This window comes from Pseudomonas sp. Pse79 (genome assembly GCF_024519615.1).
GTDB classification, from domain to species: Bacteria; Pseudomonadota; Gammaproteobacteria; order Pseudomonadales; family Pseudomonadaceae; genus Aquipseudomonas; species Aquipseudomonas veronii.
The window spans coordinates 1-56,980 of record NZ_JALJRR010000017.1; the positions used below are offsets into that span (position 1 = coordinate 1).

General features: G+C 60.6%; 52 protein-coding genes and 1 pseudogene (1 of these 53 cut by a window edge). 24 read left to right on the forward strand and 29 right to left on the reverse strand.

The window, feature by feature from the left end; translation table 11 throughout:
• Positions 1-136: 136 nt before the first annotated feature.
• Positions 137-1,084 carry a DUF1853 family protein gene (locus NR164_RS20510; protein ID WP_079443633.1) on the reverse strand — a complete coding sequence of 316 codons (948 nt, stop codon included), beginning with the start codon at positions 1,082-1,084 and terminating at the stop codon, positions 137-139.
• Positions 1,085-1,227: 143 nt separating this feature from the next.
• On the opposite strand from NR164_RS20510, the gene NR164_RS20515 reads away from it, so the two are divergent.
• The 10 genes from NR164_RS20515 to NR164_RS20560 all read left to right on the forward strand — a co-directional run bounded on the left by NR164_RS20515 (position 1,228) and on the right by NR164_RS20560 (position 10,746).
• Positions 1,228-2,118, forward strand: coding sequence for an NAD(+) kinase (locus NR164_RS20515; RefSeq protein ID WP_003217892.1), 891 nt, complete (start codon positions 1,228-1,230; stop codon positions 2,116-2,118).
• Complete coding sequence (locus NR164_RS20520) at positions 2,118-3,089, forward strand: metallophosphoesterase (protein ID WP_046383153.1); 972 nt, start codon at positions 2,118-2,120, stop codon at positions 3,087-3,089. Before NR164_RS20515 ends, NR164_RS20520 begins: the two co-directional genes overlap by 1 nt.
• Entirely contained in the window at positions 3,086-3,958 is an 873-nt protein-coding gene (locus NR164_RS20525) for a rhomboid family intramembrane serine protease (RefSeq protein WP_256823202.1), read from the forward strand. Before NR164_RS20520 ends, NR164_RS20525 begins: the two co-directional genes overlap by 4 nt.
• A gap of 12 nt (positions 3,959-3,970) precedes the next feature.
• Entirely contained in the window at positions 3,971-4,231 is a 261-nt protein-coding gene (locus tag NR164_RS20530; RefSeq protein WP_017848373.1) for a YeaC family protein, read from the forward strand.
• Positions 4,228-5,058 (forward strand): DUF2797 domain-containing protein, encoded by an 831-nt coding sequence (locus tag NR164_RS20535; protein WP_256823203.1) that lies wholly within the window; start codon positions 4,228-4,230, stop codon positions 5,056-5,058. Before NR164_RS20530 ends, NR164_RS20535 begins: the two co-directional genes overlap by 4 nt.
• 13 nt (positions 5,059-5,071) lie before the next feature.
• Complete coding sequence (gene pepN / locus NR164_RS20540; RefSeq protein WP_256823204.1) at positions 5,072-7,729, forward strand: aminopeptidase N; 2,658 nt, start codon at positions 5,072-5,074, stop codon at positions 7,727-7,729.
• A 134-nt stretch (positions 7,730-7,863) separates the two neighbouring features.
• Positions 7,864-8,580, forward strand: a complete 717-nt coding sequence (locus NR164_RS20545; protein ID WP_026140198.1) for a YafY family protein — start codon at positions 7,864-7,866, stop codon at positions 8,578-8,580.
• Positions 8,581-8,631: 51 nt separating this feature from the next.
• Positions 8,632-8,967, forward strand: coding sequence for a nuclear transport factor 2 family protein (locus NR164_RS20550; protein ID WP_017848377.1), 336 nt, complete (start codon positions 8,632-8,634; stop codon positions 8,965-8,967).
• Between the two features lie 15 nt (positions 8,968-8,982).
• On the forward strand, positions 8,983-10,089 hold the full coding sequence (zapE, locus tag NR164_RS20555; RefSeq protein ID WP_046385257.1) for a cell division protein ZapE: 1,107 nt from the start codon (positions 8,983-8,985) through the stop codon (positions 10,087-10,089).
• 165 nt (positions 10,090-10,254) lie between these two features.
• Entirely contained in the window at positions 10,255-10,746 is a 492-nt protein-coding gene (locus tag NR164_RS20560; RefSeq protein WP_017848379.1) for a GNAT family N-acetyltransferase, read from the forward strand.
• 100 nt (positions 10,747-10,846) lie between these two features.
• Here the strand turns inward: NR164_RS20560 and NR164_RS20565 are convergent, their stop codons facing one another.
• The 4 genes from NR164_RS20565 to NR164_RS20580 form a co-directional block, all read right to left on the reverse strand.
• Entirely contained in the window at positions 10,847-11,068 is a 222-nt protein-coding gene (locus tag NR164_RS20565) for a hypothetical protein (RefSeq protein ID WP_256823205.1), read from the reverse strand.
• 143 nt (positions 11,069-11,211) lie between these two features.
• Positions 11,212-13,449: a TonB-dependent siderophore receptor gene (locus tag NR164_RS20570; RefSeq protein WP_108526580.1), complete on the reverse strand. Its 2,238-nt coding sequence runs from the start codon at positions 13,447-13,449 to the stop codon at positions 11,212-11,214.
• A gap of 128 nt (positions 13,450-13,577) precedes the next feature.
• A complete protein-coding gene (locus NR164_RS20575) occupies positions 13,578-15,320 on the reverse strand; it encodes a phosphoethanolamine transferase CptA (RefSeq protein ID WP_079443636.1) in 1,743 nt (580 codons plus the stop codon).
• A gap of 152 nt (positions 15,321-15,472) precedes the next feature.
• Entirely contained in the window at positions 15,473-15,649 is a 177-nt protein-coding gene (locus NR164_RS20580; protein ID WP_155678519.1) for a DUF6026 family protein, read from the reverse strand.
• 268 nt (positions 15,650-15,917) lie between these two features.
• On the opposite strand from NR164_RS20580, the gene gnd reads away from it, so the two are divergent.
• From gnd to NR164_RS20595, 3 genes are read left to right on the forward strand one after another with little or no spacing between them, the layout of a single operon-like run.
• Positions 15,918-16,901, forward strand: a complete 984-nt coding sequence (gene gnd, locus NR164_RS20585) for a phosphogluconate dehydrogenase (NAD(+)-dependent, decarboxylating) (protein ID WP_017848384.1) — start codon at positions 15,918-15,920, stop codon at positions 16,899-16,901.
• The gene (zwf, locus tag NR164_RS20590; protein ID WP_017848385.1) at positions 16,898-18,421 is read left to right on the forward strand and encodes a glucose-6-phosphate dehydrogenase; all 1,524 of its coding nucleotides are present in this window, start codon (positions 16,898-16,900) and stop codon (positions 18,419-18,421) included. The genes gnd and zwf overlap by 4 nt, the downstream gene beginning before the upstream one ends.
• The gene (locus tag NR164_RS20595; protein ID WP_057005230.1) at positions 18,418-19,266 is read left to right on the forward strand and encodes a Cof-type HAD-IIB family hydrolase; all 849 of its coding nucleotides are present in this window, start codon (positions 18,418-18,420) and stop codon (positions 19,264-19,266) included. Before zwf ends, NR164_RS20595 begins: the two co-directional genes overlap by 4 nt.
• A gap of 73 nt (positions 19,267-19,339) precedes the next feature.
• On the opposite strand, the gene NR164_RS20600 is transcribed toward NR164_RS20595, so the two are convergent.
• On the reverse strand, positions 19,340-19,600 hold the full coding sequence (locus NR164_RS20600) for a hypothetical protein (protein WP_017848387.1): 261 nt from the start codon (positions 19,598-19,600) through the stop codon (positions 19,340-19,342).
• Positions 19,601-19,945: 345 nt separating this feature from the next.
• Between NR164_RS20600 and NR164_RS20605 the strand changes: the two genes are divergently transcribed.
• Complete coding sequence (locus NR164_RS20605; RefSeq protein WP_256823206.1) at positions 19,946-21,271, forward strand: sigma-54 dependent transcriptional regulator; 1,326 nt, start codon at positions 19,946-19,948, stop codon at positions 21,269-21,271.
• 64 nt (positions 21,272-21,335) lie between these two features.
• Here NR164_RS20605 and NR164_RS20610 read toward each other — a convergent pair whose 3' ends face one another.
• From NR164_RS20610 to NR164_RS20640, 7 genes are all read right to left on the reverse strand, one after another.
• Positions 21,336-22,637, reverse strand: a complete 1,302-nt coding sequence (locus NR164_RS20610) for a hypothetical protein (protein ID WP_026140201.1) — start codon at positions 22,635-22,637, stop codon at positions 21,336-21,338.
• A gap of 50 nt (positions 22,638-22,687) precedes the next feature.
• Positions 22,688-23,431, reverse strand: a complete 744-nt coding sequence (locus NR164_RS20615; protein WP_046383163.1) for a hypothetical protein — start codon at positions 23,429-23,431, stop codon at positions 22,688-22,690.
• Positions 23,432-23,469: 38 nt separating this feature from the next.
• Positions 23,470-24,150, reverse strand: coding sequence for a C39 family peptidase (locus NR164_RS20620; RefSeq protein ID WP_017848391.1), 681 nt, complete (start codon positions 24,148-24,150; stop codon positions 23,470-23,472).
• Positions 24,151-24,212: 62 nt separating this feature from the next.
• Entirely contained in the window at positions 24,213-24,968 is a 756-nt protein-coding gene (locus NR164_RS20625; protein ID WP_079443639.1) for a hypothetical protein, read from the reverse strand.
• Positions 24,969-25,036: 68 nt separating this feature from the next.
• Positions 25,037-25,588, reverse strand: coding sequence for an adhesin (locus NR164_RS20630; protein WP_079443640.1), 552 nt, complete (start codon positions 25,586-25,588; stop codon positions 25,037-25,039).
• Positions 25,588-26,040, reverse strand: coding sequence for a hypothetical protein (locus NR164_RS20635; protein WP_026140202.1), 453 nt, complete (start codon positions 26,038-26,040; stop codon positions 25,588-25,590). The genes NR164_RS20630 and NR164_RS20635 overlap by 1 nt, the downstream gene beginning before the upstream one ends.
• 330 nt (positions 26,041-26,370) lie before the next feature.
• Positions 26,371-27,360, reverse strand: a complete 990-nt coding sequence (locus tag NR164_RS20640) for a FecR family protein (protein WP_046383165.1) — start codon at positions 27,358-27,360, stop codon at positions 26,371-26,373.
• 267 nt (positions 27,361-27,627) lie between these two features.
• Between NR164_RS20640 and NR164_RS20645 the strand changes: the two genes are divergently transcribed.
• Entirely contained in the window at positions 27,628-28,662 is a 1,035-nt protein-coding gene (locus NR164_RS20645) for an Ldh family oxidoreductase (RefSeq protein ID WP_057005237.1), read from the forward strand.
• A gap of 59 nt (positions 28,663-28,721) precedes the next feature.
• Here the strand turns inward: NR164_RS20645 and NR164_RS20650 are convergent, their stop codons facing one another.
• Positions 28,722-29,042, reverse strand: coding sequence for a YqjD family protein (locus NR164_RS20650; RefSeq protein WP_017848397.1), 321 nt, complete (start codon positions 29,040-29,042; stop codon positions 28,722-28,724).
• 162 nt (positions 29,043-29,204) lie between these two features.
• On the opposite strand from NR164_RS20650, the gene NR164_RS20655 reads away from it, so the two are divergent.
• Positions 29,205-29,459 carry a hypothetical protein gene (locus NR164_RS20655; RefSeq protein ID WP_017848398.1) on the forward strand — a complete coding sequence of 85 codons (255 nt, stop codon included), beginning with the start codon at positions 29,205-29,207 and terminating at the stop codon, positions 29,457-29,459.
• Here NR164_RS20655 and NR164_RS20660 read toward each other — a convergent pair.
• Positions 29,431-30,360 (reverse strand): LysR family transcriptional regulator, encoded by a 930-nt coding sequence (locus NR164_RS20660; protein ID WP_079443641.1) that lies wholly within the window; start codon positions 30,358-30,360, stop codon positions 29,431-29,433. The two genes, NR164_RS20655 and NR164_RS20660, sit on opposite strands and share 29 nt — an antisense overlap.
• An 83-nt stretch (positions 30,361-30,443) precedes the next feature.
• On the opposite strand from NR164_RS20660, the gene NR164_RS20665 reads away from it, so the two are divergent.
• The gene (locus NR164_RS20665) at positions 30,444-31,370 is read left to right on the forward strand and encodes a carbon-nitrogen hydrolase family protein (RefSeq protein WP_256823207.1); all 927 of its coding nucleotides are present in this window, start codon (positions 30,444-30,446) and stop codon (positions 31,368-31,370) included.
• 138 nt (positions 31,371-31,508) lie between these two features.
• Here the strand turns inward: NR164_RS20665 and NR164_RS20670 are convergent.
• From NR164_RS20670 to NR164_RS20680, 3 genes and pseudogenes are all read right to left on the reverse strand, one after another.
• Positions 31,509-31,739: pseudogene (locus tag NR164_RS20670) on the reverse strand (GNAT family N-acetyltransferase); the annotation flags it as partial.
• A gap of 6 nt (positions 31,740-31,745) precedes the next feature.
• Complete coding sequence (locus tag NR164_RS20675; RefSeq protein ID WP_017848402.1) at positions 31,746-32,207, reverse strand: LEA type 2 family protein; 462 nt, start codon at positions 32,205-32,207, stop codon at positions 31,746-31,748.
• 12 nt (positions 32,208-32,219) lie between these two features.
• Entirely contained in the window at positions 32,220-33,647 is a 1,428-nt protein-coding gene (locus tag NR164_RS20680) for a nucleobase:cation symporter-2 family protein (RefSeq protein WP_046383168.1), read from the reverse strand.
• 234 nt (positions 33,648-33,881) lie between these two features.
• Between NR164_RS20680 and NR164_RS20685 the strand changes: the two genes are divergently transcribed.
• Complete coding sequence (locus NR164_RS20685; protein ID WP_026140205.1) at positions 33,882-35,507, forward strand: methyl-accepting chemotaxis protein; 1,626 nt, start codon at positions 33,882-33,884, stop codon at positions 35,505-35,507.
• Positions 35,508-35,643: 136 nt separating this feature from the next.
• On the opposite strand, the gene NR164_RS20690 is transcribed toward NR164_RS20685, so the two are convergent.
• From NR164_RS20690 to NR164_RS20710, 5 genes are all read right to left on the reverse strand, one after another.
• Positions 35,644-36,621 carry an NAD(P)-dependent oxidoreductase gene (locus NR164_RS20690; RefSeq protein WP_177031482.1) on the reverse strand — a complete coding sequence of 326 codons (978 nt, stop codon included), beginning with the start codon at positions 36,619-36,621 and terminating at the stop codon, positions 35,644-35,646.
• Positions 36,621-37,916 carry an MFS transporter gene (locus NR164_RS20695; protein ID WP_169865691.1) on the reverse strand — a complete coding sequence of 432 codons (1,296 nt, stop codon included), beginning with the start codon at positions 37,914-37,916 and terminating at the stop codon, positions 36,621-36,623. Before NR164_RS20695 ends, NR164_RS20690 begins: the two co-directional genes overlap by 1 nt.
• Before the next feature lie 45 nt (positions 37,917-37,961).
• Entirely contained in the window at positions 37,962-38,903 is a 942-nt protein-coding gene (locus NR164_RS20700; protein WP_046383172.1) for a sugar kinase, read from the reverse strand.
• Positions 38,896-39,678, reverse strand: a complete 783-nt coding sequence (locus NR164_RS20705) for a sugar phosphate isomerase/epimerase (RefSeq protein WP_057005239.1) — start codon at positions 39,676-39,678, stop codon at positions 38,896-38,898. The genes NR164_RS20700 and NR164_RS20705 overlap by 8 nt, the downstream gene beginning before the upstream one ends.
• Before the next feature lie 76 nt (positions 39,679-39,754).
• Positions 39,755-40,771: a LacI family DNA-binding transcriptional regulator gene (locus tag NR164_RS20710; protein WP_079443645.1), complete on the reverse strand. Its 1,017-nt coding sequence runs from the start codon at positions 40,769-40,771 to the stop codon at positions 39,755-39,757.
• Between the two features lie 276 nt (positions 40,772-41,047).
• Between NR164_RS20710 and NR164_RS20715 the strand changes: the two genes are divergently transcribed.
• The 3 genes from NR164_RS20715 (at position 41,048) to NR164_RS20725 (ending at position 47,027) form a co-directional block, all read left to right on the forward strand.
• Positions 41,048-42,289 (forward strand): hypothetical protein, encoded by a 1,242-nt coding sequence (locus NR164_RS20715; RefSeq protein WP_079443646.1) that lies wholly within the window; start codon positions 41,048-41,050, stop codon positions 42,287-42,289.
• A gap of 217 nt (positions 42,290-42,506) precedes the next feature.
• Positions 42,507-44,501 (forward strand): hypothetical protein, encoded by a 1,995-nt coding sequence (locus NR164_RS20720; RefSeq protein ID WP_256823208.1) that lies wholly within the window; start codon positions 42,507-42,509, stop codon positions 44,499-44,501.
• A 261-nt stretch (positions 44,502-44,762) separates the two neighbouring features.
• Positions 44,763-47,027, forward strand: a complete 2,265-nt coding sequence (locus tag NR164_RS20725; protein ID WP_079443648.1) for an autotransporter outer membrane beta-barrel domain-containing protein — start codon at positions 44,763-44,765, stop codon at positions 47,025-47,027.
• A 61-nt stretch (positions 47,028-47,088) separates the two neighbouring features.
• Here the strand turns inward: NR164_RS20725 and NR164_RS20730 are convergent, their stop codons facing one another.
• The 6 genes from NR164_RS20730 to NR164_RS20755 all read right to left on the reverse strand — a co-directional run bounded on the left by NR164_RS20730 (position 47,089) and on the right by NR164_RS20755 (position 54,342).
• Positions 47,089-47,550: a hypothetical protein gene (locus NR164_RS20730; protein WP_046383177.1), complete on the reverse strand. Its 462-nt coding sequence runs from the start codon at positions 47,548-47,550 to the stop codon at positions 47,089-47,091.
• 269 nt (positions 47,551-47,819) lie between these two features.
• Positions 47,820-48,419 carry a LysE family translocator gene (locus NR164_RS20735; protein ID WP_046383178.1) on the reverse strand — a complete coding sequence of 200 codons (600 nt, stop codon included), beginning with the start codon at positions 48,417-48,419 and terminating at the stop codon, positions 47,820-47,822.
• 54 nt (positions 48,420-48,473) lie between these two features.
• Positions 48,474-49,313: an AraC family transcriptional regulator gene (locus tag NR164_RS20740; protein ID WP_256823209.1), complete on the reverse strand. Its 840-nt coding sequence runs from the start codon at positions 49,311-49,313 to the stop codon at positions 48,474-48,476.
• 75 nt (positions 49,314-49,388) lie between these two features.
• The gene (locus tag NR164_RS20745) at positions 49,389-50,030 is read right to left on the reverse strand and encodes a DUF1345 domain-containing protein (RefSeq protein ID WP_017848412.1); all 642 of its coding nucleotides are present in this window, start codon (positions 50,028-50,030) and stop codon (positions 49,389-49,391) included.
• A 52-nt stretch (positions 50,031-50,082) separates the two neighbouring features.
• Positions 50,083-53,172 (reverse strand): efflux RND transporter permease subunit, encoded by a 3,090-nt coding sequence (locus NR164_RS20750; protein WP_079443650.1) that lies wholly within the window; start codon positions 53,170-53,172, stop codon positions 50,083-50,085.
• 12 nt (positions 53,173-53,184) lie between these two features.
• A complete protein-coding gene (locus NR164_RS20755) occupies positions 53,185-54,342 on the reverse strand; it encodes an efflux RND transporter periplasmic adaptor subunit (RefSeq protein WP_256823210.1) in 1,158 nt (385 codons plus the stop codon).
• A gap of 225 nt (positions 54,343-54,567) precedes the next feature.
• Between NR164_RS20755 and NR164_RS20760 the strand changes: the two genes are divergently transcribed.
• The 3 genes in view from NR164_RS20760 to NR164_RS20770 are tightly spaced (at most 58 nt apart) and all read left to right on the forward strand, a layout consistent with a single transcriptional unit that may run on beyond the window.
• Positions 54,568-55,269: a response regulator transcription factor gene (locus tag NR164_RS20760; RefSeq protein WP_017848415.1), complete on the forward strand. Its 702-nt coding sequence runs from the start codon at positions 54,568-54,570 to the stop codon at positions 55,267-55,269.
• Between the two features lie 3 nt (positions 55,270-55,272).
• Positions 55,273-56,577 carry an ATP-binding protein gene (locus NR164_RS20765; RefSeq protein WP_046383182.1) on the forward strand — a complete coding sequence of 435 codons (1,305 nt, stop codon included), beginning with the start codon at positions 55,273-55,275 and terminating at the stop codon, positions 56,575-56,577.
• 58 nt (positions 56,578-56,635) lie between these two features.
• A protein-coding gene (locus NR164_RS20770; protein WP_017848417.1) for a class I SAM-dependent methyltransferase crosses the window boundary here: on the forward strand, positions 56,636-56,980 show its start. Its footprint extends 426 nt past the window's final position; the window shows 345 of its 771 coding nt (coding positions 1-345); the start codon lies at positions 56,636-56,638; its stop codon lies off the right edge, out of view.

Genomic DNA, 56,980 nt, shown 5'->3' on the forward strand with positions numbered 1-56,980 from the left:
ACCTGACGTGGCACCTGCGCACCGAACTGGATGCGGGGCCGCTGGCGTTGCTCAAGCTGCGTGACTTCAGGTTGCCGCAACAGATATTTCTCAATGAGGGCTGAGCCTTCGAGTCGGTGAGACCGCTCCTTGCAGGTCAGGGAGTGCCCGGTACATTCGGCCAAAGATCCGCCACCAGAAACAACCGCTCGGCTTCCTCCCACTCCTCGCCGTTCTGAACCAGTCGCACCAGCAACTGAGCCGGTGCCATCGGTGCCAGGTCCGCCAGCCATTCCAGCATCTGTTCTTCGCTCCACACCGCTTCTGCCTGGTAATGCGCTGGCGCCAGCCACGCATGTCGGGGCAAGGGCTGCCAGCGGCCGGGCGCGCTGGCGCTGACAAAGTCCCGCCAATCACGCTGATGCAGCCAGCGCCCACGCAAATGCTGCGGGTGAGCGCCATAGGGCGGTTCAGCCTGGCCAGGCCAGGGGTAAAGCAAATAGCCGCCGAGCCACAAGTGTGCATCGAACTGCGCGATACCCAGCGCGGCCAACACCTCGCGGCTCTCCGGTCGTGCCGAAATCGGCAACTGATGCTGGGCCAGGTGCGCCAGCTTGCGATCCAGCCGATCATGACAGCCCGGCCCCAGCCACTGCGCGGTGTCCTGGCCATTGCCGTCCTGCGGGCCGAGGTAGAGTTTGATCGCCAGTTCCAGGTGATGCACGCCCTCGCGGTCGCGCAGCAGCATGTCCAGTTCGCCCAGGGTATGCCCGGCGCGGCGGATCGGCAGGTTGGCTGCCAGCAGTTCCACGCCCGGCGCATGCTGCACGGCGAACTGCCACAGGCGTTCATAGTAGAGGCCCAGGCGCCGGGTGCGCGCCAGGTTCAGCCAATGCTGCAGGGGGCTGCTGTCCTGGTCCAATTGCCGCAGCCAGTGTTCGAGACGGTCGGGCGCCTGTACCCAGTCGCTGCCGGCCAGCGGATGGCGTTGCGGCCACGGCGTTTGCGCGAGCATCGGCGGGGCGAGCATCACCCACGCAAGGTCGCGCACCTCGGGATGGCGCAGTTGGCGGGGCAGGTTGTGCAAGTCGGGGAACACGGTCATGGTCCGAGCATAGCCTTTTACACAGGGGAGGGTGGCTGAGAAGCGTTGTCATCAAGGCTTCACGGCGACAAAGGATTTTGCCTGACGCGGCCTTTCGCCCATAATCGTTCTTTTTTGCCACACCCCAATCCCGCAGGAGCCCCATGGAGCAATTTCGCAATATCGGCATTATCGGTCGCCTGGGCAGTACCCAGGTGTTGGACACCGTCCGCCGGCTGAAAAAGTTTCTGCTCGAGCGCCACCTGCATGTGATCCTCGAAGACACCATCGCCGAAATCCTCCCGGGCCATGGCCTGCAAACCTCGTCGCGCAAGATGCTCGGTGAAGTCTGTGACATGGTGATTGTGGTCGGCGGCGACGGCAGCCTGCTGGGCGCCGCCCGGGCGCTCGCGCGGCATAACGTGCCGGTGCTGGGGATCAACCGTGGCAGCCTGGGGTTCCTGACCGATATTCGTCCCGATGAGCTGGAAGTCGAAGTGGCCAAGGTGCTCGACGGCCATTACCTGGTGGAGAACCGCTTCCTGCTGCAAGCTGAAGTGCGCCGCCACGGCGAAGCCATCGGCCAGGGCGACGCCCTCAACGATGTCGTGCTGCACCCCGGCAAATCCACGCGGATGATCGAATTCGAGCTGTATATCGACGGCCAGTTCGTGTGCAGTCAAAAGGCCGATGGCCTGATCGTCGCCACGCCCACCGGCTCCACCGCTTATGCGCTGTCGGCGGGCGGCCCGATCATGCACCCCAAGCTCGACGCCATTGTGATCGTGCCGATGTACCCCCATATGTTGTCCAGCCGGCCGATTGTGGTCGATGGCAACAGTGAGCTGAAAATCGTGGTTTCCAAAGACATGCAGATTTACCCGCAAGTCTCCTGCGACGGGCAGAACCATTTCACCTGCGCTCCCGGTGACACCATCACCGTGAGTAAAAAGGCGCAGAAGCTGCGGCTGATCCACCCGCTGGACCACAACTACTACGAAGTGTGCCGCACCAAGTTGGGCTGGGGCAGCCGCTTGGGGGGTGGAGGCGACTGATGCTCGATCCCGCGCGTAGCTACGACCTGATTGGTGATGTGCATGGTTGCGCCCACACCCTTGAGCACCTGCTCGACCAGTTGGGCTACCACAAGCACGCTGGCACCTGGCGCCACCCGTCGCGCATGGCGGTGTTCCTCGGCGATATCATCGACCGTGGCCCGCGGATTCGCGAGGCGCTGCACATTGTCCACGACATGACCGAGGCCGGGCAGGCGTTGTGCATCATGGGCAACCATGAGTTCAACGCCCTGGGCTGGGCCACGCCCGCGCCACCGGGCAGCGGCAAGCAGTTCGTGCGCGAGCACACCCCGCGGCATGAGCGCTTGATCCACGAGACCCTGACCCAATTCGAGGATCACCCGGCCGATTGGCACGACTTCCTCGGCTGGTTCTATGACATGCCGCTGTTCGTCGACGCCGGGCGTTTCCGTGTGGTGCATGCGTGCTGGGATGACGGGTTTATCCAGCCGCTGCGCGCGACTTTTCCCGATGGCTGTATCGATCAGCATTTCCTGCAGGCCGCCGCCGTGCCGGGCAGCTTCGCCTGCAATGCCTTTGATCGCCTGTTGCGCGGCACCGACATGCGTCTGCCGGACGGTTTGACCCTGACCGGCGGCGACGGCCTGACACGCTCGTTCTTCCGCACCAAGTTCTGGGAAGAAGACCCGAAAACCTACGGCGACATCGTGTTCCAGCCCGATGCATTGCCGGAACCCGTGGCGCGCACACCGTTGTCGTCCTCTGAAAAAAACTCCCTGCTGCGCTACGGCGTCGACGAGCCTGTGCTGTTCGTCGGGCATTACTGGCGCAGCGGCAAACCGGCGCCGATCCGTCCGAACCTGGCCTGTCTGGACTACAGCGCGGTGCTGTACGGCAAGCTGGTGGCGTACCGACTGGATCAGGAAACCCGCCTCGATCCGCATAAATTCGTATGGGTCGACGTTGAGCGCCCCGAGGTGATTACATGAGTGCCGTGCCCGTATTACGCTTGCCGCTGAGCGTCGACCTGGGCGGTTTCGTCAAACTGCTGCAACGCATGCAGGTGCCCCATCGCGTCAGTGAAGAAGCGGGCGAGCAGGTGTTGTGGGTGCCCGAGACCATCAGCGACGACGTGCGCGTCTTGTATCAACGTTTTCCGGCCGGCGATCCGGACCAGCAACTGGATATTCCGGAGCAGGCGGCGGTCACGCGCCCGGGGTTTGTTCAGCAAGTGCGCCATAGCCCGGTGACGGCGCTGGTGCTGCTGGCGAGCCTGATCGTTGGCGCGGTGACCTTGCTCGGTGAAAACCTGCAAGCGATGAGCTGGCTGACCTTCCTGCCGTTCCGGGTGATGGGTGAGTACATCCAGTTCACGCCGCTGGCCGACACCTTGGCCTCGGGCCAGTGGTGGCGGCTGGTCACGCCGATGCTGATCCACTTCGGCATCCTGCACCTGGCCATGAATGGCATGTGGTACTGGGAGCTGGGGCGGCGTATTGAAGCGCGCCAGGGCAGTATCAACCTGCTGGGGCTGACGCTGTTGTTCAGCCTGGCCTCCAATTTCGCTCAATACCTGTATGGCGGCCCCGGCCTGTTTGGTGGCTTGTCCGGCGTCTTGTATGGGCTGCTGGGGCATTGCTGGATCTATCAACTCATCTCGCCCAACCCGGCTTATCGCCTGCCCCGTGGGGTGCTGGTGATGATGCTGGTGTGGTTGGTGCTGTGCCTGTCGGGGCTGGTCTCGATGATCGGTTTCGGCGAAATCGCCAATGCCGCCCATGTCGGCGGCCTGGTCATCGGTTGCCTGACCGGCTTGTTGGGCGGTTTATACAGTCGTCGCAAATCCACTATTCGTTAAGGAAGAGCCTGAATGTCCTCTTTTGCTGAAATGATCGAAAACATCACCCCGGACATCTACCGGAGCCTCAAGCTCGCCGTGGAAATCGGCAAATGGTCCGATGGCCGCAAGCTCACCGCCGAGCAGCGGGAGCTGTCGCTGCAAGCGATGATCGCCTGGGAGATCCAGAACCTGCCGGAAGACCAGCGCACCGGCTACATGGGAACGCAGGAGTGTGAATCGAAGTCGACCACGGTGCCGAACATCCTGTTCAAGTCGGACGCGATCCATTGATTGAAATCGGTCGCGGTGCAGTCAGCAAAATGTCGGCGCAACTCGGTGAGCCGACCGTTCAATATGCGTTTCGTCTGGGCGATACCGAGGTGCCGGTCAACCCGTTGATCGGCACCCATGTGCGCCTGGAATACCTGGGTGCGATCCATTGCAGCCATTGTGGCCGCAAGACCAAGACCAGCTTCAGCCAGGGTTATTGCTACCCGTGCATGACCAAGCTGGCTCAGTGCGACCTGTGCATCATGAGTCCCGAGCGTTGTCATTACGCCGCCGGCACCTGCCGTGATCCGACGTGGGGCGAGCAGTTCTGCATGACCGACCATGTGGTCTACCTGGCCAATTCGTCGGGCATCAAGGTCGGCATCACCCGCGCCACCCAATTGCCCACGCGTTGGCTCGACCAGGGCGCCAGCCAGGCGCTGCCGATCGTGCGGGTGTCCACGCGCCAGCAGTCCGGTTTCGTCGAAGACCTGTTCCGCAGCCAGGTCGCCGACAAGACCAACTGGCGTGCCTTGCTCAAGGGCGATGCACAATCGGTCGACCTCAAGCAGGTGCGCGATGAGTTGTTCGCGTCTTGCGCCGAGGGCTTGGCGAGTTTGCAGGAACGCTTTGGCCTACAAGCCATCCAAACGATTACCGACATCGAACCGATCGAAATCCGTTACCCGATCGAGCAGTATCCGACCAAGATCGTCAGCTTCAACCTGGACAAGAACCCGATTGCCGAAGGCACGCTGCTGGGGATCAAGGGCCAATACCTGATCTTCGACACCGGGGTCATCAATATTCGCAAGTACACGGCCTACCAGCTCGCCGTGCATCAGTAAAAGGATGCCACCCATGCGTACCGAACAACCGAAGATGATTTACCTGAAGGACTATCAGGCGCCGGACTACCTGATCGACGAGACACACCTGACCTTCGAGTTGTTCGAGGACCACAGCCTGGTCCACGCGCAACTGGTGATGCGCCGTAACCCCGCACGTGGCGCCGGCTTGCCGCCGCTGGTGCTGGACGGTCAGCAGCTCGAACTGTTGAGCGTGAACCTGGCTGACCGGGAATTGACGGACGCTGACTACCAGTTGACCGACAGCCACCTGACCGTGCAGCCCACGAGTGAGACCTTCACCCTCGACACCAGCGTCAAGATCCACCCCGAAACCAACACGGCCCTCGAAGGCTTGTACAAGTCCGGCGGCATGTTCTGCACCCAGTGCGAGGCCGAAGGGTTCCGCAAGATCACTTACTACCTCGACCGTCCGGATGTGATGAGTACCTTCACCACCACCGTGATCGCCGAGCAACACAGCTACCCGGTGCTGCTGTCCAACGGCAACCCGATTGCCAGCGGTCCTGGCGAAGACGGCCGCCACTGGGCGACCTGGGAAGACCCGTTCAAGAAGCCGGCGTACCTGTTCGCGCTGGTGGCCGGTGATTTGTGGTGTGTCGAAGACCGCTTCACCACCATGACCAACCGTTCCGTGGCGCTGCGTATCTATGTCGAGCCGGAAAATATCGACAAGTGCCAGCACGCCATGACCAGCCTGAAAAAATCCATGCGCTGGGATGAAGAAACCTACGGCCGCGAGTACGACCTCGACATCTTCATGATCGTCGCGGTCAACGACTTCAACATGGGTGCCATGGAGAACAAGGGCCTCAACATCTTCAACTCCAGCGCCGTGCTGGCCCGCGCCGAAACCGCCACCGACGCCGCGCATCAGCGGGTCGAGGCTATCGTCGCGCATGAATACTTCCACAACTGGTCGGGCAACCGCGTGACCTGCCGCGACTGGTTCCAACTGTCGCTCAAGGAAGGCTTCACCGTGTTCCGCGACTCGGGCTTCTCTGCGGACATGAACTCGGCCACGGTCAAGCGCATTCAGGATGTGGCGTACCTGCGCACTCACCAGTTCGCCGAAGACGCCGGCCCGATGGCCCACGCCGTGCGCCCGGAAAGTTTTATCGAGATCTCCAACTTCTATACCCTGACGGTGTACGAAAAGGGCTCGGAAGTGGTCGGTATGATCCACACCTTGCTCGGCGCCGAAGGCTTCCGCAAAGGCAGTGACCTCTATTTCGAGCGTCATGACGGTCAGGCCGTGACCTGCGACGACTTCATCAAAGCCATGGAAGACGCCAACGGTGCCGACCTCAGCCAGTTCAAGCGCTGGTACAGCCAGGCCGGTACGCCGCGCTTGGCGGTGAGTGATTCCTACGATGCTGCGGCCAAAACCTACAGCCTGACTTTCCGCCAAAGCTGCCCGGAAACCCCGGACAAAGTGGAAAAGCTGCCGTTCGTGATTCCAGTGGCATTGGGCCTGCTGGACGGCAAGGGTGCTGCTGTCGCGTTGCGCCTGGCCGGTGAGGCAAGTGCTGCCGGCACGTCCCGCGTGATTTCGGTGACCGAGTCCGAGCAGACCTTTACCTTCGTCGATATCAACGAACAGCCGCTGCCTTCGCTGCTGCGCGGTTTCTCGGCGCCGGTGAAACTGAGCTTTGCGTACACCCGTGATCAGTTGATGTTCCTGATGCAGCACGACAGCGACGGGTTCAATCGCTGGGATGCCGGCCAGCAACTGTCGGTGCAGGTGTTGCAGGAGCTGATCGGCCAGTACCAGGCGGGTCAGCCGCTGAAGCTGGATCAGCGCCTGATCGACGCACTGCGCACGGTATTGAGCGACGAAAGCCTGGACCAGGCGATGGTCGCCGAAATGCTCTCGTTGCCGGGTGAGGCCTACCTGACGGAAATCAGCGAAGTGGCCGACGTCGACGCCATTCATGCCGCCCGTGAATTCGCCCGCAAGCAACTGGCCGACCAGTTGTTCGACGGCTTGTGGCTGCGCTACCAGGCCAACCGCGAACTCTCCAAGCAAACCCCGTATGTAGCGGCTGCCGAGCACTTTGCCCGGCGTGCCTTGCAGAACATTGCGCTGTCGTACCTGATGCTCAGCGGCAAGCCGCAAGTGCTGGCGGCAACGTTGGACCAGTTCGACACCAGCGACAACATGACTGAACGCCTGACCGCGTTGGCGGTGTTGGTGAATTCGCCGTTCGAGGCGGAAAAAGCCAAGGCCTTGGCGGTGTTTGCCGAGAACTTCAAGGACAACCCGCTGGTCATGGACCAGTGGTTCAGCGTGCAGGCCAGCAGCGTGTTGCCGGGCGGGCTGGCGCGGGTCAAGGCGTTGATGGAACATCCGGCGTTCACTATCAAGAACCCGAACAAAGTGCGTGCACTGGTGGGCGCGTTTGCCGGGCAGAACCTGATCAACTTCCACGCCGCGGACGGCTCGGGCTATCGTTTCCTGGCGGACCTGGTGATTCAGTTGAACGGCTTCAACCCGCAGATCGCCTCGCGCCAATTGGCGCCGTTGACCCGCTGGCGCAAATACGACAGCGCGCGGCAGGCGCTGATGAAGGCGGAACTGGAGCGTATTCGAGCTTCCGGTGAACTGTCGAGCGATGTGTTCGAGGTGGTCAGCAAGAGCCTTGCGTAAACCACGCAATTAAAAAAACGGCCGACAGGCCGTTTTTTTTTCGTCCCGGATAATCGGCGGCCGAGCGGCTGCTGACATTTTCTGACAGGGTGCTCTGATAAGCTGTGCCACTTTCTTTTTTTGATGGGCTCAACGTGTCGCGTACCACTCGTCTACTGACTTTGCTCCAGGCTCTGCGGGGCAAGAAGCGTCCGGTGACCGCTGCTGTACTGGCGGCGCAGTTGGAGGTGTCCGAGCGCACGCTGTATCGCGACATCGCCGAATTGACCGCGCTGGGCGCACCGATTTTTGGCGAGGCCGGAGTTGGGTATGTGTTGCGCAGCGGGCTGTTTTTACCGCCCTTGATGCTCAATGCCGAGGAAACCGAAGCCATCGTGCTTGGTCTGCGCTATGTGGATCAGCGTGGCGACGATGTCTTGAGCCATGCCGCGGCCAACGCCTTGGCAAAAATTGCCGACGTGCTGGACCCCGCCGCCCAGGAAGCGTTACGCAACCCGACGCTGCTACCTGGCCCGCCAGGGTTCGGCTACCCGGAAAACCGCGTACCGCTCAATGTGTTTCGCGAAGCCATTCGCAACCAGGCCAAGCTGCACATCGATTACGCCGACGCGAGCCAGACCCAGAGCCAGCGGCTGATCTGGCCCCTGGCGCTGGGCTTTCTCAATGAGGTGCGGGTGATCGTGGCCTGGTGCGAACTGCGAGACGCGTATCGCACCTTTCGCACCGATCGCGTGGCTGCCGCTGAGTCCCGCGGCGAGCGCTATCCGGGGCGCCGCAGTGATTGGTTGCGGGGCTGGCGCAAGTTGATGGAGCAGCAGCATTCCTCGCCGTTCACTCCTGACAAAAACTGACACAGCCCTGGTTTAGCATGGCGTCATAAATCATCACAAAGGAGCTGTGCCATGTCCCACGCTGATCTGGCCCCGGCCATCGCCGCCTACATTGCGGCAACCAATGCCTGCGACACTTCGGCCGTCGCCCATTGTTTTGCTGACGACGCCAACGTGTTCGATGAGGGCGCGCATCAGGTCGGCACCGCCGCCATCGCACGTTGGATGGAAGACACCGCGCAGCGTTATCAGCCCAGGGTCGAAGTGCTCAACGTGCAGCATCGCACCGGCAAGGTATTGGTCAGCAATGTGGTTTCCGGCAACTTCCCCGGCAGCCCGCTGGAGCTGCGCTACACCTTTCGCTTGAACGAACAGGGCAAGATTTCACGGTTGGATATCTCCTTGTAAGTCATAATGGCGCGCATGACTTTCGACTCGCCGCTCGCCGCTTATCAATACGCCACCACCCAACTGGGCTTCGTCGCCGACGATGCCCAGCGCCGTGCGGTGGATGCCCTGCAGACCTGCCACCAAGCCTTGCACCAGGGGCGCTCGCCGATTCTCGGGGTTTACCTCTGGGGCCCCGTGGGCCGGGGTAAAACCTGGCTGATGGACCAGTTTTACCTGAGCCTGCGCGTGCCTGCGCGGCGCCAGCATTTCCATCACTTCATGGGTTGGGTACACCAGCGTTCGTTCCAGCTCACCGGCACCCATGACCCGTTGCAAGCGCTGGCCCGTGAGCTGGCCCAAGAGGTACGCGTGCTGTGTTTTGACGAGTTGTTCGTCAGTGACATCGGTGATGCAATTATCCTTGGCCGTTTGTTCCAGGTGATGTTCGAAGAAGGCGTGGTGATGGTCTGCACCTCCAATCAACCGCCCGAACAGCTCTACGCCGGTGGCTTCAATCGCGAGCGTTTCCTGCCGGGCATTGCGGCGATCAAGCAGCACATGCACGTGGTGGCGGTGGACGGTGGTGAAGACCATCGCTTGCACCCGGGTGTCGGTCTGCAACGTTATTGGGTCGATCAGCCGGATGCGCTGGCGGCGGTGTTCGAGCAATTGAGCGAGGGCCAAGCGGTGCGCCATGGCCCGATCAGTGTCGGCCATCGCTGCATCGTGGCGGTGCAGGCCAGCGACACGGTGTTGTGGTGCCGGTATGCCGACCTGTGCGAGCAACCTTTGGCAGCGATGGATTTCATGCTGCTGTGTGATCGTTTCAAGGCGATCCTGTTGGGTGAGGTCCCCAACCTGAGTGCACAAAAGCGACCGGGACGGATTGCCCGAGGCACCGAGGACGGTGTCCAGCGAGTAGCGGCCGGTGATCGCGAATTGCCCGAGTTGTCAGTACACGATGACAGCGTGCGGCGCTTTATCGCCCTGGTGGATGAATGCTACGACCGCAAGGTGCCGCTGTTCATCGAGGCTAAAGTGCCGTTGGAAAGCCTCTACACCGAAGGCTATCTGGAATTCCCTTTCCGACGAACCTTGAGTCGCTTGCAGGAAATGCAATTGCAGCGCTTTGGGGGGTAGGAAAAAGCCTGGTGCAAGTCCTATGGCTGCTTTTGATGTGGGTAACCTTCGCGCCTTCTGGCAGCTATTTGTAGTTAATCTCCTTCATCTGGCGCCTGCTCCACGCTTACAATCGTCCTCCTCAAAGGGAACTGATTCCCTTGTTTGTCGTTATCGAGGACGGAAATGGATACCCCTGAAATCCTGGTGCTGCAAGCCAGCTACACCAATCCTGTGCATGCCGAGGCCATTGCCCTGCTGCTCAATCATTACGCTGAAGACCCAATGGGGGGCGGCCACAGCCTGCCCGCCGACCTGTTGCAACAACTGCCGGCTGAACTGGCCAAGCGCCCGCATGCGTTCAGTGTCCTGGCATTCGTGGGCGGCGAGCCTGCGGGATTGGTCAATTGCTTTGAAGGGTTTTCCACCTTCGCCTGTCGTCCGTTGGTCAATGTCCACGATGTCGCCGTGATGAATCGGTTCCGGGGCCTGGGGCTGAGCCAGAAAATGCTGCAGAAGGTCGAGGAAATCGCCCGTCAGCGTGGCTGCTGCAAGATCACCTTGGAAGTGCTCGAGGGCAATGCTGTGGCGCAGTCGGCGTACCGCAAGTTCGGTTTTGACGACTCGGTATTTGATCCGGCCCATGGGCGTATGTTGTTCTGGAACAAACCACTGTAATAAGGCACAGGCAAAAAAAGGCGCCATTGAATGGCGCCAAGTTAACCTTTGCCAACAGAGCGGATTGGCACAGGGTGATGCGAGTTAAATAAAAGTTAACTTAACTTTTAGGTTGTGCCTCGGTGCTGGATTGATCAGCTGTGTCGCGTTTTAAAGTTTTACCGTCAGCGGAGGCAGTTTGTTCATTGCTGCCGTGGAATTTCTGCTGCGTGAAGGCGAAGTTATTGTAGAACTCCTTCGAGCGCTCCGAGCCGCCTTCTGCAAAAGCCGCCGCGGAAGTCAGGGTCAGCAGGCCGGCAAGCATAAAAATCGAGGGTTTCATCAAGGTGTTCCCATTCAGTGTGGTCGGTATCCGCTCGGTCCTTGATCAGATTCATGGGGCGATTGTGCGGGCAGCTTATTAAGTGGGTATTAACGTGGGGAACTCCCGAAGTTAACAATGTTGTTAACTTCGGTGGAGGGTGGTTAGAGTTTCCAGTCGAGTGCCAAGGTTATCGAGCGCGGGTCGCCCCAGTACACGCCATTATAAAAGCCGACGCGTTCATAATATTTTTCATCGAATAGATTATTGACATTAACCGAAGCCGAAACATGCTCGTCGAACTGGTAGCGCGACATCAGGTTGACCACGGTATAGGCCTGTTGGGTGATCTTGGTGGATTCGGTGAGCAGGTAACCCTCTTGGTCCCGGCCGCCGATCGGCCGCTCGGCGAAGTCGTAGAAGTCGCTCTGCCAGTTCACCGCGCCGCCCACCGTCAACCCGCGCCATTCGCCCGGTAAACGATAGGCTGTCGACACCTTCAGCATATTCATCGGCTGGCCAGTGTTGTTGCGTTGTTTATCGCCGTTGAGCGAATGGGTGTAGGTGTAGCCCGCCGTGAGGTTCCAGTCCGGCATGACTTCGCCGGACACCTCCACTTCAAAGCCCTGCACCTTGTTGCCCTTGCCACCGGATTTGTAGAACTGCTCGCGGGTGATCGGGTCCGGCGGGGCCGCATTGTCGAGTTCGGCGACGTTATCCTGGGTGCTCCAGAAATACGCGGTGGCCAGGTTCAAACGTTCGTTGAGCAGGCTGCCCTTGAGGCCGATTTCGTAGTTACTGCCGACCACTGGTTCGAGGTACTGCTTGCTGGCGTTGCGCTCGTCCTGCGGGTTGAAGATGTCGGTGTAGCTGGCGTACACCGTGTATTCCGGCGTCAGGTCGTAGAGCAGGCCCGCGTAAGGTGTCCACATGTCTGTGTGGGTCTGGCTGGATTTGCTTGAGGCGGTCAATTGATTGTCGAGGTTGTACGTGGGCGAGGCGCTTTCGATTTCCCAGCTGCCATAGCGGCTGCCCAGTACCGCATGCAGCGTGTCGGTCAAGCTCAAGCGTGTGGCGAGGTAGCCGGCCTTTTGTTTTTTGCTGCTATGTTCGCCCTTGAGGCCGGTGGTGCGGTCGGGGAATTTGCCGATGCCGCCCATGTGTTTCCAGTCTTCGATGGTCTCGTAGCCTTGGGGCGTTGCAAAACGTTGGAAGGGTGACGTGTCGCGCTGCTCGGATTCGCCATAACCCAGCATCAACGCATGCTCGCGCCCCAACAGCGCGTAGGTGCCCGCCAGGTTGAAGTCGACCACATCCATTTTCGAGGTGCCGACCATCTGGTTGGTCCAGGCCGTCATGCCGCTGCCATCGGCATTCGGAAAACCGGCGCCGCCGTAATACACCTTGCCGTCGGTATCGCTTTGCCGATGGGTGTAGGCGGCTTTCAGGCGCCAGTCCGTCGCCAGCGTGTGATCGATGGAGGCGAAGGTGGTCTTGTCCTTCAGGGGCCAGGAGCTCCAGTCGGCCGCGAGGTTGGCCGAGCGCGACAGGCGGGCCTTGCTGCCGTCGCTGTTCCAGTAGGGCAGGGTGCCCCAGGAGCTGCCTTGCACGTGCTTGTTCTGGTAGTCGAAGCCGACGGCTACCACGGTGTCGTCCGTCAGGTCGGCCTCCAGAATGCCGTAGCCGACTTCCCGTTGCAGCGCGTAGTTGTCGCGAAAGGATTGGCTGTCACGGTAAGCCATCACCGTGCGCCCGCGCAGCCGTCCGTCAAAGGCCAGCGGGCCGCCCACATCCAGGTAGCTGTAGTAGTTGTCATGGCTGGCGCCGCTGACGCCGGTCTTGGCTTGCCATTGCGCAGTCGGGCGCTTGCGGATCATGTTGACGGTCGCCGAGGGGTCGCCGGCACCGGTTGTCAGGCCAGTGGCGCCGCGTACTACTTCGATACGGTCGTAGATGATGGTGTCCGAGTCGGACTTCATGCGCCCGAACGTATTGAGCATGCCGTCCACCTGGAAGTTATTGATCGAATAACCCCTGGAGGAATACCCGGCCCGGTCCGAATCCAGATGCTGGACCGTCACGCCGGTGGTCTGGCGCAAAGCGTCGGTCAGGGTATTGAGATTGAAATCGTCCATCTGTTGGCGGGTGACCACCGAAATGGATTGAGGCGTTTCCTTGATCGACAGGTTCAGCCGGGTGGCGGTACTCATCGAGCCGGTGGTATAGGCCCCGGTGTGCTCGGTATTGGCACCCAGGCCTTCGGCGCTGATGTGGGTGCTGCCCAGCTCCAGCGCGGTGGCGGGTGTCTGTTCGGGGTCGGTTTCAGCCAGCAGTTCCGGGCTCAGCGCCAGGCTGAACAGGCCGAGGGTAACGGTCATGGAACGGGTAAAGGGCGCGAACATCGCGGAAGACTCCTTGTCGTCTTTGCGGCCTTCTCAGTATGAAAAGGCCTTGGCTCAAAGACGAAAGGAGGCGTGGAACTTTAGGTGTAAACGAGAATGATTGTTATCGTTCTGTTACAAGGCGGTATTTACTTGAGCACCACGTCGGCGTTTTCGGCCGTCTTCGGTTTGATCAGGCTAAAGTCGATCAGCGCTTTCTGCTGGCGCTCATAGGGGTTGCCGATCAACAACGGGCGCGGTTTGAAGCTGTCGCTGACCAGGCTTTTGCTGTGGTCCAGCTCATCGAAATTCAGGCCGGCCAAGTCGGCCCAGGTGTGGATCAGCTGCGAGCTGCTGTAGGGCCGTTGCAGGTCGCCGGCAAATTTCCAGTCGTGGGTTTCGCGCCATTTCGGTGAGGCGTAGGCCATGAACGGGATGGTGTACATCGGCGCCGTCGGCTTGCCTTCGTTGCGGCCCAGGGTGGTGTGGCCGGCGGAGTCGAATACGTCTTCACCGTGGTCCGACAGGTACAGCAGGAAACCGTTGGGGTCGGTCTTGGCGTAGTCCTTGATCAGGCTCGACACCACGAAGTCGTTGTACAGCACCGCGTTGTCGTAGCTGTTGTAGATCGGCAACTGGGCATCGGTGATAGCGTCCGGAACACCCTGGCGATCGGTGAACTTCTCGAAGGTTGGCGGATAGCGGTACTGGTAGCTCATGTGCGTGCCCAGCAGGTGGACCACGATGAGCTTGCGCTCGGCGGGGTCGGTCAGGGCCTTGGCGAAGGGCGCCAGGACGTCACCGTCGTATTGGCGGGCGTTCTGGTTGCGGTTGTTGTTCAGGTAGACCTGCTCGTCGGCCTGTTCGGAAAAGGTCGTGAGCATGGTGTTGCGCTTGGTCATGGTCTGCTGGTTGGTGATCCAGAAGGTCTTGTAACCGGCCTGTTTCATCACGCTGACAATCGACGGCGTCTTGAGGTACAGGTCCGGGTTCTCTTCGTCGGCGAAGGTCAGCACCTGTTGCAGCGCTTCAATGGTGTAGGGGCGCGGGGTGATGACGTTGTCGAACACGGCCAACTGGTCACGCAGCTTGTCCAGCTCCGGCGTGGTATTGCGCGGGTAGCCATAGAGACTCATGCGTTGGCGGTTGGTGGACTCGCCGATCACCAGCACCAGGGTCGAAGGCTGGCCGGCCATGCTGTCCTTGAGGTTTTTCAACGGCGGGATCTGGCTGGCGCTGGTCAGCATGCCTTGCATGTTGTCCAGTTGCTCGGTGTAGCGGCGGTAGGCGACGATCATCTGCCACGGCACAGCCGGCTCGATGCGGGTTTCGAAGCGGTCGATGGCCAGTTCCATGGTTTCGCTCGTGGCGATCTGCTTGACCAACGGGTAGCCGACGACGGCCAGCACAATGGCTACCGCTGCCAGTATCGACTGGCCGCGCGGCAGGTAAACCGGGCGCAAGCGCGTCCACAGGAAGATGGCGAAGGCGGTGTGGGCAATGAATGCCAGCACGATCCACCAGGCGAAATATTGGGTGGCGTATTCGCCCGCTTCAGAAATGTTCGACTCGAACATGATGAAGATGACGCTCTGGGAGAATTCCTGCTGATAGATGAAGAAATAACCCAGGCTGGCCATGGAGCAAGCCCACAGCACCACTCCGATCAAGGCGGCCAGCAGGCGAGTACGGCGCGGGAATAACAACATCGGCGCCAACCACAGCGCACTCATGAAGAAGGCTTGGCGAAAGCCACTGAAACCGGAAGTGCCGGTCAGTTGAATCAGCAGTTGGGTAATACCCGAGAAGTACCAGAAGAACAGGAACAGCCAACCCAGGCCGGCCCAATCAAAACCTTTCGCAGACGTAGTGCTGCGTTTGAACATCGCCATCCAGCGCTCCAACCCGATAATTTTTCAGCTGACGCGCAGGGACGCACGCAGCAGAGGCCGCCCTTGTGTAAGGCGGCCCTTCGGGCGCGAGTATCGTGAAGGAGATGTGAAAACTTTGTGAGTTTTTTGTAGGAGTTACCTTACAAAACCGCTCAGCAGAGGGCGGGCTGTGTGCTGGAAGGCTGATCCAGCTGGCCTTGCAGGTGCGAGCGCAGGCGCAAGACTTCCTGTTGCAGTTGGTCGCGTTCGGCCTTCAATTGGCGCAACTCGTCGCGACGGATGCTGACGTAGAGGGTCTGTGGCGGGCGGGTCATCTGTGCTGTGCTCATTGCTTACCTCGCAAATAGCCGGTAGATCGCGGTGCCAGAACGCATGATTGGAGGTTCTGGGCATCAGTCGGAAGCAATTCTGAATTCTTTTATGTATCAAGGGAACTTTTTTATTTTTGGCGGTCGTGTGACTTTTGCGGCGGTAATGGTGAAATGCTGGCTACTTTTTCTCATGAAACTATACCGATCCGCTCTGAACTAACCCTCATTAGCCTCATTGCGCTATAAACTATGTCACACATTTTTTAGTAGTTAGGAGCATCAGCACATGCAACTGGGGATTATTGGACTAGGCCGCATGGGCGGTAACATTGCGCGGCGCCTGATGCTCAATGGGCATACCACCGTTGTTTACGACCGTAACGAAGCATTTGTCAAAGGCCTGAGCGAAGAGGGCGCCACCGGCGTTGCCGATTTGAAGGCGCTGGTCGCCGGGCTGCAGAAGCCCCGCGCTGTGTGGGTGATGTTGCCGGCAGGCGACCCCACCGAAAACACCATCAATGAACTGAGCGACCTGCTGGACCACGGTGACGTGATCATCGACGGCGGCAACACCAACTACAAGGACGATGTGCGTCGTGCCAAGGCCCTGTCGGAAAAAGGCCTGCACTACGTCGACGTCGGCACCTCGGGCGGCGTCTGGGGCCTGGAGCGTGGCTACTGCATGATGATCGGCGGCGACGCCGCGACCGTGCAGCGCCTTGATCCGATCTTCGCCAGCCTGGCGCCGGGCCTGGGTTCCATCCCGCGTACCAAGGACCGCTCGGCCGCCGCAGACCCCCGCGCCGAGCACGGTTACATTCATGCCGGCCCTGCAGGTTCGGGGCACTTCGTGAAGATGATTCACAACGGTATCGAGTACGGGATGATGCAGGCGTTTGCCGAAGGCTTTGACATCCTCAAGACCAAAAACTCGGAAAACCTCGCAGAAGACCAACGTTTCGACCTGAATGTTGCCGATATCGCCGAAGTCTGGCGTCGTGGCAGCGTGGTGTCGTCCTGGCTGCTGGACCTGACTGCCGACGCCCTGGCCACCGACCCGAAACTCGAGGGCTACTCCGGCTCGGTTGCCGACAGCGGCGAAGGCCGTTGGACCATCGAAGCCGCCATGGAACAAGCCGTGCCGGTGCCGGTGCTGTCCACGTCGTTGTTTGCGCGTTTCCGCTCGCGCCAGCAGAGCACCTACGGTGACAAGATGTTGTCTGCCATGCGCTTTGGCTTCGGTGGTCACGTGGAGACGTCCAAAAAATGACCGCCAACGGCAAGAAACCCAAGGCCGAACCCGCTCCTCCCACCACGCTGTTTCTGTTTGGTGCCCACGGCGACCTGGTCAAGCGCCTGCTTATGCCGGCGCTGTACAACCTGAGTCGTGACGGGCTGCTGGGCAATGGCTTGCGCATTGTCGGCGTTGATCACAACGCCATCAGCGATGCCGACTTTGCCAAGAAACTCGAGGACTTCATTCGCACCGAAGCCGCGAGCAAGGTCAAGGGCAATGCCGACAACGCACTGGACCCACAGCTGTGGGCGCAGTTGGCCAAAGGTATCAGCTACGTCGAGGGTGATTTCCTCGACGACAGCACCTACGCGGACATCGCCGAAAAAATCGCCGACAGCGGCACCGGCAATGCGGTGTTCTACCTGGCCACCGCGCCGCGCTTCTTCAGTGACGTGGTGCAGCGCCTGGGCAGTGCCGGTTTGTTGACGGAGAGCGACGATCACTTCCGCCGCGTGGTGATCGAAAAGCCGTTCGGTTCCGACCTGGCCACCGCCGAAGCCTTGAACGCCTGTTTGCTCAAGGTGATGAGCGAGAAGCAGATCTATCGCATCGACCATTACCTGGGCAAAGAAACGGTACAGAACATCCTGATCAGCCGCTTCTCCAACGTGCTGTTCGAGGCGTTCTGGAACAACCATTACATCGACCACGTACAGATCACCGCCGCCGAAACCGTCGGCGTGGAAACCCGGGGCAATTTCTTCGAAAAAACCGGCACCCTGCGTGACATGGTGCCCAATCACCTGTTCCAGCTGCTGGCAATGGTCGCCATGGAACCGCCAGCGGCGTTTGGCGCCGACGCTGTGAGGGGTGAAAAGGCCAAGGTGATCGGTGCCGTGCGCCCTTGGTCCGCAGAGGATGCGCGGGCCAATTCGGTGCGTGGCCAGTACAGCGCCGGAGAGATTGGTGGCAAGCCGGTTCCCGGTTATCGCGACGAAGCCAACGTTGCGCCCGACAGCAGCACCGAAACGTTTGTCGCCCTGAAAGTGATGATCGACAACTGGCGCTGGGTGGGTGTGCCGTTCTACCTGCGCACCGGCAAACGCATGAGCATTCGCGATACCGAGATCGTGATCTGCTTCAAGCCGGCGCCTTATGCGCAGTTCCGCGACACCGAAGTGAATGAGCTGCGACCCACGTTCCTCAAGATCCAGATCCAGCCCAACGAAGGCATGTGGTTCGACCTGCTGGCGAAAAGGCCTGGGCCGACCTTGGACATGGCCAACATTGAGTTGGGGTTTGCCTACGAAGACTTCTTCGAAATGCAGCCGTCGACGGGTTACGAAACCTTGATCTACGACTGCATGACCGGCGACCAGACCCTGTTCCAGCGCGCCGACAACATCGAAAACGGCTGGCGTGCGGTGCAGCCGTTTCTCGATGCGTGGAAGGAAGACGACGGGATCCAGGCCTACAAGGCCGGTGAAGATGGTCCGGCGGCGGCCGATGCGTTGCTGGCCCGCGATGGCCGTGCCTGGCACTCGCTCGGATGAGTGATACTGCGAAGCATCCCATCCGGTTTGTGTTGAGTGATATGGACGGCACTTTGTTGCGCCCGGATCACACCCCGACCCAACGCACCCTTTCAACGGTTCGCGCCTTGCGTGAAGCCGGCGTGTTATTCAGCCTGGCCAGCGGGCGTCCGCCCAAGGCCATGATGCACATGGTCGAAGCGTTTGGCATCGACGTGCCGGTGGCGGGCTTCAATGGTGGCACACTGGTCAACCCTGACGGCAGCGTGCTGGTCGCGCACCGGCTGCCGGCGGAGGCGGCGCTGGTGGCATTGGCGCTGTTTTCCGGCGAGCCGGACGTGGAAGTCTGGCTGTTTGCCGATGGTGAATGGCTGCGGCGCGATCCGCCTGGGCCCATGGTGGCGGTTGAAACCGCTGGCCTGGGTTATGGGCCGCTGGTGGTGGAGAGTTTTGAACCGTACCTGGATCGGGTCGACAAGATCGTCGCCGCCAGTCGCAACACGCAATTATTGATGGAGCTGGAAGCGCAATTGCAGCCCAAGGTGCAGGGCTTGGCCCAGGTCTCGCGTTCGCAACCGATCTACCTGGATGTGACCGCCATGAAAGCCAACAAAGGCGAGGCCTTGAAAGCCTTGGCCGCGCACCTCGGAGTGCCGTTGGCACAGACCGCAGTGATCGGCGATGGTGGCAACGACCCGGCAATGTTTCATGTGGCCGGATTGTCGATTGCCATGGGGCAGGCTGAAGAGCCCGTCAAGCGCCAGGCCGATGTGGTCACCGGCAGCAATCTCGAGGACGGTGCGGCGCAAGCGATCGAGCGGTTTATTCTCAAGGTGCCACACAAAGTGTTCGATACGCCAAGTTAGACCATCGGCGTTTAATACTGAACTTGCGAGCCCTGTCTTTTACAATGCAGTGCTCGCAAGTTGCAGTTTCGGATTACTTCGGCATGGCCCAGGACTGCAACTGGTAGCCATCTTTATCGAGCTCGGCGCGCGCCTGCAACAACAAATCTTCCAGTTGTGCCGGGTCGGTATACGCGCTCGACGACAGTTGTTTAGTGCCGATGCGGGTATTGGTGCGGTCGATGACGCTCAGGCTGAGGGCACCGTTGCCATCGTGCCAGGCCACGCACTGGAAGGGTTGGAAAGCACGGTCTGCGATCAAAAGAGCTTCGTTGATGCGGAGCGGGGCGTTCATGTGGGTCTTCTCTCTAAATGCCCAATCAAGTGAGTGCCGTCGGCTGGGCTGACCGTGCGGCGAGTTACTTGTACTGATGCGCGATGGCGGGGTACGGGTCACATGTTAGAGCAACAATTTTCAACTTTCCGTGATTGACGTCATGTAAGCGGCTGTTTTGAAAGCTGAATACGCGATTCGGCAGGTACAACTTTTTTGCTGGGATGTGACGGTCGAGTGGCTTTTTGCCAAGACATATAGCAAAACGATACAAGGCAACTGTCAAGATTTTGATACTGTAATTGCCGGGCGTCACAAACCTTTGTTTATAAATAACTTTAGCAATTCTGGCGCCAAGGAATAGTCATGATTGTTACACCTGTGCAGCGCCGCTTGCTCGTGGTCGACCCCTGTGATGACTGCTATGAGTTGTTACCGGGTTTGCGTGCGGCGGGGGGGGAGGTGGACAGTTGTACGTTGGCGGCCGTGGGGGAGCGATCCTGCGATGTCGGCTTGCTGCGCTTGCAGCCGTATCACCTGGAGCGGCCCGAAGCCGTCAAGGAGCTGATCAGCCGCAGCGGCACCGAGTGGATCGCGGTGCTCACCCAAGAAGTGTTGCGCTTGCAGAACGTCGGCGATTTTGTCTGCGAATGGTTTTTTGACTTCCATACCTTGCCGTTCGATGTGTCCAGGGTGCAGGTCACCCTCGGCCGCGCCTTTGGCATGGCACGGCTGCGGGGCAAGGGCTACACCGCGGTGGACGAGCCTGAACATGAACTGCTGGGCGACAGCCGACCGATCCGCGAGCTGCGCAAGTTATTGTCCAAATTGGCGCCCACCGAGTCCCCGGTCCTGATCCGCGGCGACAGCGGCACCGGCAAAGAGCTGGTGGCCAAAACCCTGCACCGCCAATCCCAGCGCCATGCCAAGCCATTTGTCGCGATCAACTGCGGCGCGATCCCGGAACACCTGATCCAATCCGAACTGTTTGGCCACGAAAAGGGCGCGTTTACCGGCGCCCACCAGCGTAAGGTCGGGCGGATCGAAGCGGCCAATGGCGGCACGTTGTTTCTTGATGAGATCGGCGATTTGCCGATGGAGCTGCAGGCCAACCTGCTGCGATTCCTGCAGGAAAAACAGATCGAACGCGTCGGCGGCAGCCAGCCGATCCCGGTGGATGTGCGAGTGCTGGCGGCGACCCACGTCGACCTGGAAGCGGCCGTTGCGAAGGGTACGTTTCGTGAAGACTTGTATTACCGTTTGAATGTGCTGCAAGTGGTCACGGCGCCGTTGCGCGAGCGCCACGGTGACGTCGCCATGCTGGCCAACCACTTTGCGCGCTTCTACAGCCAGGAAACCGGGCGCCGCCCCCGCAGCTTCAGCGAAGACGCCCTGGTGGCCATGGGGCACCACCCTTGGCCGGGCAATGTGCGTGAGCTGGCCAACCGCGTGCGCCGAGGCCTGGTGCTGGCCGAAGGGCGGCAAATCGAAGCCGTTGATCTGGGTTTGCAGAGTCAGCAGGCAATTTCGTCGCCGATGGCTACACTGGAAGACTATAAACACCGCGCCGAACGCCAGGCGCTGTGCGATGTGCTCAACCGGCACAGCGACAACCTGAGTGTCGCGGCCCGTGTGCTGGGGATTTCCCGGCCGACGTTCTACCGGTTGTTGCACAAACACCAGATCCGCTAGGGCGGGTAAACCGAAAAGCCCCGCAACGACCCTTATCGTTGCGGGGCTTTTCCCTGTGCGCGGTTTAGAAGTAGTACGGGAATTTCAGGCTGAAGGTGAAGTCCGGCGCATCATCCGTCATGCCAATGGCCAGGTTCGGCACGATCGTCAGGTTATCCGACGCCGCGATGGTCATGCCCACGTTGAAGTAACCGGCGTTGGCGTCGCTGGAGACCACCGATTGCCAATCCCCGCCGTCTGGCTTGAGCTTGCTCTTGCGTTGGACCAGGTCGGAAACCGAGAACGACATACTCATCTTCTCGTTGAGGGCGAAGGCGACACCGACGCCGAACTGGAAGCTGTCACCCAGGCGGACTTTGCCGCCGACCTTCTGATTCACGTCACTGCTGATATCGTCAAACGAGTCCTCGAAGTTATGGGTATAGGAGAGCGAGCCAAACAACACCGCCGGGTCGAACGTCTTGACCAGGGAAATGCCCGGCGTGACCGACCAGACGCCATTGCCGGTGGGCAGGCTTTCCGGTACGTAGAGGTTGTCGTTGGTGGTTTGCTTGACCAGTTTGATGCCAAACGGCTCTTTACCCGTTGGCGCCTTGACCCGCACCGACACGACTGCATCCGGCAAGTTGGCGGTTTCGTCGAGGAACTTGTAAGCGACACCGAAGTTGACATCGCCGATGGTCGGGTCGCGGGTCACTGACGCTTCCGACGTGGCCTGGGCATTGTTGCCGGCACCGCCGGATTGGTAGGTGGACTCGCGGTAGACCACTGGCACGTTGACGTCGAATTGCCAGCGGTTATCGACGTTGTAGCGTCCGGTCAGGTCCAGCGTCCAGTTATCCGCCTTGATTCGGTCAAGGTTGATATTACCCAGGAAAATCGAGTCCAGAGCGAGGAAACCGTTGACGGTCAACTGACGGGCGTCGTAGCGCGCATAAGTTATGCCGGTTTCGAAGCTGAATTTGCCGTTGCCGAAGAAGCCGCTGGCTTCGTTGTAAAGGTTGCTGACGCTTTGCGCAGGCGCCGAGTCATCCTTAAGCGACTGCCCATAGGAACTGCCGCCGCCACCCGCTCCCCCGGAGGCAGCTGCCGCGCCTGTACCCGCAACGGTGGTCCCACCTTTTTTGAAGTCCGACGGGGATTTTGCCAGACGTTTGGGCGCTGGAGTCGCCGGCTGGTCTTCGACCTGGCGCACCCGCTGTTCCAGCACCGCCAGGGCCTTTTGCTGCACGTCGTAACGCTGTTTGAGTTCCAAGAGTTCTTGTTTGAGCGTCTCGATATCGGCGTCCGGCGCGGCATACAACATGGACGCAGGTAAGAGCGTACTTAAACAAACAACCGCACGTAATGATAGCGATCGATGCATGAAATAAGCCGTCCTTTTTTAATGCGTAAAGTGTCGAGGCTCAGCGTAGTTCAATATCCGAGAGTGCGTAGGCCTTTGAGTTGGTCAAGATTGCAGTTCAGCGCGCCATTGTTCAGGCTGTTGCCCATGACAATGTTGAGCTGGGTCATATTGTTGACAAAATTCGTGTTGCCGGTAAGCACCGTACCTTGCAGTACATTGCCAGCACCGATCTGTTGAAGGCTGTTGCCCTGGTTGTTATTGGCCTGAATGACCATTTGCAAGCCACCGTTCCTGGCCGAAACGGCAACATCGCCTGCCGCACTGCTGCCGGTGACCACGCCTCCGGCGACCAGCACCTGGCCTGATTGCACCAGGTTGCCCGGTGCGAGGCCGTTTTCGGTGACGTTGATGCCGACATTGTTGTAAGCGGTGTTGCCATCGCCGGCCGCACGCACGCTTTGGGTCACGCCTTGGCCGCTGCCCAGGCCCGCGCCGCCGACTACCGAACCGGTGCCTGTGGTCTGGTTGGTGCCCGTGCCTTTGACGCCGACGGTCTGTACGTAAAACTGCGGGGTGATGGTCGTCTTGTCGATCTGCATGCTGGCTTTGCCGGTGATCGAGTCACCCACCGAGTTGGTCCAGGTGCTGCTCATGACGATGCCGAAGCTGATGATCCGCCCCGGCATCACATAACGACCACGCAACTCGGCCATTTCCGAGTCTTTCAGTTCGATAGGCTTGAACCCCGATGAAGCATAAGCGGGCATTGAGGCTGCCAGACACAAGACCGTCAGCCAACGGGAAGTGTTCATCTCTCGCTCCTGGAGCTTCCTGCCCCTAATGGCGCTTCTTAGAAGAAGTCGCTTTGGATAAAACCGAAGTCCATCAGCTCGGCATCGCCCACGGGTCTGAATTCATTCAGTTTGTTCTTGGCACTGAGAGGGGTAGGCGGGTCAAGCAGGACATTGGCCTTGTCATAACCTTCGCCCAACACCGCAAATACGATGCCATTCCAACCCTTGACGAAATCGTCGCGCGAATAGCGTTTGTGGCCCAGCACCGGGTCGCCGATGTATACCCAGTCCTTGTCTGCGCGTTGCATCACCACGAAGTGCTTGTAGCCGCGGATTTCCAGCAGCACCACCACAGGGATCTTCACGGTCACCAGAGTGTCTGGTGCGATCTTGTAGCCCCGGGCACGCATGCCGATGCTTTCGAGATAGCGCTTCATGTCCAGCATGGAAAAACCCTGGGTGCGTACCAGGTTCTGGTCGGCGTTGACCAGCATGCCTTTGATGATGTGTTCTTCGTCGACGTCCAGCCAGTAGGCTTGACGCAGGATGGTGGCAAGTGCCGCAGCACCGCAGCTGAAATCGGTTTTCTGTTCCACCAGGTTGGCGAACCGACGCTCACGGATACTCTCGACCTTTTTATAGATGACTGCACCGCCGGGCATGGCGGAGATCGCCATCGTGCCTGCCCATGTTGGGCCGGTGAGCAACATCAGGAGGGTGAGGGTCGCGAGGCGCATGATCGAATGACCTGTTGGACACTGGAAATTAAAAAGGGCCTTGTTGCCAAGGCCCCGTTGGATCAGAAGCGAACGCCGCTGGCGCAGCTGCTGCAACCCTGACCGATGGACAGGCTGTTGCTGCTTTGGTTGCCCAAGCCCGACTGCAGGTTTACGCCTACGTTGCCGGAGTTGCTGTTAACCGAGTTGTCGAGGCTCGAGTTGTTGGACACATACTGAGGTTTGCCGCCATAGCCATGGCCATAACCGTGGCTGGTAGCCGCAGTGTTCAGGTAGCTGTTGCCGAGCGAGTTTTGCTCGGTGTTGGCCGCTGCCGCGATATTTTTGCCGTCAGCGGTAGTGATTGCCATGTTGTTTTTACCCTGGTTGCCTTGACCGGCCTGGCCGTTGTAACCCAGGTTGCCAGAGTTGCTGTTAAGCGAGTTGTCCAGGGAGGCGTTGTTTTGCGTGCCTTTGTTGGAGTAGGTGTTCAGCAAGCTGTTTTGATTGACATCGACCACGGCGAATACCGACGCGAAGTCGCCTTTGGCGCTGGAGATGGCAGCAGAGTTGTCTGCTTGGTTGCCACTGCCAGCCTGGACGTTGACCCCAGTGTTACCACTGTTGCTGTTTACCGAGCCATCGGCCGAAGCGTTGTTTTCGGTTTTGGTGTCGTCGAACTTGTTGCCAGCGCTATTTTGTACGTCTGTCACAACAGCGGCCACAACCCCGGTAGGTTGAGGGGCCGGATGCCAGCCACCACCATTTGCTTGTGCAGCAGCAGCCATCAGCGCGGCCAGAGCGAAAACCATTGGTTTCAGAGCCATTTGAGGTTTCATGGTGTTTCTCCTTGCTTCTAATTTAGTTGGTTAAGTGTTGGTACGGTCTAGCGAGTACTACCAAGCATTTACTTGATAGTGATGCCCAGGGTGTTAGCCACTCGGTTCCCCACCCCTGCACTCTGGTTCACCTGAATCACTCCTCGGCTGCCTGTGAAGGCCTGGTCGCTTGTGACGACCTGGCGACTGCCAGTGGTAGGGGTGAACCCTGAGTCGGTTGCCAGCGTCGTCGTGTTCTGCTGCAACAGGACGCTGTCGTCGATGCTTTGCGGGCCAGGGTTGATGCTGACCCGCACGGCATTGATTGATTGGTTATTCGCCCCGGCTGTCTGGTTGATGCCCAGCATGCCGTTGCCATTGGTAAAAGAGGTTCCTGCGATCGCGGCCTTGGCGTTCAGCGACGGGTCGACCTTGCCGTTCAGGTTTTGGATATTGACGGTGGTGGCTTGTCCACCCAGTGTGATGGCACGGTTGTTGGCTGTTTGCTGTTGGATGCCGGCCGACTGGTTGATCGAGAAGTTGCCGTTGTAGTTTTTTCCGCTGTTGTTGATCACCGCGGAGTCGTCTGCCCATGCAGTGGCGCTGCTCAGCAGGGCGAGGATCAGAAGAGTGCGATTCATTACTTGCCCCCCATCATGTTGCCAATGTTGTTCAGGGGGGCCATGCCGCGCTGGATCGAGTTGCTGATCTGACCGCCCATGCTGCTGCCCGCGCCGTGGCCGGCCGTTGCACCGGTACCCAGTGTCGACATGCTGCTTTGCGTGGAGGTCACGCCAGACAAGTTCCCCGCAGTCTGTATGGAACGGGCGATGCTCGAGCCACTGCTGATGCCGCCGATATCCAAATCGCTGAGTTCACTTGAGGTGGCACTGTTGATTTCTCTGCTGGGATTGGCGTTGGCAGTGGTGGGGTAGGGGTCTGGACCGAACGATGCGCGACCGTACATATGACCTTGCACTTCACGCCCGGTCACGATGACACCGTCGGCAGCAAAGCTCGGAACGCTGACGCCGATGCTGAGTACACAGCTGACCAGCAGTACATTCATCGAACCTTGAGTGAGTGTGATCACGGCGGCATTCCTTTTTCGTTGCGCTGACCCTAAACAGCGCTGTAAGGAATAGAGCAGAAGGCGTGCCGCTTTTGTTTTGTTGTTGTTAATCAGATAGATATGAAACATAGCAGGCTAAGTGATGGCCATGCTGTTTCAGCGCTGATACACCGCGCCGATGCCAGCCCGATGGCCGGCCCGCAGGTCATGCTTTCGGGAGGTTGTATCAGTGATGTAACACTGCGTATGACAAAACGATGAAGCCGCGCTGTCAGGGCCGCTCAGAGGAGGAGGGTGTTTCAGAAATGGACACTGCGGGCGCAATCAGGCCCGCAGGGACAGGCAGAAGCCTCAGCCCTTGGGCGCTTTACGTGGGATGGAGTTGAGGACGGGATTGCCATCCTGGTTCTGGGTCAGGTAGACCGGCAAAACCTTGGGCAGGGAGGGGACGAGGTTGTTGACCTCGCTGATGTTATAGATGCCGCCGATGCGGATCGTTCCGGTGCCGATATCGGCCAGCATCACGGGTTTGTTCAGGTAGCGGTTGATCAACGGTAACGCGTCGGCCAGGGCCAGGTTGTCCAGGACCAATTTGCCCTGGCGCCAGGCGAGGGCGCTGTCGTTGGGGTTGATCGGGCGCACGCTTGGGGTGGCATCGCCTGGTTGATAGCTGGCTTGCATGCCTGGAGTCAGCGGCACGCTGCCGTGTGCCGGGTCGCTGGAAATCTGCACCGAGCCTTCGAGCAGCATCACCCGCACCTGATTTTCGTATTTCCACACGTTGAATTGGGTGCCGGTCACGCGCACCTGTCCTTCACCGGCCTTGACGACAAACGGATGGGTGCTGTCATGGCTGACCTTGAAAAACGCCTCGCCCTTGCTCAGTGTGACCCGGCGCTGGTCCTTGTAATCGGCGTAGACCAGTTCGGTGCCCAGGTTGAGCTCAACCTGGCTGCCATCGGCCAGGGTGACCTGGCGCAGGCCATTGCTGGCTTCGAACCGTTCATAGGCAGTCGGCAACCAGCCCGCTTCCCAGCCGGTGAACGCCGCCAGGGGCAGCGCGGCCAAGCACACTGCGGCAGCCACCGCGTAATCGCGCAGCCGGCGACGCGGTCTGAACGGCGCTACGAGCGGCGCATGGCGTGGCAAGTGATCGGCCACGTCCCAGATTTCCAGCATCGCCGCGTATTCGAAGGCATGCAGCGGATGAGCATCGTGCCATTGTTGAAAGGCCTGTCGTTCGTCCGCCGTGCAATCACTTGCATGCAAGCGCATGCACCAATGCGCGGCGGCGTCGGTGATGGCGTCATATTCGGCTTCTAAAGCAGACTTTTCGGTCATTAATTCATCCTGATTTCCCACATTCTAACCTCCCGAGACCGGGGGCGAGAACAGCCTTCATGGCAATTGCGCATCAATTGAACTTTTATTCTTGTTGGGGCACGCCCAAACAGGCTGGTGATGGAGTCGCGACACACCGTAATGGACGGCGAAGCGCGTCAGGCAGTAGATAACTCAAGCGCCCGTTGACAGCAGGCACGGGAGGCGTTGTTTAATCGTCGGTCTGGATTCTTGTTGTCTCTTCCAATTACAAAATCGGAGCTACAGATGTCTGCCCAGTCCCCGAGAGTTGACGATTCTTCAGCGTTCATCGGTTTCAACGACCTGGTGGGGTTGCTGCACGCGGTGTTTGTGAAGCACGGCACGTCGCCGCAAGTGGCGCAGATCCTCGCGCACAATTGCGCCAGCGCCGAGCGCGACGGCGCCCACAGCCATGGCATCTTTCGGATGCCCGGATATATCAGCACGCTGGAGAGCGGCTGGGTCGATGGCAAGGCCACGCCGGTGGTCACGGATGTCGCTTCCGGCTTCGTGCGGGTCGACGCCGCGAATGGCTTCGCCCAACCGGCGTTGGCGGCGGCCCGTGCGTTGCTGGTGGACAAGGCCCGCAGCGCCGGTATTGCGTTGCTGGCGATACACAATTCCCATCACTTCGCCGCGCTGTGGCCGGATGTCGAACCCTTCGCCGAGCAAGGCCTGGTGGCGCTGAGCGTGGTCAACAGCATGACCTGCGTGGTGCCCCATGGCGCCGATCGCCCGCTGTTCGGCACCAACCCGATCGCGTTTGCTGCGCCACGGGCGGACGGCGCGCCGATTGTGTTCGACCTGGCCACCAGCGCCATCGCCCATGGTGACGTGCAGATTGCTGCGCGCAACGGCGAGCGCCTGCCGCCGGGCATGGGCGTCGACAGCCTGGGCCAGCCGACCCAGGACCCCAAGGCCATCCTCGAAGGCGGTGCGTTGTTGCCGTTCGGCGGGCACAAGGGCTCGGCGCTGTCGATGATGGTCGAGTTGCTGGCCGCGGCCCTGACCGGCGGCAACTTCTCGTTTGAGTTCAACTGGGCCGATCACCCTGGCGCCCGCACGCCGTGGACCGGCCAGTTGTTGATCCTGATCGACCCGAGCAAAACCGCCGGGCAAAACTTCGCCGAGCGCAGCCAGGAACTGGTGCGGCAGATGCACGCGGTGGGGTTGCGGCGGTTGCCGGGGGATCGACGTCATCGCACGCGGGCGAAGTCGTTGGCGGCAGGCATTGAAGTGGACGCGCAGGCGTTGAATCAACTACGTGAGTGGGCCGTCTGAAAACCCGCGTAGCCGCTACCTCGCCAGGGTTCGGCAGTGGCTACGCAAGGCCTACAGTATTAGTTGCGACGACCGAGCAGCAGGCCGACCACCAGGCCAAAGCCTGCCGAGATCGCCACGGTCTGCCACGGGTGACCGCCGATGTAGGTTTCGGTGGCGTCCACCACCGGCTTGCTGCGCTCGCGCACATTGGACACCGAGTCGAGCGCTTGCTTGAGCTTGATAGCGACCTGCTCGCGCAGCGTTTCGCCTTCTTCGCCGACCAGGGAAGCACTGTTTTTGAGCAGTTTGTCCGACTCTTCGATCAGTGCAGTCAGTTCGCTGAACGCTTGATCCTTGATTTGATCTTCGACGACTTGGGCGGCAGATTTACGGGCCATTGTGTGACTCCTTGCAGGTAAATGTGACAGTGAACAATGGAGTGTCGGGCGGCGGCAAAAGTTGCAGTTTTTTGCCGGCCGGCGTGGGTATGCGAAATCCGAATCAGGAAACTTAGACCTACAGTGTAAGATGTCACCTATTTGTGCAGCAGGAAATTCAACATGAGCTTCAATCTCGCCAACAAGACCCTCGCCGAACGCGCCGAGCTGGAAGATGAAAAGTCCCGTCTCTACGACCTGTGGCAAAGCAACCTGGGCAAGGCCAAGGGCGAAGCCGCGCGCCTGTTCGGCGAGCGCGCCAAACGCAAGGGCAAGTGGGCCGAATGGGTTCGCGCGGAACTCGACGGCATGTCGCCGCCGGAGTTCTCCAACATGGTGCGCAGCGAAGTCAACAAGCTGATGGCGGCGGCGAAGTAAAGCTGGCGACAATCGCCTCGCGCACTTTCAGCAACATCGGATCAAGCTGAGCCTGGGTGCGCCAGCCCAGTTCCACCGGGTAGCGCGGCAGCGCCAGCGGGCACGGCAGAACCTGCAAGCCGGTCATGCCGGCGATGGCTTCGGCGGCGTGCCCGGGAATGGTCGCCACCGCCTGGCTGCCCTTGAGCAGAAACGGCAACGCGGCGAAGTGGCTGGTGGAGGCACATACCTGGCGGCTCAGCCCTTGTGCCGCCAGCCCTTCATCGGTGATCCCGATAAACCCGCCGGATGACACCAGCACATGCTCGCGGCTAACGAACGCGTGCAGGTCGATGCATTGCTGGCCTGGCGCCAGGCTGTGCGGGTCGACCAGGCAGCGGTAATCACCTTCTCCCAGCACCTGCCGGCTTAGGCGGCGTTCGGCAAAGCCGCCGGCGGTAATCGCCAGGTCGAGGCTGCGGTCGAGCAGGGCGGCGGCGACGATCTGGCTGTGGGTCTGACGGAAAATCACACGCAATTTCGGCAACCGCTGGGCAATTTCCGCCATCAGGCGGCGGCCGTAGGCAATCTCGAAGTCGTCGGATAAACCCAGCACCACGGAGCGTCCCTGATACTGCTGGGTGTCCGGGTGGGTCATTGCCAGGCTCTGTCGGCAGCGGTCCAACGCCTCACTGATCACCGGCTTCAACTGGTTGGCCCGCAAGGTCGGCGCCAGGCCACGGCCGGTTCGCACGAACAGTTGGTCGCCATACACCTCGCGCAAACGCCGCAGGCCCGCGCTGATCGCCGATTGGGTGACGCCCAGGCGCAACGCTGCGCGGCTGGCGCTGGATTCGTCGTGCAGGGCTTCGAAGGTTTTCAGCAGGTTGAGGTCGACTTGGGTGATATTTATCTGGCTCATATCATTCAGCACTGAGGTGGGCTTTATTCATGATCCGGGCTGGCTGGAGAATGGGCAACCCCTCATTGTTCGGAGTGATCCTGATGCCTGTTTCTATTGTGGCCGCCTTGCAAATCGGTTCCTTGCCCGGCGGCAAGGCCGACACCCTGGCGCAAATCCTGGCCTATGAAGAGCCGATCCTGCGCAGTGGCGCGCAATTGGTGGTGATGCCCGAGGCGCTGCTGGGCGGTTATCCCAAAGGCGAAGGCTTCGGCACGCAACTCGGTTATCGCCTGCCTGAAGGTCGCGAAGCCTTTGCGCGATATTTTGCCAACGCCATCGACGTGCCCGGCGCCGAAACCGATGCGTTGGCCGGTTTGTCGGCGCGCACCGGTGCCAGCCTGGTCCTGGGCGTGATCGAGCGCAGCGCCAGCACCTTGTATTGCACCATGCTGTACTTCGAGCCGGCGCACGGCCTGGTGGCCAAGCACCGCAAGCTGATGCCCACCGGCACCGAGCGGCTGATCTGGGGCAAGGGCGATGGTTCCACACTGCCGGTGATCGACGCGGCGGTCGGGCGCATCGGCGGCGCGGTGTGCTGGGAAAACATGATGCCCCTGCTGCGAACGGCGATGTACGCCAAGGGCGTGCAGGTATGGTGTGCGCCCACGGTGGATGAGCGCGAGATGTGGCAGGTGAGCATGCGCCACATTGCCCACGAGAGCCGCTGTTTTGTGGTCAGTGCGTGCCAGGTGCAGGCATCGCCCGCGGCGCTGGGCGTTGAGGTTGCCAACTGGCCTTCAGATCGTCCGTTGATTGCAGGCGGCAGTGTGATTGTCGGCCCCATGGGCGACATCCTGGCTGGGCCGCTGCTGGGTGAAGCCGGGCTCTTGAGCGCGCAGATCAATACCGACGATCTGGTGCGCGCACGGTATGACTATGACGTGGTGGGGCATTACGCCCGGCCGGATGTTTTCGAGCTGGTGGTCGATGAGCGGGCCAAGCCGGGCGTGCGCTATATCACGGACTGAGTGCGGTAAAACCGGTGGGAGTCAGCCTACTCCCACCGGTTGATGTCTATCGCTTGAAAGAGCGGCGATCCAGCCACTCTTCACGGGTCATTTCCCAGATGTCCCGTGGAAAAATGCCTTCGACAAACTCACCTTCGTCGGCGCGCTTTGCAGGCGGATCGCCCAATGCCATTCCTCGCCCCGTGCCATGGCGGGCAACGCGATGTGTTCCAGGTAGTGACGCGCGCCGTCAGCCGGGTAGGGCCACGGCACCAGGGCATTGAGATAACGCACCACTTCCCAATGGGGGAACTGTTGCTGGATGCCCTCGGCATCGTCGAGCGTCAGCGGGCGCAGAATCAGGCGTTGGGTGACCAAGGTCGGTTGCATGGGGGGTTACCAAGTGGCGGTATTCGGCAGGTCCAGTGTTCCACGATCGACAAACCGCATGGTGCCGAACAGCCCGCCGGCCAATTTGCCGCGCAATACGTAGGGCAGGTTGTTCAAACTCTGGGTCTGGCTCAGGCCGAGGGTTTGCCGCAACACGGAAAACGCTGAAACGCTGACCGGCACCATCAGAACCGTCTCGGAAAAACGTGGGATGCTTCCGCGCTGATCACTCACCCCCGACGCCAGCGGCCGGCCATTGACCTCCAGGTCCAGGGCCACGCCGTTGTAGTCGATTGCCGTTTCATTGGGGTTCTGCACCCGCAGCTTCACGGCGAAGCGCACTTCCAGGTCCTGGCTTTGCAGCGGCTCGATGCCCACCACGTTGATAGTGACCGGGTCGCGATTGGGGAACAGGGCGCAAGCGCTCAAGGTCAGCAGCAGTATCGATAGAACCATGAGCTTGCGCATACGAAGGTGCTCCTAGTGCGTGACGTCCGGGTCTTGCATCACTTTGAGGGTTGAGGACTCCGGATCAAATTCATCTTCTTCCAGCTCTAAGAACTCTTCCGGCAGGAAAATGTTCAGCAGGATTGCACAGAACGCGCCTACGGTGATCGGCGATTCGAAGATGTTGTGCAGCGCCTTGGGCAGGTCGCGCAACACTTCCGGCACGGCGGCGACACCCAGGCCCATGCCCAGGGAGATCGCCACGATCAGCATATTGCGGCGGTGCAGACCGGCTTCGGCGAGGATCTTGATCCCCGCCACGGCGACGGTGCCGAACATGATCAGCGTCGCGCCCCCCAATACCGGCTTGGGCATCAGTTGCAGCACCGCGCCGATCATCGGGAACAGCCCCAGCAGCACCAGCAGCCCGGCAATGAAGTACGCCACATAACGGCTGGCTACGCCGGTGAGTTGGATCACGCCGTTGTTCTGGGCGAACGTCACCATCGGCAGGCTGTTGAAGGTCGCGGCCATCGCCGAGTTGAGGCCGTCCGCCAGCAGGCCGGACTTGATGCGCTTGATGTACAGCGGGCCCTTGACCGGCTGTTGGGAAATCATCGAGTTGGCCGTCAGATCACCGGCGGCCTCCAGGGGCGAAATCAGGAAGATCACCGCCACCGGGATAAACGCCACCCAGTCGAACGAGAAGCCGTACTTGAACGGCACCGGCACGCTGATCAACGGCACCTGGGGCAAGGCCGCCATATCCACACGGCCCAGCCACCAGGCCACGATGAAGCCCAGGGTCAGGCCGATCACGATCGAACCCAGGCGCAGGAACGGGTTGTTGAAGCGGTTGAGTACCACGATGGTGAGCAGCACCAGCGCGGCCAGCCCCATATTGCTCGCGGCGCCGAGGTTGTCGGCGCCGAAGCCGCCGGCCATGTCGGTGACTGCCACCTTGATCAGCGACAAACCCATCAGGGTGATGATGGTGCCGGTCACCACCGGGGTGATCAGCTTGCGCAACTTGCCGATGAACTGGCTGAGCACGACTTCGATAAACGCCGCGAAAAAACAGATGCCGAAGATCGTCGAGAGAATCTCATCGGTGCCGCCACCCCGGGCCTTGACCATGAACCCGGCACTGAGAATCACGCTGATAAACGAAAAACTGGTGCCCTGCAGGCACAACAACCCCGAACCGATCGGGCCGAACGTGCGCGCCTGCACAAAAGTGCCGAGCCCCGACACGAACAAGGCCATGCTCACCAGGTACGGCACCTCGCTTTCCAGGCCCAGCACGCCGCCGACGATCAGTGTAGGGGTGATGATGCCGACAAAACTCGCCAACACATGCTGCAAGGCGGCAAACATTGCGGCAGAGAAGTGCGGACGGTCTTCCAGGCCATAGATCAGGTCGGATTTATAGCGCGGGCGCGGGGCTTGAGCGTCAGACAAAATGCGGGCTCTGGACAGAAAATGGAGGCGCAGGATGCCAGAAACCGGAGATCGTCAGAAGTGTAAAAAAATATTTATGGAGGCCCTGCGAAAACCGCTGGGCCTGCCGATATCTTTTATAGGCCCACCCAACAATGACAACAAGTGGTGACCAAGGTCAGAGCAGCGTGTTGACGCCAGCTGATCATTCCGCTGCAGGGATGCGCGCAGACACTCCTTCTTGAGAATACCTCTATGTCTCTTCGTCATCTGAATATTGCCCCTCGAGCGTCTCTCGGTTTCGCATTCATTGCGTTGTTGGTGGTTGTATTGGGAGTGTTTGCAGTCAACCGCATGACGCTGATCCGTCAGGCGTCGGTGGATATGAGCAGCAACCAACTGCCCAGCGTGGCCTACTTGGGCAGCCTCACGGAAAACGTGTTGCGCATGCGTATCTTGTCGTTTCGCGTGTTGGTCAACCGTGAACCGGCCGCGTTGCAAGAGGCGCAAACGCGCATCGCCGTACTGATCGACAAGGTCAGAGCCGCCCAGGCCGGTTACTCAGCGTTACCTTCCGTGCCTGAGGAAGCGGCCCTGTACAAGACGTTTGTCGGCACCTTGGACAACTACCTGACGGCCCAGGCCGAGATGCTGGCCCTGTCCCAGCAAAACAAGGTCGATGAGATGCGCGCCTTGATCAATACCCGGATCAAGAACGGCACCGATCAGATGGGTGAGCAATTGAACAAGCTGATCGCCCTCAACTCCGCTGGCGCCAAGCAGGCCAACGAGCAGGCCGGACGCAGCTATGACAGCGCGATCAGCGGGATCGTCGTGGTGGCCGTGGCCGCCGCCTTGCTCACGGTACTGTTGGCCTGGTTGCTGACCCGCAGCATCGTCACGCCGCTGCGCAAAGCCGTGGAAGTGGCGCAAACCATTGCCGGCGGCGACTTGAGCAAAGTCATTGAAGACGATGGCAAGGATGAACCGGCGCGTTTGATCAGTGCGTTGTCGGCCATGCAAACCAACTTGCGCCAGACCATCCAGCACATCGCCGGTTCGGCCACGCAATTGGCCTCGGCGGCGGAAGAGTTGAGCGCCGTCACCGAAGAAGCCTCCAAAGGCTTGCAGCAACAAAACAACGAAATCGACCAGGCCGCCACGGCCGTCAATGAGATGACCGCTGCCGTGGAAGAGGTGGCGCGGAACGCCGTGTCCACCTCCGAAGCCTCCACGCAGTCCAACCAGGCCGCACGGGAAGGCCGCGACCGGGTGGTTGAGACCGTCGGCGCGATCCAGACCATGACCCAGGATGTGCAAAACACCTCGTTGCTGATCGAAGGTCTGGCCACTCAGGGGCGCGACATCGGCAAGGTCCTCGACGTGATCCGGGCGATTGCCGAGCAGACCAACCTGCTGGCGCTCAACGCGGCGATCGAAGCCGCCCGTGCCGGTGAAGCCGGGCGCGGCTTCGCGGTGGTGGCCGACGAGGTGCGGGCCCTGGCCCATCGCACCGCGCAGTCGACCCAGGAAATCGAGAAAATGGTCGCCGGTATCCAGAACGGTACCGGTGAAGCCGTGCAATCCATGCAACAGAGCAACCAGCGCACCCATAACACCCTGGAAATGGCCCGCGCGGCCGGCGTGGCATTGGAGCAGATCACCCAGTCGATCAGCCTGATCAACGAGCGCAACCTGGTGATCGCCAGCGCCTCGGAAGAACAGGCCCAGGTGTCCCGTGAAGTAGACCGCAACCTGGTCAACATCCGCGACCTGGCGACCCAGTCGGCGGCGGGCGCCAACCAGACCAGCGCGGCCAGCCATGAGCTGTCGCGCCTGGCGGTGGATTTGAATGCGATGGTGGCCAGGTTCGTTATCTGAGCCACTTTGCAGTGCAATCCCAATGTGGGAGGGAGCTTGCTCCCGATAGCAATGGGTCAGTCAACTCATCTACTGACTGATCCAGCGCCATCGGGAGCAAGCTCCCTCCCACATTTGCTCTATGTTGTGTCAGAAGCTATTGCATCCAGGCGCTTGGATTCACCAGGTTTTTCGGCTTCTGACCGGCGAGCGCCGCGAGCAGATTATCCACCGCGCACTCGGCCATCGCTTCCCGCGTCTCATGGGTCGCCGAGCCGATATGCGGCGTGGCCACCACATTGTTCAAGCGCAGCAACGGCGAGTCGTGGGGCAGCGGCTCGCGCTCGAACACATCCAGCCCCGCCGCGCGAATCGTGCGCTGCTGCAAGGCCTCGACCAGCGCGGCTTCATCCACCACCTTGCCGCGGGAGATATTGATAAAGATCGTCTCCGGGCCCATCAGGGCGAATTCTTGCGCGCCGATCAACCGCTCGGTTTCGGCGGTGAGCGGCAGTGTCAGGCAGACGAAGTCCGCTTGTTGCAGCAAGTCGTTCAGGCGACGGTACTGCGCGCCGAACCGTTCTTCCACCTGTGGCTTGGGCGAGTGACTGTGGTAGAGCACCGGCATGCCGAAGCCGAAATGCCCGCGCTGGGCCAGCGCTTCACCAATGCGGCCCATGCCGATGATGCCCAGGGTCTTGCCATGCACGTCGCTGCCGAAATGCGCCGGGCCGATGTTCTTGTGCCACTGGCCGGCACGCACCATATCAGCCAGTTCGACCACCCGGCGTGCGGTGGCGAGGATCAGCGCGAAGCCGGTGTCGGCGGTGGTTTCGGTCAGCACATCGGGCGTGTTGCTGAGCAGGATGCCGCGCCGGGTCAGGTACTCGATGTCGTAGTTGTCGACGCCGACGGACACGCTGGCCACCGCCTCCAGTTGCGGTGCCAGGTCCAGCAACGCGGCGTCCAGGCGCAGGCTCGCGCCCAGCAACCCATGGGCGCCGGGGAGGGCGTCGCGCAGTTTGGCCAGGCCGGGCGGGTCGAGCGCGTCGATCAGCGTGACCTCGGCGTGCTCATGCAGCCGGGCCATCAGCGGCGCGGAGAGTTTTTTGTACAGAACGACAGACTTTTTCATCAGGTCTTCACCTTTAATTCGAGGGACTGCAACGGCGCGCGCTCGCGGTCGCTGGCGCCGGGCTTGAGGAACATCGTCAGCACCACCGAGACCATCAACGCGCCGCTCATCAGCAGGTAAGAGGCGCCGGGGGAACCGGTGCTGCTATTGAGGTAACCCACCAGGTACGAACCGCCGAACGAACCGAGCGCGCCCATGCTGTTGATCAACGCCATGGCACCGCCGGCGACGTTGGCCGGCAGGATCTCCGGGACAATCGCGAAAAACGGTCCATAGGGCGCATACATGCACGCGCCGGCAATCACCAGCAGGGTGTAGGACCACCAGAAATGTTCGGCGCCGAGCACGTAGGACGCATAGAAAGCGATAGAGGCGATCAACAACGGCGGCCACACAAACCGTTTACGTTTTTGCAGCTTGTCCGAACCCCACGACACCGCCAGCATGCCGATCACCGCCGCCAGGTACGGCAGCGCCGACAACCAGCCGGCCTCGACCATGTCCATCTGCAAACCGGCCTTGAGGATCGACGGCAGCCACAGCACAAAGCCGTACACGCCGATGCTCCAGCAGAAGAACTGCAGCGCAAGGATGATCACCTTGGGCGAGCGAAACGCTTCGGCGTAGTTCTTCACCGCTTTGATCCCCACCTGTTCGGCGGCGAGGGCGGTTTCCAGCTGGTGCTTTTCGCTGTCGCTCAACCACTGGGCATCCTTGGGCCGCTCATCGGCCAGGCGCCACCAGATAAATGCCCACAGCACCGCCGGCAGGCCTTCGACGATGAACATCCAACGCCAGCTGAAATGCTGCACCAGGTAGCCGGACACCACCGACATCCACAGCATGGTCACCGGGTTGCCGAGGATCAGGAACGTATTGGCCCGCGAGCGTTCGGCACGGGTGAACCAGTGGCACAGGTACACCAGCATCGCCGGCATCACCGCCGCTTCGACCACGCCGAGCATGAAGCGAATGGCGACCAGCATGTAGGCGTTGGACACCACGCCGGTCAGGGTGGCCAGGCCGCCCCAGAGGATCAGGCTGACGAAAATCAACTTCTTCACGCTGCGCTTTTGCGCGTAGATCGCGCCCGGCACCTGGAAGAAAAAGTAACCGAGGAAGAACAGTGCGCCGAGCAGGGACGACATGCCCGGTGTGATCATCAGGTCTTCAGCCATGCCGCTGGCGGCGGCGAAACCGTAGTTGGCGCGGTCCAGGTACGCCAGGCTGTAGGTGATAAAGACGATGGGCATGATGTACCACCAACGGCGGGTGGCGAGTTTCAAGGTATCCATGGGGTTGCTCCTGAGCTTGTTGTAGTTGTGGCAACAGGGAGTGGGTCAAGCAACGGATCGGGTCGGCAGCTCCGTGCGTGTGGGTAAGCCTTCCATATCGCCGCGGCTCTGCACGGCACGGCTGCCGATCCAGTTGCCGCGGTGTACCGCCTCGGGGAAGCTGAGGTTTTCCAGCAGGGCGCTGATCATGCCGACGGCAAAGCCATCACCGGCGCCGACGGTGTCTACCACTTTGTCCACGCTCACGGCGGCGACAAAGCCTTGGTCCAGTTGGGTGCGGTAATACGCGCCGTCCGGGCCGAGCTTGATGGCCACGGCTTCGGCGCCCTGGTCCAGGTAAAACGCGGCGATGTCCGCCGGGTCGTCGAAACCGGTAAGCAGGCGACCTTCGCTCAAGCCCGGCAAGACCCAATCGGCCAAGCCTGCGAGGGCGTTGATCTCGCGGATCATCTGCTGCTGGCTGGGCCACAGCGCCGGGCGCAGGTTCGGGTCGAACGACACGCTGCGCCCGGCCTTGCGCATTTGCGTCATCAGCTCGCGGGACAACTCGCCGGTGGCCTTGGACAAGGCCGGCGGGATGCCGGTGGCGTGCAGGTGGCGCGCCTGCAGCAGCGCCGGGCTGATGGCTGCGATGGATAAATGGCTGGCCGCCGAGCCCTTGCGGAAGTACTCGACCTGGGGATCATCGCCGGCTTCTTCGCGGGACTTGAGCTGAAAACCGGTGGGGTGCAGCGGGTCGACCGCCACGTGCCGGCAATCCAGGCCTTGTTGCTTGAGCGTGTCGAGCACAAAGCGGCCCAGGGAGTCGTTGCCCACTCGGCTCAGCCAGGCGACGTTGAAGCCCAGGCGCGACAGGCCGATGGCGACATTGCTGTCGGCCCCGGCGATGCGTTTGTGGAAGTGGCCCACCTGGGCCAGGTCGCCGCTCTGTTCGGCGACAAACATCGCCATGGTTTCACCGAACGACAGGATATCGATCTCAGACATGGGCGTACTCCGCACGGGGTTGGCCAAGCAGGGCGAGGGTGGCGACCTGCTGGGCGGTGACTTCGACCAGGTCGTCGCCTTGCAGCGGGAATTCCACTGCCCGGGTAATACCTTGAGTCATGTGGCCCAGCAGTTGTTCCCACAGATGCAGGTCGGTGGCGCCGGGCGGCAGTGCCACCAGCTTGCCGTCCGCGCGACGCGCCACGGCCTTGCAGTGCAGGTAGTCGACATGCCGGCCGAGCAGGCGCGCGGCGGTGAGCGCGGACTGGTCCTGCCAGTGCCAGTTACCGATATCGAACGTCATCTTCACCGGCAGGCCAAGGCGCTCGACTTCGCTGAAGAAACGTTGCAGCGGTTCGATGCGACCGCCATGCAGGGTCTGGTCGTTTTCCACCAGCAACTTGACCGGGTGGCGGTTGAGCAGGGCGTGCAGGCTGTGCAGGTCGTTGGTGTCGGTGAAGTAGCCGAGGGAGACTTTCAGCCAGCGCGCACCAAAGGCCTGGGCGCGATCAAGGGTGGCGGCGAGCTCGGCATTCGGCTGGGCGCGGCCGGCGACCCACAGTTCCAGCGGCGAAGAGAACACGCACTCCAGGCCTTGTTCGGCCGCCGCCCGGGCCAGTTGTGCCGGTTGTTCAATGGTCAGCAGCTCTTCGCGCCACTCGATGCGCCGGGCACCGGCCGCCGCCAGCAGGGCGACAAAACTCAATTGGCCCTGCTGGCGGACGAGGTCGGCGCCGTAGCTGGAAAGGCTGATGGAGACGGGGTATTCATGCATGATTGTGTACCTCTGAAACCGGTTTCATTTTTATGCGCAACCTATTGAATTGACGCCCGCGAGGGCTCGACAGCGGCTACGAGGTGGGTTGGGTGGAACCGCGAACGATCAGTTCGGGCAGGAAATCCAGGGTGCGGGCCGGCGCCGTATCGCCGCGCAGGCGCTTGAGCAGGCAGTCGAAGGCACTCGCGCCAATCGCCTGCGTCGGTTGGGCGAGGGCGGTGATGCCGGTGCCCACCAGCGGGTACCAGTCCAGGTCATCCAGGGCGATCAGGCCGACGTCCGCGAACAGGTCGCACTCCAGCGCCTTGAGCGCGCGGGTGCAAGCGAGGGCGGCGATGCCGTTGGCGCAGAACACGGCTTTGGCGCCGGGCTTGGCCAGAAAGGCGCGCAGGCGCTTTTCCAGCGCGCCGTCCAGTTCCAGCACCGTGCCGCTCAACGCCGGGCGGCGGGCAATCTCGGCGGTGAAACTGTCAAGGCGCTCCAGGCGCGAACTGGTGCCATCGGTGGCCTCGCTGACCAGCACTATCTCGCGGTAGCCCTGTTGCTCAAGGTGTTCCAGCGCCATGCGTACCGCGGCCGGGTTATCCAAACCCACCAGGTCGCTGCGCAACGGTGCGACCTTGCGGTCCACCAGCACCAGGGGCATTTCCCGTTGCAGTTCCAGCAGTTGTTCGAGGTGGTGGCCGAGGGTGTTCACGATCAGCCCTTCGATGTTGTACGAGCGTAGCGCCGCCAGGTGCTGGCGTTCCTGCTCGTCATCGCGGTCGGTGTTGCACACCACCAGGCTGTAGCCGTGCTGGCGGCAGGCGGTTTCAACACCGTGCATCACGGCGATGGAATAGGGGTTGCGGATATCGGCCACCAGCATACCGATCAGGCGCGTGCGCCCGCGTTTCAAGCCACGGGCCATCTGGTTGGGGCGGTAGCCGAGTTCGGCGATGGCGTGCTCGATGCGCAGGGCGATGGCATCGGAGAGCAGGGCGCGGTCGTCGCCGATGAAGCGCGACACGCTGGCTTTGGACACGCCGGCGCGCTGGGCGACGTCAAGCATGGTCACGCGGCTGCGCTGGGCGGCGGAAAATGAGGTCACGGTAGAACCTTTCTTATTGGAATTGAGGCAACAGTACCTCCTGCACTGAAACCGGTTTCAGAAAACACCAGCCGATCGGTTTCGTCAAGATTATTTTGGCCAGGCCGAGCCGCCGTTAGAAGCCTCCAAACCGACGAATGGCGTCTCCACCTGTTAGTTCTGACAGTATCGGCCGTGGACGGAGCGTTGTTCAATAACCCCGACAGTGCCCCATCAAGCACGGCGAGCGGCCAGTGCGATTGCACGTGGAATCTATCTGAGTGGCGGGAGGTTTCTATGGGTACCAGCAGTCAACCAAACACGAACGGGCGTTCGGGCTCGGGGGGCATTCTGGTGCTTGATGCGCCAACAGTGCGCGACGTATTACCGGATGGTTTGCTCCCGGCTCAATTCAATTTTTCCGATCTACGGCTTTTGATTGAAACGCCTTGGGCGGTTTTACCCGATACCGATAGATCCCAGTATGTGATTTTCGAGTGGCATGTCCGGGGTGCCAGGCCCGTTGATACACCTCCCCATGAATTGCGCGGGCCGCTGACAGATGCTGATTTCCCTTTAGCGCTGACGATTCCTCAGGCTTTCCTCTTGAGCAGCGCTATCGTGGATCTCAGGTTTCGAATTCATCACACCACACCGGATAGCCCGAGCTTCGACAACTCGGAGTTCGTGACGATCAGAATCGACCGAGATGCCCCGGGTGGTGGCGCGCTGCTGCCACCGGCTATTTTCCCGATCGATCCGATCACCGAGGCTTACCTCATCGCCAATCCCTTGGTGCCGATGGAAATCCCGCAGGGCTATCTGGGGCGTGAGGTGGGTGATGAAGTGTTGTTGTATTTTTCTGATATGAACGCACTACCAACGGGCATGCCCACCCTGATTTCATTGCCGCTGGCCAACGATAGCGGCCCGATCATCGTTGACGTGCCCAGCGAGGTGTTCCGCAGGTATCCAGGGGCGCTGTGGCTTTTTTGCTTTTATCGTTTGAAGGACCGTGCCGGTAATGTGAACCCGTTGTTTTCACAGGTGGCCCAGGTCGGGCTTCGCACTGACCTTCCCCCCGTCACTTATCCTCGGCCTCGCTTTCCCCAGTCGGAATCTCATCCCAACCGCTACATGACGTGCAGTACCCAGCCGCCGATATGGTTCGGGGTCGAGGTTCTCATTGATCCAGATGCGAACATTCTTCATGGCGATTTGATCACGCTGAGGTTCCAGGGTTACGACAGGTACCCGGATCTCGATCCAAATCCCGACATCGTGGAGACCCTCGACCACTATTGGGACGAGGCGGAGGATGCCGCGGGCTATGTCTTCTGGATTCGGGATGTCGAGCGCCTGATCCGGCCATTGAAAAAAAATGCCGGTGGCGAGGCAAGCTACATGGTGTCCAGAGGAGGCGCCATCGTGGGCCGCTCAGCTTCCAGGGTCGTGCAGTTCGATCGTGTGGTGCCTGTTTCGCCACCACCGCCCAGCCCTGTTTATTGCTGGATTGACGGCAACGGCCCAGAGCCTTAGGCCCGATTATCTCGCACCCTTGGCGCCAGCCTGAACCGAAAGGTCCGGTGACGTCCTGACGGCAGTTTTTAAAGTGAGCGTAGTTGGTCGAAAGTCATTCGGCTGGCGAGAGTGCGTCCCGGTTTCAGTCTCCTGGCAGTAACTCAAACGACTGAACGAGCGATTAGGGCCCGACCCTGTGCGCGGTGCCTATTTAAAACAGCAAGGAGAGACTGAAATGAGTGGAAAAAAAAGTTCGCCTACTGCATCTGCACCTTTGGTTCTCAATGCACCCACGATTAGCGAGGCGCTGGATGATGCGACCGGCCTTATTCCAGTGAGCGTCGCATCTGTGGGCATTACCCTCCAATTGAACACAGGGAACGCTACGAGGGGCAACGATTGGATGAGCGTCGAAATTCGCGACATCACGGTGACTCCGCCTACTTGGACTACCTTCGTGGCACCTTATCAAATCAACCTGCCCACGCCGGTTCCTCCGACCATCAGCAGGTTTGTGCCTGCGCCAGTACCTGAGTTTCGACATGGTTTTTATGAACTCAGAAATATTCAGTACCGTAATAACGGTGGCGTGCCGGGCCCTTCCCTCGATACCTCCAACCCAGGCGCGTTCCGGGTCGATACCATTGCGCCTTATGCCATAGAGACGTCACGTGAACAGCCGACTGTTCCAGTCTTCAACAATGTGCCGCCCGGTACAGTGATCAACGATGCGTTCCTGATAGCTGAAGGCGGCCTGGAGATTGGCATCCCCGCGAACACCTATGGCCCACAACCTGGGCGATATGAAGCGGGAGATAGGATTAACGTGTACTTCAGTCCGGTAATGGACCCGCGACCCGAGTATTTGGTGAGTGGTGACGGCATACCGATGCTGCCTACAGGCGGCACATTCTTCCTACCCAGGGCGCAGATTATTCTGAGTGGGCTGTACTATATTTTCTACACCATCACGGATCGGGCGGGTAACACCAGTCGCCCTTCGTTCAATGATTTTCGCACCGTCGCGTTGCTGGACGATCCCGTGCCGTTGCCGCTCTTCCTGCCATTGGCGCCGGCCCCGCGGGACGGCAGCACCGATGATCTGCTCGATATTCCGGATTTTGTACAAGGTATTGAAACGCACATTGAAGAGTATCTTGATCACGCTATAGGACTGGACAAGTTCGAGGTGCAATGGCAAGCACAGCCTTTTGGCCCGCAAACCACCGAGCTCAGGGCTTTTCCGGTGGTTTTCAATAATATGAATGCGGCGATCAAGGCTGCCTATACCCAGGCGCTTGGCCCACAGACGGTGAGTGTGCGCTACCGTATCGACCGAAATGGCGTGTTTTTCGAATCTCCCGACAAGACCGTGCGACTTGACTTGTCGGTGGAAGGACCGGTTTTACCAGGCACCCTGGAACCCGGCGATGTGAACCCCGCGCTGAACCTGGCGCAAGTGTATGGTGCGGTTTCAGATGAACTGAATACCCTGCGCATTGGCGATGCGGATCAACCCGTCAGGATTGTGATTCCACTCTGGGACATTGCTGCGTTGCCCCATGCCGAAAATAGGTTTTTCTTGTTCTGGGGACTTTCAAAAGAGCGGGTAGGGCCCTTTCCCCTCAGCACGACAACGCCTGGCGCCGACGCGACGTTCAACATCCCCTGGGAGGTAGTCGCCCGGCATGGCAATGGCATGCAGCCTGTCAGTTACGTTGTCACCGGCCCTGGCACCACTAACGAAAACCCGTCGGGCGTTACCCAGGTCAACGTGATCGATGCGGTGACCGTGGTACTGCCGGCTGCCGAATTCTTGCATCTTGATGCCAATGACGAGTGGAGCTGCCAATCCCTGCAAACTCGTGGGCCCGGTTCTCCGCCGACTTATTATGCCGAGGTGTTCATTCCAGCCGACCCGAGATTGGTGGCGGGTAACAGCGTGACGGTAACCGTTACTATCTCCTGCGAGGCCTTTGGTTTTCCACCGGGTCCATTCACGCAAGACTTTACCTATCCTTCGTTGCGCCCAGAGGATGTGACTAATGGCTTTAATGTCGAGATCCCTTATCGTCCATTCTTGACACAGTCTGTTCTTGGGCCTTGTGAAGTCACCTACAGCACGATTGTAAATACAGGGGCAACCGGTCACAGCGAGTTGGCCGAGGTGTACACAGTATTTTCCAACCCGGACACATACTGTGATGGGATGCAAATCGTCAGACCTTGACGCCGCTCCAAGTAGGGTCTCCCAAAGGGAAGCATGGCTTCCCTTTGGGCGCATTAGGCATTGCGAATTGTCCTCTCCAGGCGAGCATTCTTGTGCGCCTTATCCAGCACTTCTAGCCCTTGTGAGCATCACAGCTCGTTCAGATTAATCCTACAGTCATAGTTATGTTCGCTGCGTAATCTCTGCGCCGTACAGGTAAGGCTCCATTCCGAGGGAACGAGCCAAACCGTTTCAAAGGCTCTACCTCAGAGAGAGAACCCTATGTCTGTGTTAACTAACTTCGAGCTCAAACCACTGAGCAAGATGATGAAAGTTCCAACTATTACTTTTCTTATGTTTACGGCTGTTCAAACTACCGCACAAGCGGGCCAACTGATTGGCGAGTCAAAAACCATTCAGGCCAATGAACTGCAAAATGACTGGCAACTGGATCTGAAGTCCGAGTTGACCGTCAACGGCGCCCGCACACACCATATTCTGGTCAACGATTCGGCACTGATTGTAAACGCTGGCAGCCGGATCGATGACATCCGTGCCACCCAGGGTTCTTCCGTGAGCCTGAACGGTGCCACCGTCGATTCAAACCATACGGTGTTCGGTGCGGTGCGACTGGATGATAGCGATGCGCTCATTCGCGACAGCAGCATCACCAGCCATACCACGGTAGGCCTGCAAGCCTTCCAGAGCCACGACTCCGACAAGGGGGGCGTTGCCACGGTGTTTAACAGCACCATCAGCGGCCTCCTCGGCGGGGCAATCACAACTGGCAACAGCGAGCTGCACTTCAGTCAAAATACCTTGGTCGAAGGCACCGGCGCCGACAGTTTTGGCGTGTTTGTCGACGGCGCAACGGTCACTGCCAGCCAAAGCAGCATCGTGGGTGGTAAGAACGGTGTGTTGTTCACCGATGACTATGATAACGGTAGCGTTGGCAAACTGATCCTGGACAACTCCAGCGTTGAAGGTCGCAGCGGTTCCGCCCTCGTGGTCAATGGCGAGTACGGTTCGACCCCGGAAGTTGAAATTGATGTGCGCAATGGCTCCACGTTGACTGGCGGCAACGGCACGTTGCTGGAAGTCAACGGCAATGCCATGGCCACTATGAATGTCGACAACAGCCGATTGAACGGGAATGTCATCGTAGAAACGGGCAGTACGGCGCATTTGAACCTGCAGAACAACGCCGGCCTGACCGGTCAATTGCAGAATGTCACCAGCCTGAACGTCGGCGACCGGTCTTTCTGGGAGTTGACAGGCCACAGTCAAGTCGGCGCCTTGAGCCTGGCGGGCGGCACGGTTAAGTTCGGCCATACCGACGCGTTCTATCAGTTGGACCTGGACAGCCTCGACGGTAACGGCACCTTTGTCATGGGCACCGATTTCGCGCGTGGTATCACGGACTTCCTGAACATCGAGGGCGAAGCTAAAGGCAACCACCATCTGTTGCTCGCGGCGAGCGGCGCAGAGCCAGTCAACCCCGATGGTATTCGTATCGTTCACACGGGCGGCGGTGACGCACACTTCTCGCTGGTGGGCGACATGGTTGACGTTGGCGCTTATTCCTACGCCCTGAAAAAAGAAGGCACCGACTGGTTCCTCGACCCGAACAACCGTGTGATCAGCCCAGGCACTCGCTCGGTACTGGCGCTGTTCAACACCGCACCGACCGTGTGGTACGGCGAGGCGACTTCGCTGCGGACTCGCATGGGTGAGTTGCGTTTCGAGCCGGGTCAGGCGGGGCTGTGGGTTCGCGGTTACGGGAATAAGTACGAAGTGTCTGACAGTACTGGTGTTGGCTACAGCCAGAACCAGCAGGGCTTCACCCTGGGTGCCGACACGCCGTTGGCTGACAGCCAGTGGATGGTGGGGGTGATGGCTGGTCATAGCAGCTCGGACTTGAACCTCAAACGCGGTACTTCCGGTAACGTGAAGAGCTACTACCTGGGGGCTTACGCGACTTGGCTGGAAGAGGAAAGCGGGCTGTATTTCGATGCGGTCGCCAAGGTCAACCGGTTCCAGAATGAGTCCAAGGTCGGGCTGAGTGACGGCACCTCGTCCAAGGGCAAGTACAACAACACCGGTGGCGGTTTGTCGGCAGAGTTCGGTCGCAACATCAAGCTGGACGACGGCTTCTTTGTCGAGCCGTATGCCCAGGTCTCCACCGTGGTGATTCAGGGGGCCAATTACAACCTGGACAACGGCTTGCAAGCCAAGGGTGAGCGAACCCGTTCGATCATGGCCAAGGCCGGCGCGACGGTAGGGCGCGACATCCAACTCGACAGTGGCAGCGTGGTGCAGCCTTACCTGCGGGCGGCGATGGTGCATGAGTTTGCCAACAACAATAAGGTCTCGGTGAACAACAATGTGTTCAACAACGACCTGTCCGGTTCTCGTGCTGAATTCGGCGCGGGTGTTGCGGTGAAACTGTCGCAAAACCTGCAGCTGCATGCTGACCTCGAGCACAGCAGCGGCGGCAAGGTCGAACAGCCTTGGGGCGCCAACGTAGGTGTTCGTTACACTTGGTAAATGCGAGACATACAACAACGCCCGTGTCGAAAGATACGGGCGTTTTTTTTGGTATATTCCATCAACTGGTCAGGTCGAAATCGACCTCCAGAATATGCGGGTTTCCGTTCACATCTTCATCGGTAGTTGCACGCAGCGAACCTTTGATTTTAATGACGCCCGCGGCCAGTCCCTCAATGATCAATGTGCCTTCAATGCCACTCACCGTATAATGCGCCGTGGGAGACTTCACCGAATACCAAACTTGGACGCTGGTATTCTGCTGTTCTTCCAGTTTGATTACCTGGCCGACACGAAGAGTATCCGGCACCTGAATAAATAGTTCTTTTACGGTCACTGAGTTATCGGCGTGGCGTCCAGTGATTCTGTAGACCGCCTGTTCGAAGTCATGTGCCAGGGTCTGGGTCTGAAAGACCACGGTTGACAAATCGATGCGCGCATGGAAAGTGCCAGATGCAAGGTATCGTTTGGGACGCAATGCCTTTTGTTGTTCAGGGGTTAAAGTTTGCGCTTGTGCGGTCATGATCGCTTCTCCATCACTGATGATTGTGCGAGTCACAGAGACATCAATGGCTCTGTCTGAGCCATGTAATAGCAGAGTACCTGCGCTGTAAACTGTCAGAAGTAACAGTATACGGCGGGTGCGACTTATGCGTGATCATGAGGCTGATTTGCTGGCGTGCTTGATGTTGTTAGGGGGTGCCCTGAAACGGAGATTCTTGTCAGGTATGAGTATCTAAATAGGTCTTTTTTAATTCGGTTTTGTACTAACGTAAGTTGGCATGGGCACCGTCAGACAATTACGCTCAGCCAGGTCGCAGTCAATAGTAATAGCGCCATATATTGGTTGAAGCGTGTCATTGCACGAGGCGACGTGAAAACACGGCTTGTTCCAGCGCCCAGTAACGCCCAGACGCCGAGGCATGGAAGCGATATCAGGAAAAACACCAGGGAAAGACACACCACCTGGCTCTGGCGTTCCGCACCGTTGCCGGCAAACACGCTGACCACCGCCAACGCCATCATCCAGGTCTTGGGGTTGATCAATTGCAGGCTGGCCGCGCCGGTCAAGCCGAGACGCTTAGGTGTTGATTGCGCGTCCAAGGCCTGGGGGCGCGAGTTGAAAATCTGCCAGGCCAGGTAGCTCAACCACGCGACACCGGCCCATTGCATGGCCGTTTGCACCTTGGGCAGTTGCACCAGGGACTGGCCGACGCCCGAGCCGACCAGCAACACAATCCCCGCCGCGCCAGTGCAGGCCCCCAGGATGATCGGCAGGGCCGCTTTGAAGCCATAGCGCGCGCTGTTGCTCAGCACCAGGATGTTGGTGGGGCCGGGAGTAATGGCTGCGACGAAGGCAAACAGCATAAAAGGCAGCAAGCTGGACAACATGGCGGTGGACTCCGGTAAACCCATTGATGGAGTCGATCTTGACCAGCGTTCATATCACCTGTCTGGAAGATTTGAGCAGCGCTTGCGGTAGGCGGCGGGCGTCAGGCCATAAGCGCGCACGAACCAGCGGCCTAGGTGGCTCTGATCGGCAAAACCCAGGGCGGTCGCCACATCGGCCGGTTGTTCACCTTTGGCCAGCAAGTGCCGCGCGCGGGCCAGGCGCAGTTGCACCAGATAAGCATGGGGCGGCAGGCCAAACGCGCTCTTGAACGCACGGGTCAGGCGGAAGCGGTCGACGCCGCAGGCCAGCGCCAGCGCGTCCATGCCTACATCGTGATGCAGGTGGGCATGCAGGTATTCCCGGGCTTTGTGGGCGACCAGCGGCAGGCGTGGGTCGTCACGGTAACGGCTGCGCCAGTGGAGCTGGCCGGTGAGGCGTTCGAGCAACTGGTCCATGGCCCGTTGTCGCACGATGCGCAATTCGCCACTGTGCAGGGTGCGAAAGGCTTGGCTGGTGGCAAGGGCCAGGCGTGGGTCGTTGGTCAAGGTCGCGGCAAAACTCAGCTGGCTGTTGACGGGAGCCTCTTCGAAGACCGCGCTCACTTCCCGCGTCAACCACTGCGGGTCGAGGTAGAGCATGTGGTAGGTAAAACCGTCGGCCGTGGGCGCGTCGCCGTCATGCAACTCGCCGGGTTCCACCAGGAACACCTGGCCGGGCACGCTGTTGTGGCGCGTGCGGCGGCAGTTGAATTGCTGCACGCCTTGTTCGGTCACGCCGATCAGGTAGCTGTCGTGCCAATGGGGATCGTAGGCATGGCCTTCGAAATGCGCGCGCAGGGTCTCGATGCCGGTGTCGGCGTCCTGGGACAGATCGATCCAATTGTGCGCGGCCATCACAACACCGAGGCGGAATAGACGATGCTATCTAGCGCCCATCGAGTCGTGGGCGTCTAGAAGGTTTGTGCGGCGTCAATTGAACAGTCCCGCGGCAATATTGATCGAAAAGCCGAGGATCGCCGTGTTGAACAGAAACCCGATCAGCGATTGTCCCAGTACCACCTTGCGCATGCTGCGGGTGGCAACACCCACGTCCGACGTTTGCACGGCGACGCCGATGGTGAAGGAAAAGTACAGGAAGTCCCAATAGTTGGGGGTCAACAACCCCTCGGCAAAGCGCAGCGCCGGCTCTTTGCCGGCCCAGGTGTAATAGAGCCGGGCGTAGTGAACGCTGAAGATCACCCCGATCAACAACCATGAGCCGATGACCGTCAGGCCGGTAAAACCGTAGTGCAACAGCCGCTCGGCGGTGCTCAGGTCCTTGCTGCCGACCAGTTCGAAGGTGATGGTGGCCAGGCTGGCGATGGCCGCGATGCACACCGTGAACAGCACCAGGCCGGCGTTCTCATCCTCGATCTCGGCGATGCGTTTGACGTCTTCGGCCTTGGCGCGGATGGTCAGCCACAGCATCAGCACCAGGTAGATCCAGACGCCGGCATTCCAGCCGATCAGGATTTTGCTCACGAGTGTATCGGCGGGTACCAGGATGCCAACGGCAAGGCCCAGGACGGCGGCGCAAGAGAGGCGAGGGTGGGTGCGGGCGAGGAAGGGCATGGGTGCTCACAACAAGGGCGGTTGTGAGCACCATAGCGCATTTTTGCGCGGGTTATGGACGCTTGCGCACCAGCTTCATGACGACCACAAAGAACACCGGCACAAACACCACAGCCAGCGTCGCAGTGATCATCCCGCCGATCACCCCCGTACCGATCGCTTGCTGGCTCGCTGAACTGGCGCCGGTGGCAATCGCCAGGGGCACCACGCCGAGGATGAACGCCAGCGAGGTCATGATGATCGGCCGCAAGCGCAGCCGCGCGGCCTTCAAGGTCGCGTCGAGCAAGTCTTCGCCCTGCTCGTACAGGTCCTTGGCGAACTCGATGATCAGGATCGCGTTCTTCGCCGACAGGCCGATGATGGTGATCAGCCCGACCTTGAAGAACACATCGTTGGGCATGCCGCGCAAGGTCACGGCCAACACCGCGCCGAGCACGCCCAGCGGCACCACCAGCAGCACCGATGTCGGGATCGACCAGCTTTCATACAGGGCGGCCAGGCACAGGAACACAATCAGCAGCGACAGGCCCAGCAACAGCGGCGCCTGGGAGCCGGACAGGCGTTCCTGCAACGACAGGCCGGTCCATTCCTGGCCCAGGCCCGCCGGCAGTTGGTTGACCAGGCGCTGGATTTCTTCCATCGCCTCGCCCGTGCTGTGCCCCGGTGCCGCTTCACCGGAAATGGCGATGGCCGGGTAGCCGTTGTAACGGGTCAACTGCGTCGGCCCCTGGGTCCACTTGGCTACGACGAACGCGGACAGCGGCACCATCTCGCCGGCCTTGTTGCGCACGTTGATCTTCAACAGATCCGCGACCTGGCTGCGTTGGTCGCCTTCGGCCTGCACCACCACGCGCTGCATGCGGCCCTGGTTGGGGAAGTCATTGACGTAGGTCGAACCGATGGCCGACGACAGTACATTGCCCACATCGGCGAAGGACACGCCCAGCGCGTTGGCCTGCTTGCGGTCGACCTGCAGCTGCACTTGCGGCGCTTCGGCCAGGGCGCTTTCACGCACGTTGGCCAGGATCGGGCTTTTTCCCGCAGCGTCCAGCAGTTCGGTACGCGCCGCCATCAACGCCGCGTGGCCGACGCCGCCACGGTCCTGCAGGCGGAACTCGAAACCGCTGCTGGTGCCGAGGCCGTCCACCGGTGGAGGCAGGATCGCATAGGCAATCGCGTCTTTCAGTTCGGTGAACGCCATGTTGGCGCGGTCGGCAATCGCGGCGGCCGAATCGTCGCTGCTGCGTTGCGACCAATCCTTGAGCGTGGTGAACGCCAGCGCCGCGTTCTGCCCGGAGCCGGAGAAACTGAAGCCCATGATCATGGTGGTGTCGCCAACCCCGGGCTCTTCGGCGTTGTGCGCTTCGATCTGTTCGGCCACCTGCACCGTGCGGTTCTTGCTCGCGCCCGGCGGCAACTGGATATCGATGATGGTGTAACCCTGGTCTTCCACCGGCAGGAACGAGGAGGGCAGGCGACTGAACATCAGCCCCAGGCCCACCAGCAGCACCAGGTAGATCAACAGGTAACGGCCGCTGCGCTTGAGGGCATACGCCACCCAGCCTTCGTAGCGGTCGGTGAGCCGTTCGAAACGCCGGTTGAACCAGCCGAAGAACCCGCCCTTGGCGTGGTGCTCATCCTTGGCGATCGGCTTGAGCAGGGTCGCGCAAAGTGCCGGGGTCAAGGTCAGGGCGAGGAACGCCGAGAACAGGATCGAGGTGGCCATCGACAGCGAAAACTGCTGGTAGATCACCCCCACCGAGCCTGGCATGAATGCCATCGGCAGAAACACCGCCACCAGCACCAACGTAATGCCGATGATGGCCCCGGTGATCTGGCCCATGGCCTTGCGCGTGGCCTCTTTGGGCGACAGGCCCTCGCTGACCATGATCCGCTCGACGTTCTCCACCACCACGATCGCATCGTCCACCAGGATACCGATGGCCAGCACCATGCCGAACATGGTCAGCACGTTGATCGAGAACCCGAGCAACAGCATGGTGGCGAAGGTGCCCATCAACGCAATCGGCACCACCAGGGTCGGGATCAGCGTGTAGCGCACGTTCTGCAGGAACAGGAACATCACCGCGAACACCAGCGCCATCGCTTCGAGCAGGGTGTAGACCACCTTGGTGATCGAGACTTTGACGAACGGCGAGGTGTCATACGGGATCTTGTATTCGACATTGGCCGGGAAGTAGCGCGACAGCTCATCCATCTTCGCCCGCACCATGTTCGCGGTGCTCAGCGCATTGGCGCCCGGCGACAGTTGCACACTGACGGCGGTGGACGGCTTGCCGTTCAGGCGTGTGGAGAACTGGTATTCCTGGCTGCCGACTTCCACCCGCGCCACATCGCCGATACGCACGGTGGAGCCGTCGGGGTTGGCCTTGAGCACGATGTCGGCGAACTCGGCCGGCGTGGACAACTGGCCCTTGACCAGGATTGCCGCGGTGATTTCCTGGGTCTTGGTGCCCGGCAAGTCGCCGATGCTGCCGGCGGAAACCTGGGCGTTCTGCGCGCTGATCGCGGCATTCACGTCGGCCGGGGTCAGGTTGAAAGCGATCAGCTTCTGCGGGTCGATCCACACCCGCATGGCCCGCTCGGCGCCATACAGCTGGGCCTTGCCCACCCCGTCGAGGCGCTTGAGCTCGTTCATCACGTTGCGCGCCAGGTAGTCGCTGAGCGCCACGTCATCGAGCTTGCCGTCGCTGGAGGTCAGGGTCACCAGCAGCAGGAAGCCGGCGGAGACTTTCTCCACCTGCAAACCCTGCTGGGTCACCGCCTGGGGCAAGCGCGATTCCACGGCCTTGAGGCGGTTCTGCACATCGACCTGGGCCATCTCCGGGTTGGTGCCCGGCTGGAAAGTCGCGGTGATGGTGGCCGAGCCGAGGCTGCTCTGGGATTCGAAATACAGCAGGTGATCGGCGCCATTGAGCTCTTGCTCGATCAGGCTGACCACGCTTTCATCCAGGGTCTGCGCCGAAGCGCCGGGGTACACCGCGTAGATCTCGACTTTCGGCGGTGCGACGTTGGGGTACTGGGCCACCGGCAACTGCGGGATGGCGAGCGCGCCGGCCAGCAGGATAAACAGGGCGACCACCCAGGCGAAGATCGGGCGGTCAATAAAGAACTGCGGCATGGTCAAAGATCCTTATTGGCCGGAAGCCTGGGCGGGCGGCGGCGGGCTGTCATCCACTTGAACTTTTTCACCGGGACGCGCGTGTTGCACGCCCTCGACGACGATGCGGTCACCGGCCTTGAGCCCGGCGCTGACGACCCAGCGGTCATCGAGCACCGCGCCCAATTCCACCGGTTGCAAACTCACGGTTTGTTCGGCGTCCAACAACAGCACCATCGGGATGCCGGCGCTGTCGCGGGTGATCGCGCGTTGCGGCACGCTGATGCCTTGGCGGTCGACCGCCTGTTCCAGGCGCACGCGCACAAAACTGCCGGGCAGCAGGTCGAGGTCCGGGTTGGGGAACTCGCTGCGCAGGATGATCTGCCCGGTGCCGGGGTCGACGCTGATCTCGGCGAAGAGCAATTTGCCCGGCAGCGGATACAGGCTGCCGTCGTCCTGGATCAGCGTGGCCTTGGCCTGGTCCTGGCCGACTTGTTTCAGGCTGCCGGCGCGGAAGGCGCGGCGCAGCTCGTTCAACTCACGGGTGGACTGGGTCAGGTCGGCGTGGATCGGGTCCAATTGCTGGATGATCGCCAGCGGCGTGGCCTCGTTCTGGCCGACCAGCGCGCCTTCGGTCACCAGCGCACGCCCGATGCGCCCGGAAATCGGCGCGGTGACGGTGGCGTAGCCCAGGTTCAGTTTGGCCCGTTCGACGGCGGCCTTGTTCGCGGCGACCTCGGCGTTGGTCTGGCGCAGGGCGGCGCGGGCGTTGTCGTAGTCCTGGCCGCTGATGGCGTTGCCTTCGACCAACTGGCTGTAGCGCTGTTCTTGCAGGCGCGCCTGGAACGCATTGGCCTCGGCCTTGCTCAGGTTGGCCTGAGCACTGTCCAGGTCGGCCTTGAACGGTGCCGGGTCAATGCGAAACAGCACGTCGCCCTGTTTCACGTCGTGGCCTTCCTTGAACACCCGCTGCATCACCACCCCGGCGACCCGCGCGCGCACTTCGGCAATGCGCGGCGCGGCAATGCGCCCGCTCAGTTCACTGCTGATGGACAGGGGTTTGGCCTCGAGGGTTTCGATGCGGACTGTGGCCAGGGGCATTTCCGGTGCTTCGGCGGACGACTCGTCACACGCACTCAGGGCGAGTGTCAGGGCCAGCAAGCAAAACGGCGCAAACAGATTCTTCGACATGCTCTTATCCCAATATTGACTGGTGCATCCTAATGTCGCCGGCACTGCGCTGCTGTGAAGCTGTGTAGGTCGTCTGTGAAGAAATGTAAGGTGCAGCCCACGTTCGGCCGCGGGCGTATATCCTTGCACAACCTTGCAAACACTGAAGATCAAATGTGGCAGGGCGCAAGTCCCCTCCCACATGGGATTTGTGTAAGACCCATAACTGCATTATTTGGAAACACCATGCCCAACATCCTCCTGGTCGAAGACGACGCCGCGCTCTCCGAGCTGATTGCCAGCTACCTGGAGCGCAATGGCTACCACGTCAGCGTGCTCAGCCGGGGCGACCATGTTCGCGAACGCGCGCGGCTCAACCCGCCAGACCTGGTGATCCTCGACCTGATGCTGCCCGGCCTCGACGGCCTGCAAGTGTGCCGTTTGCTGCGCGCCGATTCGGCGGGCCTGCCGATCCTGATGCTGACCGCCCGCGATGACAGCCACGACCAGGTGCTGGGCCTGGAAATGGGCGCCGACGACTACGTCACCAAACCCTGCGAGCCCCGCGTGCTACTGGCCCGGGTCCGCACGCTGTTGCGCCGCAGCAGCTTGTCCGAACCGCAGGTGGCCAACGACCAGATCGTCATCGGCAACCTGTGCATCGACCTGTCGGAACGCACCGCGACCTGGCGCGAGCAGGCGGTGGAGTTGTCCAGCGGCGAATACAACCTGCTGGTGGTGCTGGCGCGGCATGCCGGTGAAGTGCTCAGCCGCGATCAGATCCTGCAACGCCTGCGCGGGATCGAGTTCAACGGCACCGACCGCTCGGTGGACGTGGCCATCTCCAAGCTGCGCCGCAAGTTCGACGACCACGCCGGGGAAGCGCGCAAGATCAAGACGGTGTGGGGCAAAGGCTATCTGTTCAGCCGATCCGAGTGGGAATGCTGAGTCATGTTTCGTGTGCTGCTGCGTCTCTATCTGATCACGATCGTCACCTACAGCGCGGCGATCTTCCTGATTCCCAAGCTGGTGATCCAGGTGTTCGAGCACCGCTACGTGGACTACAACGTCGAACAGTCCCGCGGCCTGCAGAAACTCATCGTCAAGCAATACCAGCGGGCGCCGGTGGAGCGCTGGTCCCAGGTCACCGAACAACTGGGCCGTGACTTCGCGCCGCTCAAGGTTGAACTGCTGTTGCACCAGGACGCGCGCTACACCCCCGAAGAAGAGCAGCTGCTGGCCCAAGGCAAGCCGGTGATCCGCCTGGGCGAGTGGGGGTGGATGGCCGAGGTCAGCTCACCGATCAACCCGCAGTTTGCGGTCAAGCTGACGATCCCGCCGGACTCGCTGGACATGAACCTGCTGTACTGGTCGATGAACGTACTGATCGGTGCCGCGCTGCTCGCCTGCCTACTGGTATGGCTGCGCCCGCACTGGCGCGACCTGGAGCGCCTGAAAAGCACTGCCACGCAGTTGGGCAAGGGGAATTTTGGCGAACGCACGCGCATTCCGCCAAGTTCCAATATCGGCAGCCTGGCGACGGTGTTCGACACCATGGCCGACGATATCGAACACCTGTTGAACCAGCAGCGTGACTTGCTCAACGCGGTCTCCCACGAACTGCGCACCCCCCTGACGCGCCTGGATTTCGGCCTGGCCCTGGCGTTGTCCGAAGACCTGCCCCAGGCCAGCCGCGAGCGCCTGCAAAGCCTGGTGGCGCATATCCGTGAGCTGGATGAGCTGGTGCTGGAGTTGCTTTCCTACAGCCGCCTGCAAAACCCTGCGCAGCTGCCGGAGCGGGTCGAGGTGGTGCTCGACGAGTTTGTCGACAGCGTGCTGGGCAGCGTCGACGACGAACTGGAGCACCCCGAGATTGTGATCGACGTGGCGCTCGACTGCAGTGTCGAGCGCTTCAGCCTCGACCCGCGCCTGACCGCCCGCGCCCTGCAAAACCTGCTGCGCAATGCCACGCGCTACTGCGACAAACGCATCCAGGTGGGGGTCAAGGTATGTCCCACGGGCTGCGAAATCTGCGTGGACGATGATGGCATCGGTATTCCGCCGGACCAGCGCGAACGTATCTTCGAGCCGTTCTATCGCCTGGACCGCAGCCGCGACCGCTCCACCGGCGGGTTTGGCCTGGGCCTGGCGATCAGCCGGCGCGCCCTCGAAGCCCAGGGCGGCACCCTGACCGCGCAGGCTTCACCGCTCGGCGGTGCGCGGTTTCGTGTGTGGTTGCCGAGTGTGACGGATTAGAAAAACCGGGTGGGAAGGCGCACACTGTGTCCCCGCTTTACCCGAGGAGAGATTGGCAATGACCGGTGTTCACACGTCTGCGCAACAGGGTTTTTCGACCCAGGCCGTCACTTACGCCCAGGGCCGACCGAACTATCCGCGGCAACTCACGGGCTGGCTGGCTGACGTACTGCGCATCGACGCGCAGTCGACGGTGATCGACCTGGGCGCCGGCACCGGCAAGTTCACGCGCCTGCTGAACGCCCTGGCGCCGACGCTGATTGCCGTCGAACCCGTGCAGGCGATGGCTGCGCAATTGGCCAGGTTGTTGCCGGATGTGCGCTTGGTCAACGGCACCGCTGAATCCATCCCCCTGGCGTCCGCCTGCGCCGATGCGCTGGTCTGCGCCCAGTCCTTCCACTGG

Bases quoted from the DNA above. Each gene is read 5' to 3' on its own strand.
- NR164_RS20510 (WP_079443633.1), bottom strand. From the start codon at position 1,084: ATGACCGTGTTCCCCGACTTGCACAACCTGCCCCGCCAACTGCGCCAT.
- NR164_RS20515 (WP_003217892.1), top strand. From the start codon at position 1,228: ATGGAGCAATTTCGCAATATCGGCATTATCGGTCGCCTGGGCAGTACC.
- NR164_RS20520 (WP_046383153.1), top strand. From the start codon at position 2,118: ATGCTCGATCCCGCGCGTAGCTACGACCTGATTGGTGATGTGCATGGT.
- NR164_RS20525 (WP_256823202.1), top strand. From the start codon at position 3,086: ATGAGTGCCGTGCCCGTATTACGCTTGCCGCTGAGCGTCGACCTGGGC.
- NR164_RS20530 (WP_017848373.1), top strand. From the start codon at position 3,971: ATGTCCTCTTTTGCTGAAATGATCGAAAACATCACCCCGGACATCTAC.
- pepN (WP_256823204.1), top strand. From the start codon at position 5,072: ATGCGTACCGAACAACCGAAGATGATTTACCTGAAGGACTATCAGGCG.
- NR164_RS20550 (WP_017848377.1), top strand. From the start codon at position 8,632: ATGTCCCACGCTGATCTGGCCCCGGCCATCGCCGCCTACATTGCGGCA.
- zapE (WP_046385257.1), top strand. From the start codon at position 8,983: ATGACTTTCGACTCGCCGCTCGCCGCTTATCAATACGCCACCACCCAA.
- NR164_RS20560 (WP_017848379.1), top strand. From the start codon at position 10,255: ATGGATACCCCTGAAATCCTGGTGCTGCAAGCCAGCTACACCAATCCT.
- NR164_RS20565 (WP_256823205.1), bottom strand. From the start codon at position 11,068: ATGAAACCCTCGATTTTTATGCTTGCCGGCCTGCTGACCCTGACTTCC.
- NR164_RS20570 (WP_108526580.1), bottom strand. From the start codon at position 13,449: ATGTTCGCGCCCTTTACCCGTTCCATGACCGTTACCCTCGGCCTGTTC.
- NR164_RS20575 (WP_079443636.1), bottom strand. From the start codon at position 15,320: ATGGCGATGTTCAAACGCAGCACTACGTCTGCGAAAGGTTTTGATTGG.
- NR164_RS20580 (WP_155678519.1), bottom strand. From the start codon at position 15,649: ATGAGCACAGCACAGATGACCCGCCCGCCACAGACCCTCTACGTCAGC.
- gnd (WP_017848384.1), top strand. From the start codon at position 15,918: ATGCAACTGGGGATTATTGGACTAGGCCGCATGGGCGGTAACATTGCG.
- zwf (WP_017848385.1), top strand. From the start codon at position 16,898: ATGACCGCCAACGGCAAGAAACCCAAGGCCGAACCCGCTCCTCCCACC.
- NR164_RS20595 (WP_057005230.1), top strand. From the start codon at position 18,418: ATGAGTGATACTGCGAAGCATCCCATCCGGTTTGTGTTGAGTGATATG.
- NR164_RS20600 (WP_017848387.1), bottom strand. From the start codon at position 19,600: ATGAACGCCCCGCTCCGCATCAACGAAGCTCTTTTGATCGCAGACCGT.
- NR164_RS20605 (WP_256823206.1), top strand. From the start codon at position 19,946: ATGATTGTTACACCTGTGCAGCGCCGCTTGCTCGTGGTCGACCCCTGT.
- NR164_RS20610 (WP_026140201.1), bottom strand. From the start codon at position 22,637: ATGCATCGATCGCTATCATTACGTGCGGTTGTTTGTTTAAGTACGCTC.
- NR164_RS20615 (WP_046383163.1), bottom strand. From the start codon at position 23,431: ATGAACACTTCCCGTTGGCTGACGGTCTTGTGTCTGGCAGCCTCAATG.
- NR164_RS20620 (WP_017848391.1), bottom strand. From the start codon at position 24,150: ATGCGCCTCGCGACCCTCACCCTCCTGATGTTGCTCACCGGCCCAACA.
- NR164_RS20625 (WP_079443639.1), bottom strand. From the start codon at position 24,968: ATGAAACCTCAAATGGCTCTGAAACCAATGGTTTTCGCTCTGGCCGCG.
- NR164_RS20630 (WP_079443640.1), bottom strand. From the start codon at position 25,588: ATGAATCGCACTCTTCTGATCCTCGCCCTGCTGAGCAGCGCCACTGCA.
- NR164_RS20640 (WP_046383165.1), bottom strand. From the start codon at position 27,360: ATGACCGAAAAGTCTGCTTTAGAAGCCGAATATGACGCCATCACCGAC.
- NR164_RS20645 (WP_057005237.1), top strand. From the start codon at position 27,628: ATGTCTGCCCAGTCCCCGAGAGTTGACGATTCTTCAGCGTTCATCGGT.
- NR164_RS20650 (WP_017848397.1), bottom strand. From the start codon at position 29,042: ATGGCCCGTAAATCTGCCGCCCAAGTCGTCGAAGATCAAATCAAGGAT.
- NR164_RS20655 (WP_017848398.1), top strand. From the start codon at position 29,205: ATGAGCTTCAATCTCGCCAACAAGACCCTCGCCGAACGCGCCGAGCTG.
- NR164_RS20660 (WP_079443641.1), bottom strand. From the start codon at position 30,360: ATGAGCCAGATAAATATCACCCAAGTCGACCTCAACCTGCTGAAAACC.
- NR164_RS20665 (WP_256823207.1), top strand. From the start codon at position 30,444: ATGCCTGTTTCTATTGTGGCCGCCTTGCAAATCGGTTCCTTGCCCGGC.
- NR164_RS20675 (WP_017848402.1), bottom strand. From the start codon at position 32,207: ATGCGCAAGCTCATGGTTCTATCGATACTGCTGCTGACCTTGAGCGCT.
- NR164_RS20685 (WP_026140205.1), top strand. From the start codon at position 33,882: ATGTCTCTTCGTCATCTGAATATTGCCCCTCGAGCGTCTCTCGGTTTC.
- NR164_RS20690 (WP_177031482.1), bottom strand. From the start codon at position 36,621: ATGAAAAAGTCTGTCGTTCTGTACAAAAAACTCTCCGCGCCGCTGATG.
- NR164_RS20695 (WP_169865691.1), bottom strand. From the start codon at position 37,916: ATGGATACCTTGAAACTCGCCACCCGCCGTTGGTGGTACATCATGCCC.
- NR164_RS20700 (WP_046383172.1), bottom strand. From the start codon at position 38,903: ATGTCTGAGATCGATATCCTGTCGTTCGGTGAAACCATGGCGATGTTT.
- NR164_RS20705 (WP_057005239.1), bottom strand. From the start codon at position 39,678: ATGCATGAATACCCCGTCTCCATCAGCCTTTCCAGCTACGGCGCCGAC.
- NR164_RS20715 (WP_079443646.1), top strand. From the start codon at position 41,048: ATGGGTACCAGCAGTCAACCAAACACGAACGGGCGTTCGGGCTCGGGG.
- NR164_RS20720 (WP_256823208.1), top strand. From the start codon at position 42,507: ATGAGTGGAAAAAAAAGTTCGCCTACTGCATCTGCACCTTTGGTTCTC.
- NR164_RS20725 (WP_079443648.1), top strand. From the start codon at position 44,763: ATGTCTGTGTTAACTAACTTCGAGCTCAAACCACTGAGCAAGATGATG.
- NR164_RS20730 (WP_046383177.1), bottom strand. From the start codon at position 47,550: ATGACCGCACAAGCGCAAACTTTAACCCCTGAACAACAAAAGGCATTG.
- NR164_RS20735 (WP_046383178.1), bottom strand. From the start codon at position 48,419: ATGTTGTCCAGCTTGCTGCCTTTTATGCTGTTTGCCTTCGTCGCAGCC.
- NR164_RS20740 (WP_256823209.1), bottom strand. From the start codon at position 49,313: ATGGCCGCGCACAATTGGATCGATCTGTCCCAGGACGCCGACACCGGC.
- NR164_RS20745 (WP_017848412.1), bottom strand. From the start codon at position 50,030: ATGCCCTTCCTCGCCCGCACCCACCCTCGCCTCTCTTGCGCCGCCGTC.
- NR164_RS20750 (WP_079443650.1), bottom strand. From the start codon at position 53,172: ATGCCGCAGTTCTTTATTGACCGCCCGATCTTCGCCTGGGTGGTCGCC.
- NR164_RS20755 (WP_256823210.1), bottom strand. From the start codon at position 54,342: ATGTCGAAGAATCTGTTTGCGCCGTTTTGCTTGCTGGCCCTGACACTC.
- NR164_RS20760 (WP_017848415.1), top strand. From the start codon at position 54,568: ATGCCCAACATCCTCCTGGTCGAAGACGACGCCGCGCTCTCCGAGCTG.
- NR164_RS20765 (WP_046383182.1), top strand. From the start codon at position 55,273: ATGTTTCGTGTGCTGCTGCGTCTCTATCTGATCACGATCGTCACCTAC.